Raw genomic sequence first — 55,830 nt, forward strand, 5'->3', positions numbered from 1 at the left:
GTACCCCTGCGAGAACGATAGCCCCCGCTCCTCGTACGTGTTCAGGATGCGGGTGGGCACGGCGGATCCGCCGCAGGTGAGCTTGCGCAGGGTCGAGAGGTCGGAGGACGCCCACGCCGCGTGGTCGGCCATCAGCTGGTAAGTCGTGGGCACGCCGCTGAGCATCGTGATCCCGCGCTCCTGGATGAGCGCGAGCGCACGGCCCGGCTCGAAGCCCTTCTCGAGCACGAGAGTCGCGCCCTTCAGGAGCACCGGCAGCGCGCCCATGCCGAGCGAGGCGACATGGAAGAGCGGCGAGATCATGAGCGACACGTCCGTCGAGACGACGTCGTAGTCCACGATGCAATTGAGCGCGACCCACGTGAGGTTCCCGTGGGTGAGCACGGCGCCCTTCGGCCTGCCGGTGGTGCCCGACGTGTAGACGATGGCGGCCGGGTCCTCGAGGTCGACGTCGGCGACGGTGTGGCCGCCGGGTGCGGCGGCGGTGAGCCGCGCAAGACCGGGGTGCTCGGGAAGGCCGTCACCGGTGACGATGACGTGCGCGACCCGGCCCGCTTCGACACCGGGCATCGCCCGCTCGAGGAACTCCGGGTCGAGCACGACGGCCCGCGCCCCGGAGTCGACGAGCAGGTGCTGTACCTCGGGGGCGGCCAGACGGGTGTTGACCGGCACGAACACCGCCCCGAGCTGCGCGGCACCGAACATGACCTCGAGGAACTGCGGGCTGTTCTCGCCGATGTACGCCACCGCGTCGCCCCGGCGGATGCCGCGGTGCCAGAGCACGGCGGCGACGCGGTCGGCGGCGTCCGCCAGCTCTCGGTACGTCAACTCGTGGTCGCCGAAGACGACGGCGGTCTTGTCGGGGTCCTTCAGGCGCCGTTTGGCGAGCCAGAACCCGATGCCCTTGTGCATCGTTTGCGGTGTCCTCTCCCTCGAGGCGTTTCGTCTCGGTCGCTGCGCTCCCTCGCGGGGCGACCGGAGGTGTCAGGCGTAGAAGCGGTACAGGCCGCGGGCGACGACGGCAGGCTTGCCGCCGCCCTCGATCTCGATGGTCTGGTCGACGGCGAACTGGTAGCCGCCCGCCACCTCGGTGACCTCGGCGATGACCGCGCCGCCGCGCACGCGCGCGCCCACCTTGACCGGCGACACGAACCGCACCTTGTCGAGGCCGTAGTTGACGCGCGTGCTGACGCCGGTGACGTCGAACAGCTCGGACCAGAACTTCACGGTCAGCGACAGCGACAGGAAGCCGTGCGCGATGGCGCCCCCGAACGGGCCGTCGGCCGCGCGCTCGGGGTCGACGTGGATCCACTGGTGGTCGTCGGTGGCGTCGGCGAAGAGGTTCACGCGCTCCTGCGTGACCTCGAGCCACTCGGTCCAGCCGAGCTCGGTGCCGGCGAGTCCTGCGACGTCGGCGTAGTCGACGGTGGTGGTCATGGGTTCTCCTTCGATGGGTTTCAGGTGAAGGCCGACGCGCCCGTGAGGGCGCGGCCGACGATGAGGGCGTTGATCTCGTGCGTGCCCTCGTACGAGTACACGGCTTCCGCGTCGGCGAAGAACCGGGCGACGTCGTGCTCGAGCAGGATGCCGTTTCCGCCGAGCACCTCGCGGCCGAGGCTGACGGTCTCGCGCGCGAGGCGAGCGGTCTGCAGCTTGGCGAGCGCGGAGTTCTCGTCGGCGTACTCGCCCTGGTCCTGCCAGGCAGACAGTTGCGTGACGAGCGCCAGCGAGGCCACGGTGTTGCCGAGCATGCGGGCGAGCTTCTCCTGCACGAGCTGGAACCCGCCGATGGGCCGCTCGAACTGATGCCGCTCGCGCACGTAGCGCACCGCGGCATCGAGTGCGCCCGCCTGAAGTCCGGCGGCGATCCAGGCCACGTCCGAGCGCATCGCGCGCAGGATCCGCGCCACGTCGCGCCAGCCGTTCACGTTCTCGAGGCGCTCCGCCTCGGTCACGCGCACGCCGTCGAGAGTGATCACCGCGTTCTGCATCGGCCGCAGCGCGATCTTGCCGGCGATCGCCTCGAGTCGCACGCCGGCTACGTCGGTGGGCACCAGGAACGCCTTGACCGCGTGGTCGTCGACGTCGCGCGCGAACACGACGAGCACATCGGATGCCGCGGCCCCGCCGATCCACTTCTTGCGGCCGTCGATCACCCATGCGTCGCCCTCGCGGCGCGCGGTGGTCGCGAGGCCGCCGGCGATGTCGGACCCGTGCTCGGGCTCAGTGAGCGCGAAGACGCCCTTCAGATCGAAGCTGCGGACGAGCGGATCGAGCTGCTCCGCCTGCGCGGGCGATCCGCCGAGCGCGATCGCGGTGCGGAAGAGACCCGACTGCGCGTTGTACAGCGTCGCCACCGACACGTCGGTGCGCGCCAGCACGTAGTTGCGGAAGCCCGAGTACATGGACGAGGCCGCCTCCGCAGCATCCACCCCCGCCGGCCGCATGAGGTCGAGGGGGATGAGTGCGTCGAGCACCTCGGGCGGCATGGTCGCCGTCTCCCACGCCTCCGTGAGGAGGGGACGGATGCTGCTCTCCAGCGTCTGCTGAAGACGCCCGAGCGCCGCCCGCGCGGCGGGGCTCAGATGCGCGGCCGCGATCGCGTACGGGTCGAACCCGAACGTCGCATCCGCCTCGAGTGCGGGCATGTCAGCCTGCCAGTCCGAGCAGTCGCACCGCGTTGGCCTTCAGGATGCCGGGCATGACCTCGGGCTTGAGGGCGGTCTGCTCCGCGTCGCGGAGCCAGCGGTCGGGGGTGAGCAGGGGGAAGTCCGAGCCGAACAGCACCCGGCTCTTGAGATAAGAGTTCGCGGCGCGCACGAGCGACTCGGGGAAGTACTTCGGGCTCCAGCCCGACAGGTCGATCCACGTGTTGTGCTTGTGGGTCGCGACGGAGAGGGCCTCGTCCTGCCAGGGCACCGACGGGTGGGCCATGATGATCTGCAGCTCGGGGAAGCGGGCAGCGACCGGGTCGAGAAGCATCGGGTTCGACAGGCCCAGCAGCAGTCCGCGCCCGCCCGGCAGGCCCGCGCCGATGCCGGTCTGCCCGGTGTGGAACAGCGCGACGACGCCGGCGTCCTGCAGCGTCTCGTACAGCGGCGAGTAGGCCGGGTCGGACGGGTCGAAGCCCTGCACCGTGGGGTGGAACTTGAAGCCCCGCACGCCGTGGTCCTCGATGAGGCGGCGGGCGTCGTCGACGGCGGTCGGCGCGAGCGGGTCGACCGAGCCGAAGGGGATGAGCACGTCGTTGTTGCGGGCGGCGCCCTCGGCGATGTCGGCGCTGGAGATGGGCGCGTGGCCGAAGTTCGTGCGGGCGTCGACCGTGAAGACGACGGCCGCCATCCTGCGCTCGCGGTAGTACGCGGCCACGCCGTCGAGGTCGGGGTTCGGCCCGTCGGTGCGGAAGTAGGTCGCCGCGGCGTCGCGCAGGTCGTCGGGCAACGACGAGTGCCCGTGGTCGTCGACCTCGATGTGCACGTGCACGTCGATCGCGGTGATCGCGTCGAGGTCGATCGCGGGTTCGTAGCGGGTCATGGCGCCTTCCGGTCGTTGAGCGAGCGAAGCGAGACGAAACGGGTCAGCGGGTCACGAGCGCTGCAGCTCCTCGGGCAGGGGCGGGAACTTCTCGCCCACCGACTGCAGGTCGCCCGCTGCGTCGGCGAAGCCGGTGGCGAGGTCGCCGTACGACCAGCCGCCGTCGCTGTAGGCCGTGGCGACCGCCTCGGGGTGCGACCAGAGCTGCAGCCGGTCGCCGCCGATGCCGATGGCCTGCCCGGTGACGGCGGCCGCAGCATCCGATGCGAGGTACGCGACGAGTCCGGCGACGTCGTCCGACGTGCCGAACCCGAGGTCGTGACGGAAGAACGCGGGCATCGGCTCGCCCGCGGCGTCGGCCTCGACGGCGGCGGCGAAGTAGGGCACGGTCGCGGTCATCGCGGTCGCGGCGACGGGGATGACCGCGTTCGCGGTGATGCCGGCGCGCTTGAGCTCGAGCGCCCACGTGCGCACCATGCCCACGATGCCGGCCTTGGCGGCGGCGTAGTTGGTCTGGCCGAAGTTGCCGCGCTGGCCGGTGGGGGAGCCGATGCAGATGATGCGGCCGGCGACCTCGTTCTCGCGCATCCAGGTCGCGGCCTCGCGCACGCACGTGAAGGTGCCGCGCAGATGCACGTTGATCACGGTGTCGAAGTCGTCGTCGCTCATCTTCCAGAGCACCGTGTCGCGCAGGACGCCGGCGTTCGTGACGAGGATGTCGAGCCGCCCGAAGGTGTCGACGGCGGTCTGCACGAGCTGCTTCGCGGTCTCGGTGGGGCCGACCGGCAGGGCCATGGCGACCGCGCGACCGCCTTCGGCCTCGATGGTGGCGACGGCCTCGGCAGCGGTGGCCTCGTCCACGTCGTTGATCACGACGGCGGCGCCCTGGCGGGCGAGCTCCTGAGCGTAGGCGAGGCCCAGACCGCGGCCCGAGCCGGTGACGATGGCAACCTTGCCGTCGAGAGGTGCGTGCGAAGACATGCGTGAACTCCTTCGTGTCGGATCCATTGAAGACCCAACTGTTGAAAAAGTCAATCATTTCGTTCATCCACGAATTCGACTACCATCGGGGGCATGACCGACACCGCCGACCCCATCGCCCCGGAAGGGCTGCGGGCGTCGGCGCTGACCGACGACGTGAGCTTCCTGCTCGCGCGTGCGAACGCCATCGCGCTCGCCGCGGGCAACGCCGCCCTGGCCGAACACGCGCTGAAGGCGCGCTCGTACTCGGTGCTGGTGCTCACGTCGGGCGAGGCTCGGCCGTCGCAGCGCGAGCTCGCCGAGTTCCTCCGGCTGGACCCGAGTCAGGTCGTGAGCCTCGTCGACGAACTGCAGTCGCGTGGGCTCGTCGAGCGCAAGCCCGATCCGGCGGACCGGCGCGCCAACGTCGTCGTCGCGACCGATGCCGGCCGCGAACTCGTCGGCCAGGCGCGGGAGTCCGCCCGGGCGGCCGAGGAGCGTGTTCACGCCGACCTGTCGCAATCAGACCGCGCGACGCTCGCCACGCTGCTGCGCACGATCGCCTTCCCCTCCGACTGACGGCGGCCCGCGGCATCCGTCCCGCGCTCGCGGGTCACGACGCGCGGGGTTTGCGCGTCGATTCCGCGTGTTGCGCCACCTGAACGGCGCTGGCAGAGCTCAGCGGCGTTCGAGGACGAAGCGGTCGCGTCCGGCGAACACGCCGACGGCCGTCAAGGCGACGAGCACGACGAGCACGAGCGCGAGCGATGCCGTCCAGCCGCCGGTGAGGCTGTGCAGGGCGCCGAAGGCGACCGGGCCGAGGGCGGCGATGACGTAGCCCACCGACTGCGACATCCCCGACAGGGCCGCCGAGGTGTCGTGGTCGCGGGCGCGCTGAGCCATGAGCGTGAGCGACATCGCGAGGGTCGCGCCGCCCGTCAGCCCGATGAGCGAGCCCCACACCAGCACGCCGTCGGGCGCGATCATGAGGCCGGCGACGCCGACGATCGCGAGCGACGGGATGAGCGCGGGCGCCCACCGTTCGAGGCCGCCGCGCAATGCGAGCGGCAGCAGCAGGCACCCGGCGAGCGAGAACAGCTGGTAGACCATGACGTCGATGCCGGCAACGACCTCCGAGCGTCCGATCGACATCGACAGCGGCGCGAGCCACGTCACGAACATGTAGAACATGGATGCCTGGAGGCCCATGTACGCGGCGACGAGCCAGGCGATCGGATCGCGCCAGATGCCGGTGCGACCGCGCGGTGCCGAGGAGCGGTCGTGGGCGCGGGCGGCGCCACGGTGCGCCCACCACCACGCGACGATCGCGAACGGCAGGAGCGCGGCCCCCGTGACGAGGAGGGCGAAGCGCCACCCTGCCGGATCGCCGCCGAGCTCGATGTGCGAGATCGGCACGACCACGCCCGACGAGACGGCGCCGAGGCCCGCGAGCAGCGCGGTGTAGGCCGCGGTGACGGCGGGGACGTGACCTGAGAACTCCCGCTTGACCACGGCGGGCATGAGCACGTTGATGATGGCGATCCCGATGCCGATGATCGCCGTGCCGATCCACAGGCTCGCCACCGGGCCGGGGATCGAGCGCACGAGGGTGCCGACGAGAAGCACCAGCAGCGACCACAGCAGCACCCGCGGCTGCCCGAAGCGGCGGCTCAGATCGTGCGCGAGCGGCGAGAACAGCGCCCACGCGGCGAGCGGCACCGCGGCGAGCAGGCCCAGCGCCGAGACCGACATGCCCGTGTCAGCGCCGATCTGGTCGAGGAGCGGCCCGAGGCCCGTGATCGCGGGCCGCATGTTCATCGCGACCAGGCACACGGCCGCGAGGAGCATCGCCACCGATGCCGTGCGCGACGGCTCGGGCGGTGCGGTCCGCGACGGTGAGGCCATAGGCACCGGACTATAGCCGAGGGCGGGGCCCCAGCATCCGGTCATTCCCGTTCAGCGGCAATGCCGGCGACGCGGGGTTCGGGGCGCGGCGCGTCCATTCGGGGCGCGCGGCGTGCGCCCCGAATGCATCGGCTGCGCCCCGAACGGGACTCACGCCGAGGGGCACCGAGTCAGGCGAGGCCCTCGAGCGGCCAGCCGGTGTACGCCTCGGCGAGGAAGCGGCGGCCGGCCTCGGACTCGACCACCGACTGCAGCTCGCCGAGCTGGCGCAGGCGGTCGAAGTCCGACGCGCCGGGCGCGACGTGGAGCATGTTGGTCATCCACCACGAGAAGTGCTGGGCCTTCCAGATGCGGTGCAGCGCCTTCTCGGGGAACGCCTCGATGAGCCGGTCGTCGTTGTCGAGGAGGAGGGCGCGCAGCGCGCGCTCGAGGACGAGCACGTCGGCGACGGCGAGGTTCATGCCCTTCGCGCCGGTCGGCGGCACGGTGTGCGCGGCGTCGCCGATCAGTGCGACGCGCCCGTGCAGCAGCTCGTGGGCGACGAAGCTGCGGAACCGCAGCACGTCGCGCTGGAAGATCGGGCCCTCCTTGAGCGTCGTGCCGGGCACGCGCTTCTGCAGTTCCTCCCACAGCTGCTCCTCGCTGAGGGCGTTCGGGTCGGCGTCGGGGTCGCACTGGAAGTACATGCGCTGCACCGTGGCGCTGCGCTGGCTGATGAGCGCGAACCCGTCGGGCGAGTTGCTGTAGATCAGCTCGTCGGCGCTCGGCGGCGCCTCGCACAGGATCCCGAACCACGCGAACGGGTACTCGCGGAAGTACCCGCCGGTCGACGAACCCGTGACCGCCTCGCGCGCGACGCTGCGCGAGCCGTCTGCGCCGACGACGAACTCGGCCTCGATCTCGAGGGGCGCGCCGTCGGCGTCGGTCGCGATCACGCGGGGGCGATCGGATGCCGCGTCCTCGACGCGCAGCGCGGTCACCCCGAAGCGGAGGTCCTGGCCCTTGCCGAGGCGCACCGCGATGAGATCCTTGAGGGCCTCGTGCTGCGGGTACAGCCAGACGCCGCGGCCGACGAGGTCGGCGAAGTCGATGCGGTGGCCGGCGCCGGCGAAGCGCAGCTCGATGCCGTCGTGGCGGTTGCCGACGGTGCGGACGCGGCTCGACGCGCCGGACGAGTCGAGCACTTCGACGGTGCCCTGCTCGAGGATCCCGGCGCGGATCGTCGTCTCGATCTCTTCGCGCGAGCGCTGGTCGATGACGACCGACTCGATGCCGGCGATCCCCAGCAGGTGCGACAGCAGGAGCCCGGCCGGGCCGGCGCCGATGATGGCGACGCGGGTGCGGATCGTGGACATGGACGTCTCCTTCGACGTTCGGGAACGGATGCCTCGGCCCAGTGTGGCGCCGACCGTTCAATGGGCGGTGAGATTCCCGTTCATCGGGAAGGGTGGCGACATCCTCAGGTGAGGAGCGCGGGGGCGCCGGGAGGAGTCAGCGGCGGTCGGCCCGCAGGTCGGCCTCGATCCCGGCGGCGGCCTCGCGCAGCGCCCGGATCGCGGCCGCCGGGTCGGTCTCGCGGGGGAGAACGACGGACAGCGCGGCGACGACCTCGCCCGCGTCGCGGATCGGCACCGCCACGCCGGTCGACACGGCCTCGATCGAACCGGGCGCCACCACCGCCCCGGCGCGGCGGACCTCGGCGATCAGGCGGCGGAGGCGCGCAGCATCCGTCACCGTCTCTGGAGCGAGGGCACGCAGCGGACCGGCGAGCACCCGCTCGCGCAGGGCCGACGGCGCATGAGCGAGCAGGACGAGGCCCGACGACGAGGCGTGCAGCGGCAGGCGACCGGCGATGCGGGTGATGTTGGCGCCGGCGTCGGGGTGGGAGAGGCGCTCGAGGAAGAGGGCCTCGTCCTGCTCGAGCACCGCGAGCTGCGTGTGCTCGCGGATGCGCGCCTGCACCTCTTCCATGTGAGGCAGTGCGGCCTGGCGGAGCCGCAATGCGGTCGAGCCGCGGAGGGCCAGCTCCCACAGGCGCATGCCGAGGTGCACGCGGCGGTCCTCGTCGCGTTCGAGGAGGCCCGCGTCGACGAGCTCGTCGACGATCCGGTGCGCGGTCGACGACGGCAGCCCCGCGTGGCGGCCGATCTCCGCTGCCGACTGCATCGAACGCTCGGCGGTGAACGTCTCGAGCACCCGCACGATGCGGTCGGTCATCGAGTCGCCGGAGGGCGAGTTGGCCATGCGCCCACTCTGCCATTCCGGTGAGGCTCGAGGCTGCCCGCAGTGTCGGCCTGCAGAACTCCACGGAATCATCGGCGCGGATGCCGCGCGCCGCGATTCCACCCCGCATCAGCGACGGTTCCGTGGAGTTCTGCAGGGGGCGGGCGGGTAACGTCTCACGAGGAGGATCCATGGCGGAGGGCGAAGGCGTGCTCGAGCGCACGCTGCGGGTGCTCGGGTGCTTCACCGACGACGAGCCCGCGGTCACCGCGACGACCCTGGCCTCCCGCACCGGACTCGCGTCATCGACGCTGCACCGCCTGCTCGCGACGCTCGTGACCGAGGGGCTCCTCACTCGAGGGCCCGGCCACACCTACGCCATCGGTCCGCGGCTGTGGGAGCTGGGCGAGCTCTCGCCCCTGTCGCTCCGCCTGCGCGAGACGGCGCTGCCCCACATGGTGCGGCTGTACGAGGCGACCGGCGAGAACGTGCACCTCGCCGTGCTCGACGGCGCGACGCCCGCCACGACGACGGCCCTCTACGTCGGACGCCTCACCGGTCGCCAGTCGATCCCGACGCTGAGCCGCATGGGCGGACGCGGGCCCCTCCACACCACCGGCGTCGGCAAGGCGCTGCTCGCGACGCGCGACGAAGGCTGGCTGCGGCAGTACTTCGAGGCTCCGCTCGAGCGCGAGACCGTCAACTCCATCGCGACGGAGCAGGAGCTCCGCGCCGACATCGCGCGCACGCGGGCTCTCGGCTACGCCACGACCCGCGAGGAGATGACCCTCGGCAACGTCTCGGTCGCGGCCGCGCTGCCGCGCGTCGAGGGCCTGCCGCCGGTCGCGCTCGGGCTCGTCGTGCACCTCGCGCGAGCCGACGAGCGGCGCCTGGGCCCGCTCGTGGTGCAGGCCGCGAAGGACCTCCACCACGACCTCCGCACGACCTGACCCCGACCCCCCGAGGGTTCGGGGCGCATCCTGCGCGTTCGGGGCGCACGCCGCGCGCCCCGAATGCACAAGCCACGCCCCAAACCCTGATGGGACGGGATGCTGAGGGCCGAGGCATCCGTGATTCCCACTGAGCGGGAATCCACGGCGGCGAGGGCACGCGGGAGTGCGACCCTGGGACGACCCGAGTCGTCGAAGGAGACCTCATGACACAGGCCCAGCCCGATACCCAGGGCGAGGAGGCGTTCTCGTCGTCGGTGGTGCTCGAGCAGACGGCGGCGGCCCCCGAGTCGCTGCTGGCCTCGCCCGACCAGCTCACCCAGCGCGAGATCACGCAGGAGATCGTCGACTACCACGCCGCCGCTGCACGGCGCGAGGCGGCGGGGGAGCGGCTCAACATGAGCCTGCACGACTTCCCGCCGTACCGGTCGAGCCTGCTGCGCCACCCGACCAAGAACCCGAAGCTCGTCGACCCCGAGACGATCGAGCTGTGGTCGCCGGCCTTCGGCCAGCGCGACGTGGCGGCGATCGAGTCCGACCTCACGCTGCAGCACATCGGCGAGCCCCAGGGCGAGCGCATGACCGTCGAGGGCCGTGTGCTCGACTCGTGGGGGCGTCCCGTCCCCAATCAGCTCGTCGAGATCTGGCAGGCCAACGCCGCGGGCCGTTACATCCACCAGCGGGATCAGCATCCCGCCCCGCTCGACCCGAACTTCACCGGCGCGGGCCGCATCGTCACCGACGACGACGGGTTCTACAAGTTCACGACGATCAAGCCCGGCGCCTACCCGTGGAAGAACCACGTCAACGCGTGGCGGCCGGCGCACATCCACTTCTCGATCTTCGGCTCGGGCTTCACGCAGCGCCTCGTGACGCAGATGTACTTCCCGGGCGACCCGCTGTTCCCGCTCGACCCGATCTACAACACCATCTGGCGTCAGAAGGACCGCGACCGCCTCATCGGCCTGTACGACCACGACCTGTCGGTGCCCGAGTTCTCGATGGGCTACCGCTTCGACATCGTCGTCGACGGCCCCGACGCGACCTGGTTCGAGCCCGAAGAAGGAGAGCACTGATGGCCGGCACCGCCCGCGACCTCGGCCCGAAGACCCACGAGGCCACCGGAGGCCAGACCGTCGGCCCGTTCTTCGCCTTCGGCCTCGACTACGACAAGAAGCACCAGGTCGTGTTCCCGCACAGCCCGGGCTCGGTCGTGCTGGGCGGCACCGTCTTCGACGGCGCCGGCAACCCGATCCCCGACGCGGTCATCGAGATCTGGAGCGCCGACGAGGACGGCCGCATCCCGCGCGCCCACGGCGCCTTCCGCCGCGACGACCACTCGTTCACGGGCTTCGGCCGCGCGGCCACGACCGACGTCGGCCGCTACGAGTTCTGGACCCGCAACCCCGGCCCGATCGACGGCGGCGCGCCGTTCTACTCGGTCATCGTGTTCGCACGCGGTCTTCCCGACAAGCTCGTGACGCGCATCTACCTCCCCGAGCACGAGGAGCTCCTCGCCGCAGACCCGCTCCTGTCCTCGCTCGACGCCGACGAGCGCGCTACGCTCATCGCGACGCGCCTGCCGGACGGCAACCTGCACCACGACATCCACCTGCAGGGCGAGAAGGAGACCGTGTTCCTTGCCTTCTGACCGTGACCGGCCCGCACTCGATGGGGGCCTGCTCTCGCCCGTGACCGTCGGTCACGACGAGACGGTGACGGATGCCGCGTACCTCGACGCGCTCGTGACGGCCGAGGTCGCGCTGGCGCGCGCCTGGGTCGAAGCCGGGGTCGCCCCGGCCGAGGCGGTCGACGAGATCGAGACGGAATTCGGCTGGCAGGGCGCCCTCCGCGGATGCCGCGACCACGGCGTCGACGGCACGGCGCTGGCCGCCGCGGCCGTCGCGGGCGGCAACCCGGTGATCCCGCTCGTCGGGCGGCTCAAGGAGCGCGTCGGTGTCGACGCCGGGGTCTGGGTGCACCGCGGTGCGACCAGTCAGGACATCGTCGACACCGCGGCGATGGTGGTCGCCCGGGCGGCGACGAGCCGGATCGTGGCGGCGCTCGTGCACACCGAGGTGTCGCTGCGTTCGCTGGCCCGTTCGCGTCGCGACGAGGTCGCGGCGGCGCGCACGCTGACGCAGCACGCCGTGCCGACGACCGTCGGCCTGCGCGCGGCCGGCTGGCTGCGGAGTGTCGAGCGCGCCAGGGCGCGCGTCGATGACGTGCAGCACCACCTGCCCGCGCAGCTCGGCGGCGCCGCCGGAACGCTGGCGTCGTTCGTCGAGATCGCCGGACCGGAGGCGGCCGCCGCGCTGCCCGCCGCCTTCGCGCACGAGCTCGGACTGGCAGCCCCCGACGCTCCGTGGCACACGACCCGCTGGCCGGTGACCGAGCTGGGCGACGCCCTGGTGCAGGCGATCGACGCCGTCGGGAAGATCGCCACCGACGTCGCGACCCTCAGCCGCACGGAGATCGGCGAGCTCGCCGAGGGCGCGGGCGGCGGATCGTCGGCGATGCCGCAGAAGCGCAACCCCGCAGCATCCGTGCTGATCCGCTCGGCCGCGCTGCGCGCGCCGCAGCTCGGCGCGACGCTGCATCTCGCGTCAGCCCTCGCCGCCGATGAGCGCCCGGACGGCGCGTGGCATGCGGAGTGGCCGACGCTCCGCGAACTGCTGCGCCTCGCGCTCGGAGCGACCGCCCACGCGGCTTCCCTCGTCGCAGGGCTCCACGTCGACACCGATGCCGTCGCCCGCAACCTCGTAGCGACGGGCGGCCTCATCGTCTCGGAGCGACTCGCGATCGCACTCGGCCCCGTGCTGGGCGCCGCGCGCGTGTCGGAGCTCGTGACCGCGGCCGCGGCGGGCGGCGACCTCGCCGGGCTCCTCGCGGCGTCGCCCGACGTCGCCGCCCTCGCCGCAGAGGCCGGAGCCACGCCCGAGGCGTTCGTCGCCGACCTGCTCGACCCCGCCCGCTACACCGGACTCGCCGGCCGCCTCGTCGACGAGGCCGCCGCACGCACCGCAGAGGAGGACGCGTGACCGTCCCCGCCATCTCCCTCACCGACCCCGTCGGCCCTTCGACAAGCTCAGGGACCGGGGACGCGCCGCTGCTCGTGCTCGGCCCCTCGCTCGGCACATCGACGCTGCTGTGGGACCGCGTGATCCCGGCGCTCGCCGAGCACTACCGCGTCGTGGCGTGGGATCTGCCGGGCCACGGCGCCGCGCCGGCGTCGACCGAGGGCTTCACGATCGCCGAGCTCGCCGACGCGGTCGCCGACGCGGTCGACGGGCCGTTCCTGTACGCCGGGGTCTCGCTCGGAGGCGCCGTCGGGCTCGAGCTGCTGCTGCGCCACGGCGAGCGCATCGACGCCGCGGCGATCCTGTGCTCGGGCGCGAAGATCGGCACACCGGAGGGCTGGCACGAGCGGGCGGCCCAGGTGCGTGCGCAGAGCACGTCGAGCCTCATCATCGGCTCGGCGCAGCGCTGGTTCGCGCCCGGGTCGATCGAGCGCGACCCCGATCTCACCGGGCGGCTCCTCCATGTGCTGCAGAACACGCACGACGAGAGCTACGCCCGCTGCTGCGACGCGCTCGCCGTCTTCGACGTGCGCGACCGACTGGGCGAGATCGCCACCCCGGTGCTCGCAGTGTGGGGCGATCACGACGCGGTCACGCCCGAGGCATCCGCTCGCGAAATCGCCGCGGGTGTGCAGAACGGCGAGGCGATCGGGATCCCGGATGCCTCCCACCTGGCGCCCGCCGACTCCCCGACGGCGACGGCGGCGGTGCTGCTCGAGTTCTTCGACACGGCCGCCGCGGAGCGTGCCGCGTGAGCCGCCCGGACGGCGAGGGCCTCACCGACGAGGAGCGGTACGACCAGGGCATGGTCGTGCGCCGCGAGGTGCTGTCGGACGCCCACGTCGACCGCGCGATCGCGGGAACCACCGAGCTGACCGCGGACTTCCAGGACTTCATCACCCGCGTCGCGTGGGGCGACATCTGGTCGCGCCCGGGCCTCGACCGCCGGTCGCGGTCGGTTGCGGTGCTCACGGCGCTCATCGCGCTCGGGCACCACGAGGAGCTCGCGATGCACCTGCGCGCCGCCCTGCGCAACGGACTCACCGTCGACGAGATCAAGGAAGTGATCCTCCAGGCCGGGCTGTACTGCGGCGTCCCCGCCGCGAACACCGCGTTCCGCATCGCGAGGGACGTGTTCGCCGAGGAGTCCTGACCGGTTTCTTCTTCCGGGTTCGTTTGGGTCGCGTTCGGGGCGCGCGGTGTGAACTCGGGGCGTGGGGCGCGCGCCTCGAGTGGACGCGCTGCGCCCCAAACCCGGGAAAAGCGCCCCCGCTGCAGCATCCGTGTCCCGTCCTCGTCCTCCCGGGTCGCCCCTGCCCCTGGTCTCGGTGGTTTGGGGCGTGCGACGTGCGTTCGGGGCGCGTGCCGTGCGCCCCGAACGCGAGCGCAGCGCCCCAAACCCGTGCGGACGACGGATGCTGCGGCTCGGGGCTTCCGAAATGACCTTGTCGCGCGTACACTGGGTCGCAGAGCGTACACATGTTCGCACAGCGAACAAGCAAGGAGGCGGTTCGTGATCGACAAGACCGTGGGCTCCGTCGAGGAGGCCGTGGCCGGCATCCGTGACGGGGCGACCATCATGATCGGCGGCTTCGGGCGTGCCGGGCAGCCCGTCGAGCTCATCGACGCGCTCATCGCGCAGGGTGCGAACGACCTGACGATCATCAACAACAACGCCGGCAACGGCGACGTCGGGCTCGCCGCGCTGCTCGCGAAGAAGCGAGTGCGCAAGATCCTGTGCTCCTTCCCGCGTCAGCACGATTCCTGGGTGTTCGACGGGCTCTATCGCGCCGGCGAGATCGAGCTCGAGCTCGTGCCGCAGGGCAACCTCGCCGAGCGCATCCGCGCGGCAGGTGCGGGCATCGGCGCGTTCTACTCGCCGACCGGCGTGGGTACGCAGCTCGCCGAGGGCAAGGAGATCCGCGAGATCGACGGCCGCTCCTACGCGCTCGAGTACCCGATCAAGGCCGACTACGCCCTCGTGAGTGCCTACCGCGCCGACCGATGGGGCAACCTCGTGTACCGCGAGACCGCGCGCAACTTCGGGCCGATCATGGCCGCCGCCGCGACCACCACGATCGTGCAGGTCGACGAGCTCGTGCCCCTCGGCTCGATCGACCCCGAGACGGTCGTGACCCCCGGCATCTTCGTCGACCGCGTCGTCGCCGTGGGCGAGCGCGGGTGGCTCGACGCCGGCGCGTTCGTCGGCGGAGTGGACATCGAAGGGCGCCTGCTCGCCGGCGCTTCGACAGGCTCAGCGACCGGAGAGGGGATCGACCAGTGACCGAGACCGCAACGACGGCGACGCGCATCTCCCGCGAGAAGCTCGCGGCGCGCATCGCACAGGACATCCCCGAGGGGTCGTACGTCAACCTCGGCATCGGTGCGCCGACCCTGGTCGCCGACTATCTGCCGCAGGACCAGGAGATCATCCTGCACACCGAGAACGGCATGCTCGGCATGGGACCGTCGCCGGCCGCCGGCGAGATCGACCCCGACCTCATCAACGCCGGCAAGCAGCCCGTCACGGCGCTGGCCGGAGCCGCGTACTTCCACCACGCCGACTCGTTCGGCATGATGCGCGGCGGACACCTCGACGTGTGCGTGCTCGGCGCGTTCCAGGTGTCGCAGGGCGGCGACCTGGCGAACTGGTCCACGGGTGCGCCCGGTGCGATCCCCGCCGTCGGCGGCGCCATGGACCTCGCCATCGGCGCGAAGAACGTCTACGTCATGACCGACCTCCTCACCAAGACCGGTGAGTCGAAGCTCGTCGACGCGTGCACCTACCCGCTCACCGGCGTCGGCTGCGTCACCCGCGTCTACACCGACCACGCCGTCTTCGACGTCACGCCCGACGGCTTCGCGGTGCGCGAGGCCTTCGGGAACAACACCGTCGAGCTCCTCGCCGAGCTCACAGGCTTGAAACTTGTGGATGCCTCGACCCACAGCATCCCGGAAGGTGAATGACATGACCACCTACGTGTACGACGCCGTCCGCACGCCGTTCGGCCGCGCCGGCGGCGCGCTGTCGGGCGTGCGCCCCGACGACCTTGCCGCGGTCGTCATGAAGGCGACCATCGAGCGCACCGGCCTCGACCCTGCGCGCATCGACGACGTGATCTTCGGCGACGCGAACCAGGCCGGGGAAGACAACCGCAACGTCGCACGCATGGGCGCGCTGCTCGCCGGGTTCCCGACGACGGTGACCGGCGTGACGGTGAACCGGCTGTGCGCGTCGTCGGTCGAGGCGGTCATCCAGGGGTCGCGCGCGATCGAGGCGGGCGACGTCGACGTGGTGCTCGCCGGCGGCGTCGAGTCGATGAGCCGTGCCCCGTACGTCGTCGAGAAGTCCCCGCGGCCGTGGCCCAGCGTCGGCAACCAGACCCTGTGGAACACGGCGATCGGGTGGCGCATGACCAACCCGAAGCTGCCGAAGCACTGGACCATCTCGAACGGCGAGTCGGCCGAGCTGATCGCCCGCGAGTGGGGGATCACGCGCGAGCAGCAGGACGAGTTCGCCGTGCGGTCGCACCGGCTCGCCGCCGAGGCGTGGGCCGCGGGCGTCTACGACGCCGAGACCGTGCAGGTGCCGGGCGCCGAGCTCGCCCGCGACGAGGGCATCCGCGACGATACGTCGGTGGAGAAGCTCGCCGGCCTCAAGGCGCTGTTCGCCGCGGACGGCGAGGGCAGCGTCACGGCCGGCAACTCGTCGCCGATCAACGACGGCGCCTCCGCGGTGCTGCTCGGCCGCGAGGGCGTGCTGCCCACGGAGCCACTGGCCCGCATCACCGGCCGCGCCGCCCACGGCGTCGACCCCGACCAGTTCCCGATCGCGCCGATCGAGGCCGCGAACAAGGCGCTCGCGCGCGCCGGCCGCACGTGGGCCGAGGTGGACGTCGTCGAGCTCAACGAGGCGTTCGCATCGCAGTCGCTCGCGTGCCTGGCGGGCTGGCCCGACCTCGACCCCGACAAGCTCAACATCCACGGCGGCGCCCTCGCGATCGGCCACCCCCTCGGCGCCTCGGGCGGCCGCATCATCGGCCACGCCGCGCACGAGCTCGCCCGCCGCGGCGGCGGGGTCGCGGTCGCGGCGATCTGCATCGGCGTGGGGCAGGGCCTCGCCGTCGTGCTCGAGCGCTGAACCGGAGCTTCCGCGTGGCACGACAGCTGCAGATTCCGGCACCTGCTGCGTCGCGCGACGCAGCAGGTGCAGGGAACTGCAGCGGTTGCGCCACACCCCGGCGGAGCGGCGGCGGCGCGGCGGATAGGGTGAGCCGGTGACCGACGACGCGGCCCGCACCAACGACACCATCCAGTCCCTCGTGCGCGGGCTCGCGGTCATCCGGGCCTTCGACGCGGAGCACCCCGAGCTGACGCTGAGCGAGGTGGCGCGCCGGGCGGACATCACGCGCGCGGCCGCGGGACGGTTCCTGCGCACCCTCGAGGAACTGGGCTACGTCCGTGGTTCTGCGGGATCGGGCGTCGGCCGGACGTTCGCGCTCACCCCGCGTGTGCTCGAGCTCGGGTTCAGCTACCTCTCCGCCCTGTCGATCCCCGAGATCGTGCAGCCGCACCTCGAGCGGCTGTCGCGAGAGGTCGACGAGAGCGTGTCGGCCGCCGTGCTCGACGGCGGCGACATCGTCTACATCGCGCGCGTCCCGACGCGGCGCATCATGAGCGTGCGCATCACGATCGGCACCCGGTTCCCCGCGTTCGCGACGTCGATGGGGCGCGTGCTGCTGGCGGGACTGCCGGATGCCGCGCGCGATGAGCTGCTCGCAGCATCCGTCCTCCCGTCCCTCACCGAGCGCACCGTGACCGACGCGGCAGAGCTCCGCGCCGAGCTCGACCGCGTGCGCGCACAGGGTTGGTCCCTCGTCGACGGCGAGCTCGAGCCGGGCCTGCGCTCGGTGGCCGTGCCGCTGCACGATCGCCGCGGCGACGTCGTGGCCGCGGTCAACGTCTCGACCAGTGCCACCCGCGACAGCGTGGAGCACGTCCTCGAGCGGCACCTGCCCGCGCTCACGCAGACCGCCGCCGCGATCGACGCCGAGCTGCGACTCGTCTGACGGGGGCGGATGCCGCGGCCCGCGGCATCCGCGTCAGAAGACGATCGTGTGGTTGCCGTGGCGGATGACGCGGTCCTCGGCGTGCCAGAGCACGGCGCGGGAGAGCACCTGACGCTCGACGTCGGCGCCGCGACGCGCGAGCTCTGCGGCGGAATCCGCGTGGGTCACCCGGACGGTGTCCTGCTCGATGATCGGGCCCTCGTCGAGGTCGTCCGTGACGTAGTGCGAGGTGGCGCCGATGAGCTTGACGCCGCGCTCCTTGGCCTTCTTGTACGGCTCGGCGCCGATGAAGGCGGGCAGGAACGAGTGGTGGATGTTGATGACCGGTACCCCGAGCTCCTTGAGGAAGTCGCCCGACAGGATCTGCATGTAGCGGGCCAGCACGACGAAATCCACGTTCCCGCGCAGCAGCTCGAGGATCTTCGCCTCGGATGCGGACTTGTCGGGACCGGCGACGCCCGGTACGTGGAAGAACGGCACGCCGAACGAGCGCACGTCCTCGGCGGAGGCGGTGTGGTTCGAGATCACCATCGGCACGGTCACCGGCAGATCGCCGCGGCGGTGCCGCCACAGCAGGTCGAGGAGGCAATGGTCCTGTTTCGACGACAGGATCGCCATGCGCTTCGGCACGGACTGGTCGGTGAGCGACCACTCCAGGTCGAAGCCGGCGAGGGTCTGGGCGATCTCGGCCTCGATGTGCGGACGGTCGGCCGCGAAGCCCGGCCGGTGGAACACGACGCGCTGGAAGTACGCGCCGCCCTCGGGGTTGTCGGAGTACTGGTCGAACGCGACGATGTTGCCGCCGATGCGCGTGATCATGGCCGAGACGGCCGCCACGATTCCCGGCTGGTCGCTGCCGTGGACGATGAGGCAGGCGTGGTCGGGATTCAGGTGCGGGGAGGCGGCCATTGTTCGATTCTGCCCTGTGCGAAGGAATGCCGCTTCTTGAGGTCGGCCCGCGCGACATGCACGGGACAGACGGATGCCGCGGCCCGTACCCTGACGGCATGAGCACCGCCTCCGGGGCCCGGGCAGCGGCCCGTGACGACCGCATCACGATGCGGTTCATGGCGGTCCCCGCCGACACCGCTGCGGGAGGCCGCTCGGTCGCGGCGGGCAGCGTCATGGAGTGGATCGACAAGGCCGGCTACGCCTGCGCCGTCGGCTGGGCGGGTGCCTACTGCGTCACCGCGTATGTCGGGAACGTCCGCCATCGGCGGCCCATCGCGCCGGGGAGCCTCATCGAGGTGCAGGCCCGCATCGTCTACACCGGGCGCACGAGCATGCACGTGGTCGTCACCGTCTCGTCGACCGACGTGAACGAGCGCCTGTACACGCCGGCGACGACGTGCATCCTCGTCTTCGTCGCGAAGGGCGCCGACGGGCGGCCCACCGAGGTTCCGGCGTGGAAGCCGGTGAGCCGCTCCGACCACAAGCTCGCCGAAGGGGCGCTGGAGAGAATCGAATCGCGCGCCGAGATCAAGCGCCTCATGCTCGAGGAGGACTACACGGATGCCTCGACCGCCCCGCGCACGACGCTGAAGTTCCTCGCGCCGCCCGGCGTGGTGAACTTCGGCGGCAAGGCGCACGGCGGCACGGTCATGCGCTGGATCGACGAAGCCGGCTACGCCGTGGCCGCGGCGTGGGCGAAGGACGGCGAGGACGCGAGTGCGGCGATCGGCGTCTACTCCGGCGGCATCCACTTCCTCGCGCCGGTCGTGATCGGGCACCTCGTCGACGTCGACGCGCGCATCGTCTACACGAGCCGGCACAGCATGCACGTGAGCACGCGGGTGTGGACCGCCGACCCGCGCACGCCCGAGGACCGCACGCTCACCACGCAGTGCCTGAGCGTGTTCGTCGTGCCCGGCGCCGACGGCGTCGCGCAGCCGGTGCCGCAGTGGACGCCCGAGCTCTCGGAGGACGAGCGCCTTCAGGAGCACGTGCGCGAGATCATGGCGCTGCGCGAGGAGATCGTGCCGATCGCCGCGTCCCTCACGCTCGAGCCGTAGCTGAGGCGGCGTCGCCGAGCCAAGGCGTTTCGGCCGAACACGGGGACATGGCCCTCGGGTTCGGCGGGAATGCCCTGTTTCGAGAAGGTCGGGGCCGAGCACGCGGCTCAGGCGGCGCCTGGGCCGCGGACGAGGTCGCCGTTGCGGGTGAGGTCGAGGTAGCGGGCGACGGCATCGCGGCTGCGGGTGAGGCAGGCGAGGCGGTCGTCGAGAGCCGTCAGCTCGCTCGCGAGCATCTCGGCGAGCTCGCGCGAGCAGGTCGGCTGCTCCATCGCGCACTGCCGCTCGACGTCGAGCACGACCTTGGCCAGGCGCGTCGAGAGCCCTGCCTGCACGAGTCCGCGGGCACGGGTGGCCCGGTCGACGTCGGCTTCGTCGTACGCGCGGTAGCCGTTGGCCGAGCGCTCCGACGCCAGCAGCCCCTGCTCCTCGTAGTACCGCAGCATGCGGGCGGGGATGCCGGTGCGCTGCGACAGTTCGCCGATCTTCATACTGCCGGATCCCTCCGTGTCGGTTCGTGTCGCGCGAAAGCTTGACATTGACATTGGTGTCAAAGTTTAGCCTCGCTGCATGACCTCGTCCACGGCATCCGTCGCCCTCCCCGAAGCCTCCGTCTCCCGATTCCCGATCGGCGCCCTTCTGCTGTTGTCGCTGGGCGTGTTCGTCACCGTCACCGCCGAATCGCTGCCGGCCGGGCTCATGCCGGAGATGGCCCGCGACCTCGGCGTCGACCCGCTGCGGATCGGGCTGCTGGTGTCGGTCTGGGCGATCGTCGTGATCGCCACGAGCATCCCGCTCACGCGGGCGACACGACGGATCGACCGCCGGATCGTGGTGGCCGTGTCCCTCGCCGTGTTCGCGATCGCGAACGTCGCCACCGCCTTCGCGCCGACGTACGAGTTCGCGTTCGCCACGCGTGCGGTCGCTGCGGTCGCCCACGGCGTGTTCTGGGCGATCGTCATCGTGTACGCGTCGTCGCTGCTGTCGGGTGCGCAGCTGGGCCGGGGACTCGCTCTGGTCACCGGCGGCGGCACGGCCGCGACGGTGCTCGGCCTCCCGGTGGCGACGGCGCTCGCGCAGCTGACGAGCTGGCGGGTCTCGTTCGCCGTGATGGGGATAGGGATGCTGCTGCTCGCCGCCGTCGTCTCCCGCCGTCTACCGCGGTCGGTGGTGGACCCGGTCGCCGCCGCGCAGCGCGAGCCGCTGCGCCACGACCGCTCCCTGCCGCCGCTGGTCGCCTTCGGGATCGCGGGGCTGCTGATCGGCCTCGCGCAGTTCCTGGCCTTCGTCTACATCCGCCCGTACCTCGCGGAGTCCGCGGGGATCGCGGACGGCTGGGCGAGCGCCCTGCTCTTCGTGTTCGGCGCCGCGGGGATGGCGGGCGTCGCGGTGGCGGGCGCGCTCGCCGACCGCTTCCCGCGAACGGCGCTCACGGCGACGCTGCTGGTGTTCGTCGTGGCCTTCGCCGCCCTCGCGCTCCTGCCGCACGCGACGCTCGTCGTGGTGATCGCCCTGGCGCTGTGGGGCGCCGGCACCGGCGCGATGTTCCCGCTGATCCAGACAGCGCTCATGCGCGCAGCATCCGATCGCCTCCGCGACCTCGCGAGCGCGTCCATCGTGGTGCTCTTCAACGTCGGGATCGCGGGCGGTTCGTGGGCCGGCGGTCAGCTCGCCGCGGCCTACGGGCCGACCGTGAACATGGCGGTATCCGCCGTGGTGGTGCTCGTCGCGGCCGGGGTGACCGCGCTGGGGGCGGTGCTGGCGGGTCGCCGGCAGCGAACCCAGGCGTTTCCGCCGAACCCGGGGACGTAGTCCTCGGTCTCGGCGCGAATCCCGTGGTTCGATGGCGCCGATGCCGGAACGGCTGAGGCGCGCGGGCCGGGTCGTCCGCGGGCTCAGGCGGGCTGGCTCACGACGGACGTCGGGCGATACGACACGGATGCCGCGGCCTGCTCGAAGATGCCGCGCATCCAGGCGTGCTCGGGGTCGCGGCCGTGGACGGGGTGCCACCACAGGGCGTTGACGACGGGCGTGGCGTCGAAGGGCGCCTCGAGCGTGCGCACCCCCGGGACGGACTCGGCGACGTGGGCGAGTCCCGCCTGGATCAGGCCGAGGCGGTTGGTGCCGGCGATGAAGTGCGGCAGTGCGAGGAAGCTCTCGACGACCGCCTCGATGTGCGGCTCGATGCCGAGCTGCTGCAGCTGCCGGGCCGCCGAGGTGAACGCCGTGCGCGACTGGTAGGTGAAGACCCACGGCAGTGCGCCGAGCACGTCCATCGTGAGCTCCTCGCCGACCTGCTCGTTCGAGTCGGAGGCCACGACCACCCAGCCGTCCCGCCAGAGATCGGCGTACGGGAGGTCGACGAGGTAGCCGTGCGGGATCACCATGCCGTCGGCCGAGCGCAGCCGGTTGATGGCGTCGTCGACGATGGCCGGGTTGTGGAGCATGAAGCGGAAGCGCACACCCGGGGCGGCCTCCGCCGCGAGGCGGGACACCTCGCTGCCGATGGTGGCGAAGCCGTAGTCGGAGCCGTAGATCGAGAATTCGCGGGTCGAGTCCCTCGGACTCCATGTCGCCTGGCTCTCGAACACGCGGCGCGCGGCCTCGAGCGCCGTCGTCGTGTGCTCGGTGAGGCGCAGGGCGAGCGGGGTGAGCTCGTAGGTGTTGCCGCGGCGGGCGAGGATCTGGTCGTTGAAGTGCGTGCGCAGCCGCGCGAGCGAGGCGCTCAGCGCGGGCTGGCTCAGATGCAGCCGCTCGGCCGCGCGCGTCACGCTGCGCTCGGTGAGCAGCGCGTCGAGGGCGACCAGGAGGTTCAGGTCGAGCCGGGAGAGCAGCGGTTGATCGGACACGACGGTGTGCTCCTCCGGGTTCGGGATGCCTCGGCCCAGTGTATCCGTGCAATCTATGTGGTGGGGAGGGGGCATCGTTCGCAACGATGTGCGGGCGGCCTCTCGATTATGCGCACATCACACTTACTTATGTCTAAATCAGGCGTAACGCTGATACTCTGGAGAGGACTCCCGGCCCGCGACAGCGCGGTCCCGACCCCAGAGAGCGAGCATCGATGCTTCTCGAGAGAGATCTCATCCAGTCCGTCGGCTTCCGCAATGTGCGCGAAGGGGGTGAGACCACCGGCTTCCAGTTCCGCCTCCGCATGCCGTCGTACCGCGGCATGGCCGCATCCCTCATCGACGGCGTCGCGGTCCGCGTCGGGAACCTCGTCGACGTCCCCGCCGACGTGCCGCTGTGGACCTTCGCCGGTCGCACCTACTCGCTGCAGGAGCTGTGGGACTCGGAGGGCGTGCGTTGGCCCCTCGAGGAAGCGGCGATCGTCACGGTGCCGCACCCCGGCGGGCTTCCCGAGGGCACGCACGAGGTCTCGATCCAGCTGCGCCTGCGCATGTCGTACATCCCCCAGGAGCACCAGCCCTCGACGTACGAGGTCTCGCGGCACATCACCCTCACGTCCTCGGAGGACGGCGGCCCCTTCAAGTACGGCGTCAGCCTCTACAGCTTCATGACCGACTTCGGCACGGTGATGGACCTCGAGACGGCGCTCGCCGCCGTGGCCGACGTCGGCGCGACCGGTGTCGAGATCCTCGGCGAGGGCCACATCGAGCGGTACCCCGAGCCCACGACCGAGTGGATCGATCGCTGGTTCGCGCTGCTCGAGAAGTACTCCCTCGAGCCGACGAACTACGGCTCGTGGATCGACACGCGCCTGCACTCCAGCGGCGCGAACGCGCGTGACCTCACGGCAGCCGAGGGAGCGGCGATGCTGCAGCGGGACCTCCGTCTCGCGAAGCGGCTGGGGTTCCGCTTCGTGCGCCCGAAGATCGGCGTCGTCTCGAGCGATCTCATTCCGCACCCGATCTGGACGGAGTCCGTCGAGCGCTCGCTCGACCTGGCTGCCGAGCTCGACGTCGTCATCTGCCCCGAGATCCACTCGCCGACCCCCATCAAGCACGAGGTCGTCGACGACTACATCGGCCTCATCGAGCGCACCGGAACGAAGCACTTCGGGCTGCTGCTCGACACCGGCATCTTCCAGGACCGGCCCATCCCGCTGAAACCCGGAGAGCTGCCCGGTCGCCGCCCGGCGTTCCTCGACGGCATCGCGGTCGACCCCGCCGACATCGCCGACATCGCGAAGTACGTCGTCTTCATCCAGGCGAAGTTCCACGACATCGACGAGAACCTCGAAGACCAGCAGATCCCGTGGGAGCCGGTGCTCCGCGCCCTGAAGGACGCCGGCTACACGGGCTACCTCTCGAGCGAGTACGAGGGTGACCGCATTCCCTGGCGCTCGATCGAGCAAGTGCGCCGGCAGCACTCCCTCATCCGATCCATCGCCTCCACCCTCTGACGAACCGCCCGAAAACGGAGAGAACCATGCCCAACGGACTCATCGCCGAAGACAGCCTCCGCCCGCACCCGGACGGCCTCGCGCTGAAGCTCACCATCCCCTGGTACCGGAGCCTGTGGCTCTCGTCCGTCTCGACGCTCCGCCTCACCGTCGACGGCGTCGACATCCCCACGGACGAGCTGGCCTTCGAGATCGACGGCACGCGCTACGCCATCGCCGAGCTGTCGCAGCAGAGCGAGACGCTCTGGTTCCTGCAGCAGCATCCGCTCCTCGTCGCACGTCGCGACCAGCCCGTCGCGATCGGCGAGCAGCACCAGGTCGAGATCTTCGGCGAGCTGCGCCTGCCGTACATGCAGATCATGCCCGGCCAGGACGGTGGACCCGGCATGTACGTGCCGAACATCGTGCGCCAGTCCTTCACGCTGACAGTGACGGACACGGATGCTGCGCCCCTGGCGACCGCGACCGACATCGCGCCTCCGCCGCCCGCCGCGGAGGACGACCCCTTCAAGCTCGGCCTCACGCTGTACTCGGCGAGCGCCGAGTTCCGCGCCGGCTGGTACGACTTCGATGGCCTGCTCGACCGCGTGGCCGAGCTGGGCATCGGCCCGGGCATCGAGATCGTCGCGTCGCAGGTGCTGCCGACCTATCCGGTGGTGTCGGACGAGTTCGTCGCGCAGTGGCGCGCTGCGTTCGACAAGCACGGCTTCGACGCGAGCTCGTTCGGCGCGAACCTCGACATGGGCCGCCGGCGCGACCGCGACATGACGCCGGACGAGGAGTTCGAGTTCAGCGAGCTCATGTTCCAGGGGGCGAAGAAGCTCGGGTTCCCGCTGGTGCGCATCCAGTCCGCGAAGCCCGAGCTGCTGCGCCGGCTGCTACCGGTGGCGGAGCGCCTCGACCTGCAGCTGGCGTACGAGATCCACGCGCCGATGGGGCCGAACGCCGAGCCGATCCTGAAGGTGCGCGACACCTACGCCGAGCTGGACTCGCCGCTGCTCGGGTTCGTCGCGGACTTCTCGTCGACGATGCACAGCATGTCGCCGACGCTTCTGCGTGCCGTGCAGCGCGCGGGCCTGGATGACGCCGCGCTCGCCGAGCTGCAGCGCATCTGGGCGACCGATGCCACCATGCAGGAGCGGCAGCAGGAGTTCATCGGCTACCTGAAGTCCCGCGACTTCGACCCGGGCCGCCTCGGCTCGTTCGCCCACCTCGCGTTCAACATGCACGGCCACGTCGACCCGCGCGAGTGGGCCGACATCATGCCGCAGATCAAGCACGTCCACGCGAAGTTCTACGACATCGACGAGAACGGCCAGGAGCCCGCGATCGACTACCCGGAGCTCGTGCGCGTCTTCGTCGAGGGCGGGTACCGCGGCTACTGGTCGAGCGAGTGGGAGGGTCACGCCTTCGCCGAGCTCGGAGAAGTAGACCCGCTGCTGCTCGTCCGCAAGCAGCACGACCTCATCCGCGCCTCGATGCGCGCGGTGCAGGCGGCACATGTCTGACACCGAGGTCGACTTCCGCACGCTGCCGCTCTCCGAGGTGCTCCGGATGTTCCGTGAGCAGGGCGAGCCGGCCGACCCGCGCCCCGACATCGACACGGAGTCGCTCAAGCGCCGCTTCCCCCGCCTCGCGAACGTCGAGACGCGCGAGGTCGCGATCGACGGGGACGCGCGCGCGGTGTCGGCGCGGCTGTACACGGATGCCTCGGCCGAGGCATCCGGTCGCGCCCTCGTCTGGGTGCACGGCGGCGCGTTCATCGGCGGCCACCTCGACATGCCGGAGTCGCACTGGGTCGCGCTCGAACTCGCGGCGCGCGGCATCCCGGTGCTCGCGGTCGACTACGTCAAGTGCCTCGGCGACGTGCACTTCCCCGCGCCCTCGGACGACGTGCTCGCCGCCTGGCGTCACGCCGTCGCGCACGCGGAGGAGCTGTTCGGCACAGGCAGCCTCTATCTCGGTGGGGCCAGCGCGGGTGGCAACCTGACCGCGGGAGCCGTCGCACGGCTGCGGGATTCCGGCGATCGGGTGCCCGCCGGGCTCGTGCTCGTCTACCCGGTCGTGCACCCGAACGGCCCGGCGGCCTCGGCGGACCTCGATCCCGACTCTCCGCACGGTGCACTCGCGCTGAACTTCGCGGGGTCCGTCGAGGCGCTCGGCGATCCGCACGCCTTCGCCGCTCTCGGGCCGGTCGACGGCTTCCCGCGGACGTTCGTGCTCGTGTGCGAATTCGACGGCCTGCGTCCGTCGGGCGAGGCTTTCGCACGGCAGTTGGATGCTGCGGGGATCGACGTCGCCCTCCGCCTGGAGGCCGGCGCCGACCACGGCCACATCAACGAGCCCGCCGACCCGGCGGCCCTGCCGACGGTCGAGGCGATCGCGGACTGGATCGGCGGGGCGGAGTGAGCGCCGGTGATCGCTCGGCCTGGTCGTTCGGGGAAGACCTGCGTCTGCGCAAGGAGGGCGACCTCCGTCTTCTGCTGGGCGGCCAGGTGCACAACTCGTCGAGCTCGTCGACGGCATCCATCCGTCAGTCGTTCGCCCACGCGCGGGACCTGCACGCGAACACCGTGCTCGCGCCGGTCAGCTGGGCGCTGACCGAGCCGCGCGAGGGCGAGTTCGACTTCACGCTCGTGAACACGATGATCGAGGAAGCCCGCAGTCGGGGACTGCACCTCGTGCTGCTGTGGTTCGGCGCGTTCAAGAACGCGGCGTCGACGTACGCGCCGCGGTGGGTGCGGGCGGACCAGACCCGCTTCCCGCGCGCCGTGGTGCACGCGAAGACCCGGGGGAGTGCCTTCCACTATTCCGGTGTCATGCCGACGCCCGTGCTCTCGGTGTTCAGCGAGGCGCTCCGCGATGCCGATGCCACCGCGTTCGAAGCCTTCATCGCTCACCTCGCCGAGGTCGATCGCACCGATGCCGTCGCGCTCGTCCAGGTCGAGAACGAGTCGGGGATCCTGCGCGACAGCCGCGACCGGAGCGACCTCGCCGAGGAGGCCTGGCGCCGCGACGTGCCGGCCGCGCTGATCGCTGCCGCCCGCGAGGGTGAGGAGGGCTCGCAGCTCCGCACGCTCTGGGCGGAGGCCGGCCGACGTGAGGCGGGTACCTGGGCCGACGTGTTCGGCGACGGCTCGGGCGCCGACGAGATCTTCATGGCGTGGTCGATCGCGTCGTACGTGCAGCATCTCGCCGAGCGCGGTCAGGCCGTCAAGCAGATCCCGATGTACGCCAACGCGTGGCTGGGCCCGCAGCCCGGGCAGGACGAGCCGGGGGAGTGGCCGAGCGGCGGACCCTCGAGTCGGGTGATCGATGTGTGGCGCGCAGCGGCGCCCTCTCTGTCGCTCGTCGGCCCCGACATCTACGTGGACGACGCCGACTCGGCGATGCGGACCTATGCGACCGGATCACAGCCGTTCTTCGTGCCGGAGAGCAGATTGCGCGCGGGAGAGCTCGTGCGGGCCATCGGCACTTATCGCGCGGTCGGCTGGTCGGGATTCGGCTTCGATGGGGCCAACCCCGAGGGTCAGGTCGCTGCGGTGCTCGCGTACCTCACTGCCTTCGAGATGGAGATCGCCCAGGCTCAGCGCTCCCAGCGGATCGGCGCCGTCGTGGTGGAGCAGGGTGCCCCTCCGGCCGAGGCCACAGTCGGAGACCTCACCGTGAGCGCCCGCGGGCTGAGCGACATCGTCCGCGACTTCCTGCTCGACGTAGGCGTGCAGCTTCCCGACGAGGCGCTGCCGGTCCCCGACGAGACGCTCCCGCATGAGCCCGTCCCGACGCCGGGCGAGCACCGGCCGTTCGCGCTGATCTTCGCCGTGGATGACGACGAGCTCGTCGTCATCGGTCAGGGCGTGAAGCTCGACTTCGCCGCACCGCAGGGATCGGTGGAAGTCGACGCCGTCGTCGAACTGCTCCTGGACGAGGGCCGCGTCGTCCCCGGTCGCGTCCTCAACGGCGACGAGCGTCTCCAGGTCGTCCCGGTGGATCGCGTGGGGGCCGCGAGGGTCACCCTGCTCCGAGTCTCGTGAGGAAGCGATGAGTCAGACCGAGTTTTCGTGGCGCGAGTACCGGCGCATCCCCGTCACAGCGCGGGCGCGCGTGATCGTCGACAACGACTTCGCCGGCGATCCCGACGGACTGCTCGCACTCACCCACCACTTCCTCTCCGAGGCTGCGCCGGTCGTCGGCGTGACCTGCACCTCGATCGCGATGGAAGGGATGCCGTACCCCGACGGGAGCCCCGCCCGCGACGCCGCGCGGGAGCTGATGCGTCGCCTGGGCATCGCCGATCCGCCCCCTGTCTCGGACGACGTGCAGGTGCCGTTCGCCGAGCTCACCGCGCCCACCGACGGCGCCCGCGTCATCCTCGAGGAGTCGCTGCGGGACGATCCGCTGCCGCTCGTGATCGCGGCCGGCGGCCCGCTGACCCACATCGCCTCGGCGCTGCGCGCCGATCCGTCCCTCGCGGACCGGGCCGAGCTCGTCTGGATCGGCGGCGGCGCGCATCCGGACGGCGCATGGGAGTACAACCTCATGCTCGACGTCGCCGCTGCTCAGTTCGTCTTCAACGAGTCGGCCATCCGCATCTCGCAGGTGCCGCAGCACGTCTACCGCCAATGCCTGATGTCGATCGCGGAGCTGGAGCGTGAACTGCAGGCCGCCGGCGAGTTCGGCGACTGGCTCTACAGCTGCTTCAACGACCCGCCCGACTTCGCGAAGATCGGGGCGATCTGGCCGATGGGCGACAGCCCGCCGGTGCTGATCAGCACGGGTGCGACGGAGTCGAGCTCGTTCCGCGTCGTGGACGCTCCCTGGATCGCCGCCGACGGCACCTATCGGCCGCACCCGTCGCCCCGGTCGCTGACGCTGTTCGACACCATCGACACCCGGCTGCTGTTCGCGGACTTCTTCGCCCGTCTCGCGCTGCGCTTCGCCGCGGAGGCGCGGTCATGAGGGTCGTCGTCGTCGGCGGCACCGGCAACATCAGCACGAGCATCGTGCGGCGGCTCCTCGACGAGGGGCACGACGTCACCTGCGTCAATCGCGGCACGACTGCCGTGGCCCCGGACGGCGTCGAGACGATCATCGTCGACCGTCACGACGAGGAGCGGTTCGAGTCCGCGGTCCAGGCGGGCCGGTTCGACGCAGCGATCGACGTGATCGCGTTCACGCCCGCGGATGTGCGGTCGAGCATCCGTGCCTTCCGCGACGTCGGGCACGTCGTCCACACCTCGACGGTGACGGTGCTCGGCGAGCGGTTCGACTGGCTGCCCGTGACCGAAGACCACCCCGCGAGGCCGTCCGTGCCCTACGCCGCAGCGAAGGCCGACGCCGAGCGCGTGCTGCTCGAGGCCCACTACGGTTCGGGGTTCCCCGTGACGATCATGCGCCCCTCGACGACGTACGGCCCGCGCCGCGCGCTGCGTCAGATCGGGATCGACAGCACCTGGGTGTCGCGAATGCGCGCCGGCAAGCCCATCATCAAGGTCGGCGACGGGCGTGCGACGCACCACCTCCTCCACGTCGACGACGCCGCGCTCGCGTTCGTCGGGGCGCTGGGCAAGGAGCACTGCGTCGGTCAGACGTACCACCTCGTGCACCCGCAGCACACGACGTGGGAGGAGTTCCACGCCGCCGCGATGCGGGTCGTGGGGCGCGAGGTCGAGCAGGTCGGCGTGCCCGCGCAGGTGCTCGAGGCGGTCGACCGGCAGCGGTTCCTCTTCGCGACGAGCGTGTTCGCCCACAACATGCTCTTCAGCGCGGAGAAGGTGCAGCGCGACATCCCCGAGTTCGTCCCGTCGGTGACGGTCGAGCAGGGCCTCGCCGCAACCGTCGAGTACATCGACGCCCACGGCCTGGACGAGGAGACCGACGACCTCGAAGACAGGATCATCGCGGCGCAGCGCGATGTGGCGAGGAGTGCGACCCATGGCTGACCGGCCCACCTTCGTCAACCCCGTCCTCGGCGGAGACCGCCCCGACCCCGCCGTCATCAAAGTGGGCGACGAGTACTGGATGACGTACTCGTCGTTCGAGTCGGCGCCGGGCCTCTTGCTCTACCGGTCGCCGGACCTCGTGAACTGGAGCTACGCGGGCTCAGCGCTCGCCGAGCCGCTCGGCAGCACCTTCGCGGTCGACATCGCGGAGGTGGGCGGACGCTTCTTCATCTACATCCCCTTCATCCCCGCGCCGTGGTCGGAACTCGACGTGCCGGCGATCTTCGTCATTCACGCCGACTCGATGGAAGGCCCGTGGTCGGACCCGATCGACCTGGGCATCCGGTGGGCGATCGACCCGGGCCATGTCGTCGGCGAGGACGGCAGGCGTTACCTCTTCGTCAACGGCATCCGCCGCATCGCCCTCACAGACGACGGCCTTGCGACGGTCGGCGCACTGGAGCAGGTCTACGACGGCTGGCGCTACCCCGACGAGTGGATCACCGAGGCGTATGCCCTCGAAGGGCCCAAGCTCTTCCGGCGCGGTGAGTGGTTCTACCTCGTGAGCGCCGTCGGCGGCACGGGCGGGCCGCCGACCGGGCACATGGTCATCGTCGCGCGGTCCCGTTCGGTCCACGGGCCGTGGCAGAACAGTCCGCACAACCCCGTCGCCCGCACGGAGGACGCCTCCGAGAAATGGTGGTCGCGCGGACACGCGACGATCCTCTCCACGGGCGAAGGCAGCTGGTGGATGGTCTCGCACGGGTACGAGAACGGCTATCGCACGCTCGGTCGCCAGATCCTGCTCGAGCCCATCGCGTGGACCGAGGACGGCTGGCCGGTCGCCGCTCTGGATGACATCGGAGGTGAGCTGGATGCCCCGGCCGAGGCATCCGTCCCCTCCCCGTCCCGCGGGTTCGACGACGACTTCGCCGATCTGCGTCTCGGTGACCGGTGGACCTTCCACGCCCCATCGCCCGGCGAGGCCGCGCGTCTCACGCTCGACGACGGCCTGGTGCTCGCGGGCAAGGGGACGGGGCCCGGCGACACGTCGCCGCTCGCGCTCGTCGTCGGCGACCACTCTTACGAGGTCGAGGTCGACGTCGAGATCGACGAGGCCGAAGGTGGCCTGCTGCTGTTCTTCAACGACCGGCTGTTCTGCGGCATGGGGATCGACGGGGAACGGATGCGGAGCTACTCGGGCGGCCACGTCACGCACTGGCGGGAGCCGGCGCCCGAGGCGCGTCGCCTGCAGCTGCGGATCCGCAACGACCAGCACATCGTGACGGGCTGGTACCGCGAGCCCGGCGGGGAGTGGGTGCGTCACGCGATCCGCTACGAGACATCGGGGTATCACGCCAACACCATGGGCGACCTGCTGAGCCTGCGCCCGGCGCTCTACGCGGCCGGCGCGGGGACGGTGCGGTTCCGCGACTTCCGGTACCGGCCCCTGCGCTGAGTCAGACGACCCGCAGGTCGACGGCCTGGGTCGAGGCGAGCGTTGCACCGATGTGCAGGCGGAAGAGGCCGGGCTCCACGACGAACGCCGGGGGCGCAGCATCCACAGCCCAGAAGCCGAGCTGATCGCGGCCGATCTCGAACTCGAACAGCGTGGTGCGGCCGGGCTCGATGGTCCGGCGCTCGAACGCGACGAGCCGGCGGACCGGAGGAGCGACGCTCGCGACGACGTCCTCGACGAAGACCTGCACAATCTCGTCGCCGCTGCGCGCCGACGTGTTGGCGACCTCGAGCGACAGTGACAGCGTCGCGCCGCCGTCGAGTTCGGCGCCGCTGATCGAGGAAGCGGACGGCGTCGCCGGAGCGTGCGCGAAGGTCGCATAGCCCGAGCCGTGGCCGAAGGGGAACTCCGGGCCGAGCTCGAGATCGAGGTACTTCGAGGTGTACTTGTCCTGCACGTTCGCGGGGCCGTGCAGGCCGATGTCGGCGGTCTCGGTGGTGAGCGATCCGCCCGTCGTCGCGGGGCGACCGGTGTTCTCGTGCGCGTAGTGGATCGGGATCTGCCCGATCGACCGCGGCCAGGACATCGGCAGGCGTCCGGCGGGATCGGCGTCGCCCAGGAGCACGTCGACGATCGCGGCCGCGGCCTCGGTGCCGCCGTGCCAGGCGACGACGACCGTTCCCGCGAGGTCGATCCAATCCGAGACGACCAGCGGGCGTCCCGTCTCGAGGACGACGGCGAACGGGACGCCGGTGGCGGCGATCTCGCGGATCAGCTGCTCCTGGCGGCCCGGCAGGCGCAGGTCGCTGCGGGAGGCGGCCTCGCCCGACAGCGCGCTGGGCTCACCGACGAGCACCACGACGACGTCGCTGGCCCGGGCGGCCGCGACGACGTCCGCGATGCCGGATGCGTCCTCGCCGAGGAAGTCGACGCCGCGGACGACCCGCAGATCGACATCGGGTCGTCGCGCGGCGAACTCACCGGCGATGGTCCCTGCATCCGCGCCGAAGGACTGCGTCCATGCGCCGAGGTGATCGGTCGAGTCGGCGTAAGGGCCCGTCAGCAGCACGCGCGCGGGTGCGCCGAGCGGCAGCGTCCCGTCGTTCTTGAGCAGCACCGACGACCGGGCGGCGGCGCGCCGCACGAGCGCTCGCCCGGCGTCGGTCGGGGCGGTGAGCTCGTCCCCCTCGCTCGCGTACGGGGAGTCGAAGAGACCGAGCGACTCCTTGAGCGCGAGCACGCGGGCGACGGCGTCGTCGAGGCGCGCGGGGTCGATCGCTGAGAGCAGGGCGTCGGCGACCTCCGAAGGGGCGCCGCCCATCTCGACGTCGAGCCCGGCGCGGAACGCCTGGGAGGCGGCATCCGTCAGATCCTCGGCGATGCCGTGAGGAAGCAGATTGCGCACGCCCTCGGCATCGCCGACGACGACGCCGGGGAACCCCCACTCGTCCTTGAGCACCCCCGTCATCAGCCGCCGGTTGGCGTGCATCGGCACACCGGCGACGGTGTTGAACGACGCCATCACCGAGGCCGCGCCTTCGTCGACGACCGCGCGGAACGGCTCGAGATACGTGTTGCGCAGCCGGTGCTCCGACATGTCGACCGTGTTGTAGTCGCGGCCGCCCTCGGGCTGACCGTAGGCGACGAAGTGCTTCGCGGTCGCGGCGATCGCCTGTGGGCCGGCGAGGGCGTCGCCCTGGTAGCCGCGCACCATCGCGCGGCCCATGACAGAGGTGAGGTGGACGTCCTCGCCGAACCCCTCCACCACGCGGCCCCAGCGCGGATCGTGTGACACGTCGACCATGGGGGAGAAAGTCCACGTGACACCGCCCGAGCGCGCTTCGGCGGCCGCGAGCGCGGCGAGCTCCTCGACGAGCGAAGGATCGAAGCTCGCGGCCTGCGCGAGCGGGACGGGCGCGATCGTGCGCTGCCCGTGGATGACGTCGAGCCCGACCAGCACGGGGATGCCGAGGCGCGTCTCTTCCACGGCGACCCGCTGCAGCGCGTTGGTCGCCGCCGACGACCGGGGCCAGAAGATCGAGCCGAGCCCCTCGCGGATGAGCTCCGCGGCATCGTCGTGCCGCGGGCGGAACACGATCTGCAGCTGGCCGAGCTTCTCAGCCGGGGTCATCTCGGCGAGCAGCCGCTGCACGCGGGCGGATCGGTTCATCTGGTGCTCCTTCGGGGGGCGCGACACGCGGGGTCGCGCGAGTCATGCCGCGTGTTGCGCCACCTGAGTGGTGGGCCAACCCGCGGATTCCGGGTTCGAGGGTCGCGACACGCGGGGTCGCGCGAGTCATGCCGCGCGTTGCGCTACCTGAGCGCGGGACGGCTGAGACTCGGTCGGGGATCATGACGATGCCGCCCGGGGCGCGGGGCCCCGGGCGGCATCGTTCACTGCGGATTCAGCGGGTCAGTTGCCCCACGCCGCGTCCATGTCGGAGAGCACCTGGTCGACTGTCTTCTGACCGGTCAGGAGGCCCTGCACTCCGACGCCGAGCGCGTCGTACACGGCGGGGTTCGGCCAGCTGGCGTTGGGGAGGCCCGTGTAGGCGCCCGACTCGAGCAGGTCGCCGATCGGCGCGTAGCTCGGGAGCAGGTCGTCGGCGGTCACGCCGGTGATCGGCACATAGCCGGCCAGGTCGGCGTAGGTCTTGGCCTGCTCCGGCTGGGCCGCCCAGTCGAGGAAGTCCTGCGCGGAGGTCTTCACGGCGTCGTCGGACTTCGCGTTGATGGCCCAGGCGTAGTTCGCCGAGGCGAGCGTGAAGGGCTCCTGGCCGTCTGCCGGCGGGAAGGCCTGGACGGTGATGTCGAGGCCGGTGGCGCCGCCGATCGAGGCCGCGGCCGAGCCGGGCGTCGCCGCCGTCAGGGCCGTGCCGCCGCCGATGCCGGCGGTGATGTTGTCGAACGTGCCGCCCGCGGCGCCGTCCTGGAAGCAGCCGGTGTCGTTGAGCTCGACGATGTCGTCGAGCGTCTCCTTCCAGCCGTCGCTGTCGGCGAAGGTGACGTCGCCCGCCGCCCGCTGCTCGTTCCAGTCCGGGGTGCCCTCGTAGACGCGAGTGGCCGAGATGAGCTGGGCGAACAGGCCGGTGTTGAACGGCACGCCGCCGGCAAGCACCGTGAAGGTCTTTCCGCCGTCGCGGGCCGTCTGGCAGGCGGCCAGCAGGTCGTCGTACGTCGCCGGGTACTCGTCGATGCCGACCTCTTCGGCGCCGGCGGAGTTGTAGATGAGGCCGACGGGGGCGAGGGCGGTGGGCTGGCCGTAGACCTTGTCGTCGACGGTGTACTGCGCCTCGCTGCCCGCGGGGATGATGCCCGCGCTGGTGTCGTCGAGCGGCTCGAGGAAGCCCGCCTCGGCGAGCGTGACCACCGAGATCGGCTGGCCGGTGCCGGGGGCGAGGATCATCACGTCGGCGGCGTTGCCGGCCTGGAGCTGCGTGGTGACCTGCGTGTTGTACGCGTCCGACGGGTACGGGATCACCTCGACCGGAACGCCGGTCTCCTTGGTGTACATGTCGGTGAGCTGCTCGTAGTAGTTGTCCGCGTCGTTCGCCTCGGCGACCATGAGCGTGAACCCCTTGTCGGCGGAGTCGCCGGAGTCTCCGCCGCTGTCGTCGCCGCCGCCGGAACAGCCGGCGAGGATGAGGACCCCGGCGAGGGGAGCCGCGAGAAGCGACCACCGGAGAGGCCGGGAAGCAGTGTGCTGTGGCATTTCGACCCTTTCGTGACTTCGTTGTCGCCAGCTCGGGTTGCTGGCTCGGCCTCGGGGCCGCACATCAAGCGTCGCACGATATGTAGGTTTCTGACATTAGCGATGCTTATGTGCGGCAATTGCCTGGGTGATCCGCCATTTCGCCCAGGTCAGTGGGTCATCTCGATAAGCAGCGCCACCGGCCCTGCGAGGCCCGCGGCCAGTGGTGCGGCATCCGTCTCGAACACTTCGGTCATCGGGGCGAAGATCTCGCCGGTGGGGACGGATGCCTCGGCGATGAGCCGATTGCGCCACGGATTCGCGATCTCGACCTCGAGCGCGTTGTCGCCCGCCTTCACCGCCGCGGTCACATCGACGTGGAACGGCGCCGTCCACGCGATCCCGCACTCGATGCCGTTCAGGACCACCCGGGCGATGTCGCCTACGCGTCCGAGATCGAGCGTGATCCGCCGGTCGTCCGGTTGCCGGGTCAGCGTGAACCGCGTGCGATAGACCGCCGTTCCCGAGAACGCCCGTGCCTCGTCGTCGAGGTCGGTCCACAGGCGTGGTCCGTCGGGCAGCGCGACCGGCGGGCGGCCGGGAAGCTCCAGCGTCCACGCTTCCTCGATCGTCCGACGGTCGACGGTCCCCATGGCCGCCGTCGGGCCATGACCGTCCGGCACCACGAACACCGAGCCGAACGGCGCCAGTGCGATCTCGAACGACCGGCGGTCACCGCCCGCGCCGACGTCGACCAGCCGCGCGGTGCGGAGTGCGACCGGATCCCACGCGCTGAGTGCCGCCACCTCGGCGGGCACGATGATCCGTGCGGTCACGGCCTCGGCGGTCGGATTGGCGAGGAATGTGACGCGCTCCCCGTCCACGACCCGCGCGATGGTGCGCAGCCGCGCGCCGACGACCTCGAGGTGCGGCGTGATGCCCAGCGTGCTCAGGGCGTCGCCGAGACTCGTCGTGGCCACGACCCGGCCGCGGGAGCGGGGGTGAACCCAGATCTCGTCGCACAGCCGCGCGAACTCGTCGTCGGCGTCGGCAAGGGATGGCGACTGCTCGGGCCGCGCGCCCGCGACTGTCGCTCCCGCATCGAGCAGCGTGACGATCCGGCGCAGCGTCTGGCTCGTCAGACGCCGACTCGAGCCGCCGAGGTGGAGCACCCGGTAGCGCGCGCCGTGCGCGACGAGCTCCCCGTCCTCCACCCGCAGCAGCGCCAGCGCGTCCGCCCCGACGTAGTCGAAGTCGAAGCCGTCCGGCACGGTCGTGTCGAAGCCGGCGTCGTAGAGGCCCGTCACCGGCGCCTCCTCGCCGACGAAGACGGCGACGTCGACGGCGGGCTCACCCGACGAGAGCACGGCCGAGCACCGCGCGAGGTAATCGATCCACGGGCGTGCCATGCTCGCCCAGGTCTCGTTCGCGGTGAAAGCCTGTCCGAGGAACGGCGCGAGCGCGACGCCCGGCGGCGGTGCGGTCAACGGCTGGTGCGGCGACGTGTGGATGCAGAAGCGCGTCACGCCGAGCGCGAGCTGCAGGTCGGCGACGTGCTTGAGGCTCCGCGGCGACGAGGCCCACGGGCGGTCGAAGCTCGTGAACGCCTCGGCCCCCGTCCACCGCCTGCCGTGCACATGCGCGACGGATGCTGCGCCCTTGAGGTCCGCGACATACGTCGGCCGCGGACCGGCTTCGGGATCGAACGTCCACATGGCGCCCATCGGCACGTCGGCGTGCGCCCGCATCGCCAGGTCGTCGCCGAGTTGCGGCCGCCCGTCCTCGAGCGCCTCCGCGTAGTACGTCATGCCGCGGCGGTGCGCCTCGGCGGCGAGGGTTCCGTAGTACTCGGTCGCGAGCAGCTCCGCGAGCGTCCGACGGTAGTCGTAGAGGAATCGATCGGATGCCTCGGCCCCGCCCACGAGATACCCCGCGAGCGTCGGCAGCCAGGGCGTCGGGTCGTAGCCGCGCAGGTCGCGGAAGCGCTCGAGGATCCCGTGGGTCCAGTTCTGCGCCCCGGCTTCGATGCTGTCGCTGAGCAGGGCGTCGTACCGACCGGGTGCGAACCGCTCGAGATGCCGCTCGAGGTACGCGGCGACTCGGCGGCCGTCGAGCTTGTCCACCTCGAGGCCGGTCGCGTCCGGCAGCGCCGGTCCGTTGGTCTGGCCGGTGAGTGATGCCCCGATCCGCAGCACTCGCCAGCGCCCCGGCGGGGCGTCCCACGTGAGGCGGTCGCCGTCGACGCGGGCGGTGAGGTCGTGGATCTCCGACGGAGCGGGGGAAGCAGCATCCAGTGCGGGAATCGTGTCGATCGCGAAGTAGTCGGGGGTGACGCCGAAGCCCGCCTTCACCTCGGCCTGGTGCACGCGGGCGCCGCTGCGCAGCGCGAACTCGGAGACGAGGAACGCGTCGCTGCGGCGGAGCACCGGGGGCAGCCGCACGCCGTCGGCGACGGGCGGGAGCGCCTCGGCGGCGCTCGCGCCCGACAGCATCAACCGGAAGCGGCGGCCCGTGACCGGGGCGAACGTCGCAGATCTCGCCGGCACCGTTGTGGCCGGCAGCGTGACGACGTCGCGGTAGCCGTCGCCGTCGTCGCTCACCTGCAGCACCGCCTCGGGCGGAGGCGCGGCGCCGAATCCGCGCGGCCCGGGAAGGCCGAGCGTGACCGAGCTGACCGTCACGGGCTCGTCGAAGTCGAGCTCGAGCCAGGCCGACGACCACGCGTCGGGATCCCGGGGGAGCGAGACGGCACCGTCGAACGAGCCGTCGACGAGCCGGTCCACGTCGGCGACGGGGGCGGAGCCGTGCACCCGGTCCGGCCGGAGCGCCTCCTGCGCCGGCGCGGCCGGCAGGGCGACCACCCGCCAGTCCACCGCCCACGGCTCGCGCGAGTCCGCGCCGGGGCGTGGGGAGTCCTGGAACGCGCCGGCGACCGCCGGCAGCGGCGGGAGCTCGACGGCGCGGCGCTCGCCGCCGTCGATGACGCACTCCGACCACACCAGCTTCTTCATGGCGTCGCCGGGCCCCACCCACGGACCGCCCGCGGCGCTCCAGCCCGATGACGTCGCGACGGCGAGCTCGAGGCCGAGGGCGGACGCCGTGCGCGACGTCGTCCTGATCGCCTCGTGCCAGGCGTCCGTTCCTGGCCGCACCGGTTCGGGCACGACGAGGGGAACCCCCATGCCGCCGTCGAAGAGCTGTACGCCGCGCACGCCGACATCGTGCAGCCAGGTCAGATCCCGCACGATGCCGGCGGGATCGATGTTGCCGTCCATCCAGTGCCACCAGGCGCGCGGGCGCGCCTCGTCGGGCGGGTCGACGAAGTTCTGCCACAGGAAGGAGAGGCCCTCGGGCGCGCTCGACGATGACTCGGCCACGTTCCTCATCCTGCGCGAGGAACGGCCCGCGACGGGGTCCCGAACCACTTATATCCGGTATTGCCAGAACTAATGTGTGCTTCCGACACAAGTGTGTGATAGTGGCTGTGACGCCGCCGGTGAAGGGGCGCATGACGACGAGGTCAGAGAGTAGATGACAGTGACGATCGAGCGAGACGCGACGCGCACCCTCACGGTGCCACCCGAAGCCCGACGCACGCCGCGCCCCCGCGGCGGCCGCCGCCCGCTGATCAGCTACGGGCACTGGTGGTGGGCCCTTCCGGCCATCATCCTCGTCATCGCGGTCCACTATGCGGCGACGCTCACCGGAGGGTTCTTCGCCTTCACGAACTGGACCGGTCTCGGCGACTGGGAGTTCATCGGCCTCGACAACTTCGTGCGGATCTTCAACGACCCGCTCATGGTCGGCGCCGTGATCAACACCCTCTTCCTCGCGTTCGGCTCCGTCATCCTGACGAACATCCTCGGGCTCGGCTTCGCCCTGGCCATCAACCGCACGCTGAAGACCCGTTACATCCTGCGGACGCTGCTCTTCATGCCCGTCGTGCTGAGCCCGCTCGCCGTCGCGTACGTCTGGAAGTTCATCTTCCAGTTCAATGGCCCGCTCAACGGCTTCCTCGCCGCGATCGGCCTCGAAGAGATGCAGAAGGTCTGGCTCGCAGACCCGACCTGGTCGATCTGGGCGATCCTGCTCACGGTCGTCTGGCAGCAGACCGGCTTCGTCATGGTGATCTACCTGGCCGGCCTCGCCTCGGTGCCGGTCGAGCTCGAAGAGGCGGCCGCGCTCGACGGTGCCGGCGTCTTCAAGCGGTTCTGGCACGTCACGGTCCCCGGCATCCGTCCCTCCATCGCGATCGCGACGACCCTCGGCATCATCCAGGGCCTGCGGATCTTCGACCAGATCCTCGCGCTCACGGCCGGCGGTCCGGCAGGCGCCACCGAGACCCTCGCGACCCAGGTGTACAAGCAGGCGTTCTCGCTCGGCCAGTTCGGCTTCGGCTCGGCGCTCGCGCTCGTGCTGACCCTCATCATCCTCGTCTTCGCGATCCTCCAGCAGTACGCGACGCGCGACCGCGACGCCGCTCGAAAGGCCTGACATGTTCCGCTACACCAAGCTCACCGCGGTGCGGGAAGTCCTCATCTGGATCATCACGATCATCGGGCTGCTGCCCTTCTACTTCCTGATCGCCACCGCGTTCAAGACCGACCAGGAGGCGCTGACCACGAGCGCCATGGCGCCGCCGCAGTCGCTCGACTTCAACGCGTTCATCGAGGTCCTGACCACCGGCGGACGCAACAGCATCCCGATGGCGATCCTCAACAGCGCGATCATCACGGCGGGCGCCATCTTCGGGCTGGTGCTCTTCGGCTCGGTCGCCGCATACGTCATCACCCGTCGCACCCGCGCGTGGACGAACCTGACCTTCTACCTCGTGCTCATCGCGATCATCCTGCCGGCGCAGCTGGGCACCGTGCCGCTCTACATCGGAGCCCGGTCCGTCGGCCTCACCGGCAACGCGATCGGCATGATCCTGCTGTGGATCGGCATCCTGCTGCCGCTGTCGGTGTTCCTCTACGCCAGCTTCTTCCGCGGCCTCACGACCGAGTACGAGGAAGCCGCCGTCATCGACGGAGCCTCGCCGACCCAGGCGTTCTTCCGGGTGGTGCTCCCGCTCATGGCCCCGGCCACCGGCACGGTCGCGATCCTCGCGGGTCTCATCGTCTGGAACGACTTCTTCAACTCGCTGATCTTCCTGGGCGGCTCGACGACCCAGACGCTGCCCGTCGCGATGTACACGTACGTCGGCGGCCTCGTATCGGCGTGGAACAAGATCTTCGCCGTCGTGATCATCTCGATGATCCCGATCCTGCTCTTCTACATGTTCGCCCAGAAGAAGTTCATCCAGGGCTTCGCCGGCGGCCTGAAGGGCTGAGAGGCCGATCCGCCGTGGGCGCCGACAACCGCGCGGCGTTCGAGACGTTCGTCGACCTCTTCTACACGCAGAAGCGTGTGGCGGATGCGTTCGCCTTCCTCGTCTCGGACGACTACATCCAGCACAACCCCACCATCGGCGACGGGCCCGGGCCGGCGATCGAGATGCTCACCCCGAAGTTCGACGGATCGCCGGAGGCGACGTTCGACATCCAGCGCATCCTCGTGGACGGCGACCTCGCCATGGTGCACGTGAAAGCCTCCCGACCCGGCGCTGCGGACGCCGCGGTCGCGGACATCTACCGATTCGAGGACGGCCGGATCGTCGAGCACTGGGACGTGCTGCAGCAGGTCCCCGTGCATGCCGTCCACGACCACCCGATGTTCTGACCCCTCGACGCGCTCGGGGACCGAGAGAAGGCTCACCCATGTATCAGCTCGCACCCAACATCGAACTCCTCTTCACGGAGGCCGGCGACTACCACGACCGCGTGCGCGCGGCCGCCGCGGCGGGGTTCGACGCCGTCGAGATGTGGGGCCCCACCGGGGTGGACGCCCCGGCGACGCCCAAGGATCTGCCGGCGCTCAAGGCCGCGCTCGAAGAGACCGGCACGCAGCTGACCGCCCAGCTTGCGGAGCCCCGCACGCAGTTCATGATCCCGCCGTGGGACCACTCGGAGTTCTTCCGCAAGCTCGACGAGGGCGTCGCGATCGCCACCGACCTCGGCTGCCCCCGCATCGTCGTCGGCAGCGGCACGGGCTTCGGCGGCTGGAAGCGTCAGGTGCAGCTCGACAAGCTCATCGAGATCTACCAGAAGGCCATCGCACAGATCGACGGCTCGGGCGTCACGCTCGTGCTCGAGCCGGTCAACGTGCGCGTCGACCACCCCGGCTCGCTCCTGGACCGCACCGCCGAGGCGGTCTACGTCGCCCGCGGCGTCGCGTCCCCGCGGTTCGGCGTGCTCTACGACATCTACCACTCGGCCGTCGAGGGCGAGGATATGGCCGTCGAACTCGCCAACGCGGGCGACCTCGTGAAGTACGTCCAGCTCGCCGACGCCCCCGGCCGCGGCGAACCGGGCACCGGCGAACTCGACTGGGCGGAGCGCTTCGGCATCCTCCGTGCCAACGGCTACGACGGGCCGATCGGCCTCGAGTATTACCCGACGGTCGAGTCCGCGGCATCCGTCGCCCTCATCCGTGAGCTGGCGGTCACCGCATGAGCCGTTACCCCGCGTCGGTCGACGTCGCGATCGTCGGCAGCGGTCCCGCCGGTGCGACGTACGCGCGCATCCTGAGCGAGGAGGCGCCGGATGCCTCGATCGCGATGTTCGAGGTCGGGCCCACGGTCTCCTACCCGCCGGGTGCGCACGTGAAGAACATCGAAGACGCGGGGCTCCGTGCCCGGGCGCAGGAACGCTCGGAGGGCCCCGGGGCGGGCGCGGCGACGGTGAATTCGCCCGGAGCGGTGAAGTCGGGTGAGCGACGCGCGCGCCCCGGCACCTATCTCCTCGCCGACGGCTATCAGGTCGACGGGGAGGACGGCCTTCCGGTCGCGGCGTTCTCGAGCAACGTCGGCGGCATGGCGGCCCACTGGACCGGCGCCTGTCCGCGTCCGGGCGGGAGCGAGCGCATCGCGTTCCTCGACGACCTCGACGACCTGCTCGCCGCCGGCGATCGGCTTCTGGGGGTGACGACGGATGCCTTCGACGCGGCGCCGTATACCGCGCTCGTGCGCGACCGGCTCGCCGCCGTCGTCGACGACGGTCGCGCCGACGCCGCACGCGTGCAGCGTATGCCGCTCGCGGTGCACCGGCGCGACGACGGACGGCTGGTGTGGTCGGGCTCGGATGTCGTGCTCGGCGACGCCACGCGTGCGAACCCGCGGTTCTCGCTGTTCGACGAGTCGCTCGTGACGCGCGTGCTCGTCGAGGACGGACGCGCAGTGGGCGTCGAGGTCCGGGATCTCGGCACCGGTGAGGTGCACGAGGTGCGCGCCCGCGCCGTCGTGGTCGCTGCAGATGCGCTGCGCACCCCGCAGGTGCTGTGGGCGTCGGGCGTGCGCCCCGCGGCGCTCGGCCGCATGCTCAACGACCAGACGCAGGTGGTCTACGCCTCGCGACTGCGCGACGTCGAGCCGCCCGCAGAGGGCGGGATCGCAGCATCCGGAGCCCTCTCCGAGCAGAGCGGCGTCAGCTGGGTGCCGTTCACGGACGAGATGCCGTTCCACGGGCAGATCATGCAGCTCGACGCCTCGCCGGTGCCGCTCGCGGACGACGACCCCGTGATCCCCGGATCGATCGTCGGGCTCGGCCTGTTCTGCGCCAAGGATCTGCAGTGGGAAGACCGCGTCGAGTTCTCGGACACCGAGCAGGACTCGTACGGGATGCCCGCGATGCGGCTGCACTACACGCTCACCGACCGCGACCACGCCGTGCTCGATCGCGCGCGGGCGGAGATCGTCGAGCTGGCGAAGGCCGTCGGCGAGCCGATCGGCGACCGGCCGTTCACGATGCCGCTCGGTGCCTCGCTGCACTACCAGGGCACGACCCGCATGGGCGAGACCGACGACGGGCAGAGCGTCTGCAGCCCTGACAGCGAGGTGTGGGGCGTACCCGGTCTGTTCGTCGCCGGCAACGGCGTCATCCCGACCGCGACGGCGTGCAACCCCACGCTGACGTCGGTCGCGCTCGGGGTGCGCGGAGCGCGCCACATCGCTCGGACCCTCACCCCCGGTCGTTGAGCGAGCGAAGCGAGACGAAACGCCTCGAAACGACGGTGAAGTCTTGCTTATGTCTATTTTCGACATTAGAGTGTAGAAACAAGAAGTAAGTGTCAAGGAGGACTCTGTGATCCCCGATCGCATCATCGAGCAGGGAACGCTCACGACCGATGGCGCCCGCGTCTCGGTCGAGGTTCGCTTGCCGTGGTACCGCGCGCTGCCCGCCTCGTGCATCGGCCGCGCCACGCTCACCGTCGACGGCGTCGAGGTGCCGGCCGATTCCCTCCGCTGGGGGATGAACGGCCAGGCCTTCACGTTCGACGAGCTCGTGCCGAACACCCAGGACTGGTGGTTCCCGACCGACTCCGCCGTGCTCTCGGGCGACCTCGAGCTCGCCGGCGACGCCGAGCACAAGGTCGAGGTCGGCCTCACCCTGTACATCCCGTACATCGTCATCGGCGAGAACGAGGTGCTCCACATCGAGGAGCGCGACGCCAAGAACATGACCGCACGAAAGGCGGTGGCGGCATGACCACCCTTCGACAGGCTCAGGGACCGGGTTCTCCGATCCAGGGCGTGACGCTGTACAGCTTCACCCGCGCCTTCCACGGCCGCGAGTACGACCTCGAGGGCCTCATCCGCAAGGTGGCGGCCGACGGCTACGGCCCCGGCCTCGAGATCATCGGCTTCTCGAGCTTCCGCGGCTTCCCCGAGATCGACGACCGCTTCGCCGGCTGGTTCCGCGACCTCGTCGACGAGACCGGACTCGTCACGACCTCGCTCGCTGTGAACGCCGACATCGGCATCCACCGCGACCGCCTGCTCACGCAGGACGAGCTGCTCGAGTACATGCGCCGCCAGATCGCGGCGGCCGCCAAGCTCGGCTTTCCGATCGCGCGCGTGCAGATCTCCATCACGCCCGACTCGATGGAGGCGCTCGCGCCGATCGCCGAGGAGTACGGCGTCACGCTCGCCCTCGAGGTGCACGCCGATCAGTACGCATCGCACCCGCGCATCCTGGCGCTCCGCGACCGCTACGAGAAGGTCGGCTCGCCGTTCCTCGGCTTCACGATGGACTGGGGCGCCACGGTGACCGGCTTCGCGCCGTCGCTGCTCGAGGCCTACCGCCGCCGCGGCGCGTCGGAGGAGCTCCTCGGCAAGGTCGTCGACCTGTGGGACGAGTTCTACGAGCAGGGCCCGCCTGCCGACCAAGCCGACCACGGTCAGCGCTTCGGACGGTTCATCGGCCTCGCCGCGCAGAACGGACGCCCCGACCTCGGCATCGACTTCGCCATCAACGGCACAGGCCTCTTCGGTCCCGCGCGCGTGGACGACTGGCTCGAGATCGTGCCGTGGATCAGGCATGTGCACGGCAAGTTCTTCGGCATCGACGAGTCGGGTGAAGAGCCCTCGGTGCCGGTGCGCGACCTCATCCGCCTGCTTGTCGAGAACGGCTACAACGGCGCCGTCTCGAGCGAGTACGAGGGCTGGCACTGGAACCACTGGCAGTCCCCGTTCGACATCATCGCCGGCGAGCAGGCCGTGCAGCGGTCGGCCGCCGAGGCGGCTGGCTCTCGCATGACCACCGACCGTGCCGAGGCGCGGGCGCAGCTCGCCGCCTGGCTTCCCACCACGCAAGGAGCATCCGCATGACCGACGGCATCGCCGGCACCGGCATCAAGCTCGGAACGACCCTCTACTCGATGACGAGCGAATTCGCCGCGGGCCTCTACACGCCCGAGACGCTGATCGCCGCCGTCGCCGAAGAGGGCATCGGACCCGGCGTGGAGTTCAACATCGCCCAGCTGCTGCGCACGTACCCCGACGTCGACAAGGAGTTCGTGAAGCTCTGGTTCGACTCGCTCGAGAAGTACGGCCTCGAGGCGAGCGCTGTCGGCACGAACCTCGACATGGGGCGCCGCAAGGACCGCGACATGACGCCGGACGAGGAGCACGACTTCTTCGCGCGCCAGCTCAAGACCGCGAACACCCTCGGGTTCAAGAAGATCGTCATCCGGTCGGCTGGGAAGGAGCTGCTGCGGCGGCTGCTTCCCCTCGCCGAGCAGTACGACCAGTACCTCGGTTACGAGATCCACGCGCCGTCGGGACCCAACGACCCCAAGGTCGTCGAGATCCGCGAGGTGTACGCCGAGCTCGGGAGCGATCGCCTGGGCTTCACCGCCGACTTCTCCTCGACGATGCACAGCCTGTCGCCGACGCTGCTCGCGCAGCTGGGCAAAATGGGGATGGACGAGAAGCACTTCACCGTCATGGACGAGATCTGGCATGAGCCGACGCCCATGCACGTGCGCAACCAGAAGTTCGAGGACTACCTCGTGAGCGAGGGCGTCGACCCCTTGACGTTCGGCCCGTTCACGCGCCTCGCCTTCAACATGCACGGGCTCGTGCCGGCGGAGGAGTGGCTCGACATCATGCCGCAGATCTTCCACGTCCACGCGAAGTTCTACGACATCGGCGTCGACGGCGAAGAGCCCGCCATGGACATCCCGCGCATCGTCAAGCAGTTCGTCGTGGGTGGGTACCAGGGCTACCTGTCGAGCGAGTGGGAGGGCCATGCCTTCCAGGATCTCGGCGAGGCTGACCCCATCGACCTCGTGAAGAAGCAGCACGCGCTCATGCGCAAGGCCATCGAAGACACCGTCGCCGAGCAGTCGAAGGAGACCGCGAATGTCTGACATCACGACCGACATCTCGGTCGCGGAGCTCGCCGCCGAGCTTGCCGACCTGCGCGACCAGCTGGCCGCCGCTCAGCGGCTGGCTCAGCGTGCCGAGGACCGCGGGCAGGTGGAGAACCTCTTCAACCGCTACATGTACCTGCACAACGCCTTCCAGGACGAGCAGATCATCCCGCTGTGGGTGAAGGAGGGTACCGAGGGCATCCGCGCGCGCTACACGAACGCGGGGCAGTACACCACGTGGGAGAGTGTCACGCGCTACCACCGCGACCGGCCCACGCCCGTCGGAAAGCTCATCCTCCACGCCACCACCACGCCTGTCATCGAAGTCGCCGGTGACGGCCAGACCGCCAAGGGCGTGTGGCTCATGGCCGGCACGGAGTCGGGACTGACCGACCCGAGGGTCGCCGAGGCCTTCCCCGACATGTACTCGCCCGAGGAGGTGCTCGGCAAGAAGGTCTGGGCGCACTGGGTGTGGTGCAAGTACGCCATCGACTTCCTCAAGCAGGACGGCGAGTGGAAGTTCTGGAAGTTCCGCTGCTACGAGCTCGCGCGTGCACCGTTCGAGGAGAACTGGGTCAGCTTCGGCATGAAGAACCAGGGGGCGTTCGACCTCGACCTGATGTACTTCGGCGACGACGGCAAGCCCGTCTTCATGCCGCCGGCGGACGAACCGGTCCCCTCGAACAACCACCCCTACAGCCCCGAGACGGTGCAGAAGCTCGAGCCGGCGCCTCCCGTGCCGCACGACCACTTCACCGACACCTACGCCTGAGGAACAGTCATGGCCACGCACAATTCCCTCTTCGCCGACAAGGACGTCCGCCGCACCGACACCGGTCTCGCCGTCTCGGTGCAGCTGCCCTGGTACCGCAGCCTCTGGCTCTCGGCCGTCGACGGGGTCGCGGCATCCGTCAACGGTGTCGCGGTCCCGACCGAGAACCTGCGATTCGCACTCAACGGACGCGAGTACCGCGTCGAGGAGCTTCCCGAGCAGTGGGACACGCTCTGGTTCGTCGCCGATCGGCCCGACGTCCTGATCGACCTCGGTCGTGCGCCCGAGCCCGGCGAAAAGCTCACCGTCGAGGTCGTGCTCACGATGCGTCTGCTGTACATGCAGATCATGCCGGGCACCGACGGCGGCCCGGGCCGCTACGTCACCAACCGCGTGCCGGTCGAGCGAGACGTCGTGCTCGCATGACGCTGCGGGTGGCCATGATCGGCTATGGGTTCATGGGCGCCGCGCACTCGGTCGGGTGGCGGCAGGCGCCGCACGTGTTCTCGCTGCCGGACGACGTCGAGATGGCCGTGATCGTCGGCCGCAACGCGGAGGCGGTGGCGGATGCTGCGGCCCAGTGGGGCTGGGCGGAGTCGGCGACCGATTGGCGCGAGGTGATCGCGCGCGACGACATCGACGTCGTCGACATCGTCACGCCGGGTGACTCGCACGCCGAGATCGCGATCGCGGCGCTGGAGGCCGGCAAGCACGTGCTGTGCGAGAAGCCGTTGGCGAACACGGTCGAAGAGGCCGCGGCGATGGCCGAGGCCGCCTCCCGCGCCGCCGCGCGTGGCGTGCGGTCCATGGTGGGGTTCACGTATCGACGGGTGCCCGCTGTCACGTTCCTCCGCGATCTGATCGCGCAGGGCGCGGTCGGCAAGATCGCACAGGTACGGGCGGCATACCGGCAGGACTGGCTCGTCGATCCCGAGATGCCGCTCGCGTGGCGCCTGCAGAAGGAGCACGCGGGATCGGGGGCTCTGGGCGACATCGGGGCGCACATCATCGACATGACGCAGTTCGTCACCGGTCTGGACGTGACCTCGGTGTCGGGTGTGGTGGACACGATCGTGAAGCAGCGGCCGCTGCAGGGCTCCGGCTCGGGGCTCTCGGGCACCGCGGCGGAAGGGTACGGAGAGGTCACCGTCGACGACATCGCGATCTTCACCGGTCGCCTGGAGTCGGGCGCGCTCGTCTCGTTCGAGGCCTCGCGGTTCGCGACCGGTCGCAAGAACGACCTGTCGATCGAGGTTTCCGGCTCCGCCGGCGCGTTGCGGTTCGACCTCGAAGACCTCAACACGCTGTGGTTCTACGACCGGACGGCGCCGGAACCGACGCAGGGCTTCACGCGGATCCTCGTCACCGAGGCGCAGCATCCGTACGTCGCCGCATGGTGGCCGGCCGGTCACATGCTCGGCTACGAGCACGGGTTCAGCCACCAGGTCGTGGACCTCGTGACCGCGATCAGCGAGGGCACCGACCCGCACCCGTCGTTCGCCGAGGGGCTGTCCGTGCAGCGCGTGCTGGCCGCCGTCGAGGAGAGCTCGCAGAGCGACTCCGGCTGGGTGCGCGTCGGTGCGCCGGTCGTGGCCGAGACGAACGCGGGATGACCCGCTGCCACCGGCGCATCGCCGGATAGGTTCATGACAACAAGCGAAGGAGCTTCGATGCCTCGTCCGATCACCCTCTTCACCGGCCAGTGGGCCGATCTGCCGTTCGAGGAGGTCGCGCGGCTCGCGGGCGAATGGGGCTTCGACGGCCTCGAGATCGCCTGCTGGGGCGACCACATCGACGTGTCCCGGTGGGACGACGAGGAGTACGTGCAGTCCCGCAAGGACATCCTCGAGCGCCACGGCCTCAAGGTGTGGGCGATCTCGAACCACCTGACCGGCCAGGCGGTGTGCGACGACCCCATCGACGTGCGGCACAAGGACATCCTTCCCAGTCGGGTATGGGGAGACGGTGAGCCGGAGGGAGTGCGTCAGCGGGCCGCGGAGGACATGAAGAACACCGCGCGGTTCGCTGCGAAGCTCGGTGTGAAGACCGTGAACGGCTTCACCGGGTCGTCGATCTGGAAGGCGGTCGCGATGTTCCCGCCGGCGTCCGACGAGTGGATCGCCGCGGGATACCAGGACTTCGCGGACCGGTGGAACCCGATCCTCGACGTGTTCGAAGAGGTCGGCGTGCGGTTCGGACTGGAGGTGCACCCGAGCGAGATCGCCTACGACTACTGGACGGCCAAGGCGACCCTCGATGCCATCGGCCATCGCAAGAGCTTCGGCCTGAACTTCGACCCGTCGCACTTCATGTGGCAGCAGCTGGACCCGGTGGCGTTCGTCCTCGACTTCGCCGATGACATCTTCCATGTGCATGTGAAGGAGTCGATCACCAACCTCGACGGCCGCAACGGCGTGCTCGGCTCCCACCTGCCCTGGGCGAACCCGCGTCGCGGCTGGACGTTCGTGTCGACCGGGCACGGCGCGGTGCCGTGGGAGCCGCTGTTCCGCGCGCTCAACGCGATCGGCTACGACGGGCCCACCTCGATCGAGTGGGAGGACGCCGGCATGGATCGCCTCGACGGCGCCCCCGAGGCGATCGAGTTCGTCCGCAAGCTCAACGCGATCACGCCCCCCGCCGCGGCATTCGACGCCGCGTTCTCCACGAAGGCCGACTAGGTCTCGACCCGAAGGGTCCCGGATCCACTCGGGACCCTGTTCGGCGTGCCGTCGCACGCCCTGCACGAAGGAGCGTTCCGCATGACCGATGTCCTGAACGTGCTCATCCTGTCGGGTCACATGACCCGCGAGCACGACAACGAGTTCCGCAGCTTCCGTCAGCACAACCAGTGGCTCACGACGCTGCTCGAAGACACCGGGCGCTTCCGGGTCCGCATCGTCGAGGATCCGCGCGGGCTCGGCGCCGACATCATCGACAAGTACGACGTCGTGATCGTCGTCTTCGAGGGCCGCGACGGCTACCACGAGAAGGCGGTCGGCTTCGGAGCGGAGACGGATGCTGCGCTCCTGAAGTTCGTCCATGACGACGGCAAGGGCATCGTGTGGTTCCACGGCTCCGCCGCGCAGGAGGACGACTGGGGCTACCCCGACGAGTACAACGTCATGCGCGGCTCCCGTCTCACCGTCGCCGGGGGACTGCGGCCCCGCCCGTGGGGTGAGGCGCAGCTCGACACCGTCGAGCCGCGGCACGCGATCACCGAGGGCATCAGCGCCCGGTGGACGGTCACCGGCGACGACATCCTCACCGGCGTCGAGATCGCCGAGGGCGCCCAGGTGCTCCTCACGACGTACGACGACCTCGAGTCGTACGAGAAGGCGCCGATGTGGCCGATGTCGCACTACCCGGTGGCGATCCCGCCGGAGGGCATCGCTGCGCTCCCCGGCATGAACACGGATCAGCCGATCGCCTGGATCAACGACTACGGCGCCGGCCGGTCGTTCACCATCACGATCGGCCACGACATCGACACGTTCCGCCGCATCGAGTTCATCCGCATGTTCCCGCGCGGCGTCGAATGGGCGGCGACCGGTGAGGTCACCCTCGACGGTCCCGACCGTCGGGGCGAGCGCCGCTTCCTGCCGTGGCCGTACTACAACCACGAGGGCTGAGCCGCGGGACGACGAAGGGGCCGGACGCGTCGCGTCCGGCCCCTTCGTGCGGTCGAGCGACCCGCGGTCAGCGGGCCGTGCCCACGGCCGACAGTGCGCGCTGCGCGAGCGCGAGGTGCGCGCGCGTCGTCGCCGCGGGATCCGCGTCGAGCCACTCGTGGCCGCCCCATTCGCTGGTGAGGGTGCCGGTGAAGCCGGTGCGTCGCAGGGCCGCCCCGATGTCGGCGATCGGCGCGGAGACGCGGCCGTCGGCGTCGTCGAGGTCCCAGAACTTGAGGTGCACGCCGGCGGTGAGCGGCAGCAGCGGCTCGAGGTCGGCGACGTCGGATCGGCCGAAGCGCACGAGCAGGTTCATGAAGAGCGTGTGGACGGCGGGCGGCACGCGTCCCTCGCGGAGGGCGGCGATCACCGCCTGGTGAGTTGCGGGCGCGCGCCACTCGGTCTCGAGGCGCCGCACCAGTTCCTCGTCGACGCCGCCCCGGCGGAGCTCGTCGAGGTACGACGGCGGCAGCGAGGGCATGAGCAGGCTGATGTCGACCAGCACGCGGACACGAGGGTCATCGAGTCCCTGCAGCAGCTCGAGGTTCGCCGCGACGGCGGGCAGGTCGAGCGTCTGCTGCCCCTGGATCTCCTCGTAGAGCACCACACCCAGCTCGTGGAGCACCGGCTGCGCGAGGCGCAGGAGCCCGGGCCCAGCCTGGCCGAACGGCACGCGCACGCCCCGCGCACCGAGCCGTGCGGCCGCTCGCAGCTGCGGCACGAGGAACGCGAGCCGCTCCTGCTCGGTGCGCCGAGCCGTCGGCGAGATCCAGTCGTCGAGGCTCGCCCCGACGATCGTCACGGCGCCGCCCGCGGAGGCCAGACGCTCGCGGAACGCATCCACGTCCACGTCGGACGGCTCGGGGAACGAGCGCCACACCTGGCCCGCCTCGATCTCGATGGTCGATGCGACGCCGTCGGCGACGACTCCGATCGCGATGTCGTCGGCTGTGCGCTCGGCACGGATCACCTCGGGCGTCCAATTGAACGCACTCGCCGACACGATCCAGTCACCGGGTGCGTCGTCCTGTGCCGCGCCCGCCGGCTCACGACCCGACGTTCGCCCGGCGGTCGAGTGCGGGCGAACGGATGCTGCGTCCCCGAGCTCCAACGCGCGCTCGGCGCGGAACGGCAGGCAGAGCGGCCCGGACGGCCCGGCCTGCAGGTACGGCACCACGAGCACGAAGGACACCGAGATGTCGTGGGCGCCGGGAGGCAGCATCCGTTCGCCGCGCAGCTCGAGCCGGTCCTGGATGAACCACCAGCCCTGCTCGGCGTGGAGGGCGTCGGGTTCGACCTCGCGCTCATCCAGCCGGACCGCGACAGGGACGGGGGACCCGTCGACCTGCACCGCGATGTCGGTGACGGAGGCGACAGGCATCGACCGGATCCACGGCAGGCTCACGCGCAGGGCGAAGCCCGATTCCGTCGCGACGAGCGCATCGTCCAGCAGCAGCGGCAACGCCATCGTGTTCACTCCCTTGTGTCGGAACCGGCGTGGCCGGCTTCAGACAGGAAGCTACACGCTTTTGTCGATTTCCGTAAGAAGTTGTCGGCGAATGACGAGAGTCCTACGCCACCGCTTCGAGCGCACCGCGGATCGCCACGACAGTGGGCCGCCCGTCGCCGAACCAGCGGGGGAAGGTGACCTCGAAGAGCTGCTCGCGCACCATCTCGACACCGCCGCGCAGCGGCTCGCGCCGGTCGTTGACGGACTGCGCGATCGTCAGGTCGCGCGTGGCGAGGGGGAGTGACAGCTCGTAGACGCGCTGACGCACCTCGGCCAGCAGCAGCTCTCCGGCGCCGGCCATGGCGCCGCCGATCACGATGACCGAGGGGTTGAACATGTTGACGAGCGCGGCGATCGACTCGCCGACGACGCGGGCAGAGCGCTGCACGAGCCGGATCGCGAGGGCGTCGCCGTTCTCGGCCGCGATCGAGATGAGCTCTGGCGTGAGCTCCTCGCCGTCGGCGACGGCTGTGGCGAGCACACCCGTGGCGCCGGCCTCGATCTCGGCGAGGGCGTCGCGGATCATCGCCCATCCGCCGGCGACGGCTTCGAGGCATCCGATCTTGCCGCAGCGGCAGAGGGCATCGGAATCACGGACCCTCACGTGGCCGATGTCGCCGGCCGCCCCGTTGACGCCGCGATGGATGCGCCCGTGCGAGAGGAGTCCGGCGCCGATGCCGGAGCCCATCTTGCAGTAGATCAGATCGAGGCGGTCGTCGTCGCGGCGGGCGCGCTCCCCGAACGTGAGCAGGTTCACGTCGTTGTCGACCCACACGGGTGCGTCGTAGCGCTGCTCGAAGCGGCGCCGCACGTCGAAGCCGTTCCAGCCGGGCATGATCGGCGGTGCGACCGGGCGGCCGCTGTCGAAGTCGACCGGGCCGGGCACGCCCACGCCGATGCCCCAGACCGGCACGTCGGGAGTGCGCGCGAGCACCTCGTCGATCATGCTCAGGGCCTTGTCGAGCGTCTCCGCGGGACCGCGGGCGATGTCCCACGGCGCGTGCTCCTGATCGATGACGTCACCGTCGAGGAGTGCGACGCCGACGTGGATGTGGAGCGCACCGAGGGCGCAGACGACGATGCGTCCGGCGTCGCCCCGGAAGCGGAGGGTGCGCGGTGCGCGGCCGCCCGACGAGGGGCCGAACTCGCCGTCGGCGAGGTAGCCCATCTCGATCGCGTGGTCGACGCGCTGCGTCACGACGCCACGGCCGAGACCGGTCACGCGGCCGATCTCGGGACGGGTCGCGGCGTCGCCGGTGCGAACCATGTTGACGATGCGAAGAAGGCTCGTCATCTCGTCGGTCTGTGCGCCGAACCGCAGGGTGGACTCTCTGGCCATGGTCGATTCTTACATAACACTGCACGCTAGACGCGGAAATCGTGACACCTATAGTCAAACGGCTTCACACTTAGGTACGCTTCCAGCCGAAGTAAGGAGGCGTCCATGGTTCGTGGTGTGGGCATCATCGGCGCGGGTCCCGGAGTGGCGGCACTGCATCTTCCGACGCTTGCGCGCCTGAGCGACGCGTTCCGCGTCGTACACGTCGCCGACGGCGGCAGCGGCCGATCGGCCGCACTTGCGGCGCGGGTGGGTGCTCGGTCGTCGACGGGTGCCGAGGCCATCATGGCGGATCCGGAGGCCGAGGTCGTCGCGATCTGCAGCCCGCCCGCCGAGCATGCGGCGCAGATCATCGCGGCCGTCGCAGCCGGCAAGCGCGCGGTGTTCTGCGAGAAGCCCCTCGGCACGACGGTCGCCGAGGCGGAGGAAGCCGTCGAGGCCTGCCGCCGCGCCGGGGTGCCGCTCATCGTCGGCACGAACCACTACTTCGATCCGGCGTGGGGCCGGGCCAAGCATCACCTCACCGTGTCGGGCGGGCCGGTCGTCTCGATCTCGGTCACGCTCGCGCTGGCGCCCAACACGCGGTATCACGAGCTCGTCACCGAGCTGCCCGCTCCGTCGGCCGCCGGGCGGGGCGCTCCCGACCTCACGCGCCGCGAGGTCGCGGCCGGCGTCGTGCGCCAGCTCCTCACCGGGCTCGCGATCCACGACATGCCGCTCGTGCGTGATCTGGTCCCGCGCTTCGAGCGCGTCGTCTTCGCGCGGGCGCTTCCCCCGCTGGGGTACGCGGTCGGCTTCGTCGCCGGCGGTGTCCCCGTCCAGCTCACGACGGTGATGCTCCCCGAAGGCGGCGACACGCTCTGGCGCATCGCGGTCGCCACGGCCGCCGACCGGCTGGACGTCAGCTTCCCGCCGCCGTTCGTGCACGCGGGTGGAGCGCGGGTGCGCGTGCGCGCCGCGGACGGCCGCGACACGAGCTACGCACACGACCCCCTCGACGGATACGTCGCCGAGTGGCGCGCCCTCGCGGAGCTGCTCGACGCCGGCCTGCCGGTGGAGTACGACGAACTGCTCGACGACGCGCGCTATGCGCTGCGGCTGGCGGACGCCGCGGCAGAGCTGATCGGAGCCGCAGCATGACGACGCCTGTTCGCACCGACCTCGACGCCTACCGCATCGCGGTGGCCGAGCTGCCCGGCAGCGCGATCGCGAGCCCTGACGTGAAGGGCGCCATCGCCGTCGTGCCCGGGGACGACGGGTGGTGGGTGGCGGCCTCGGACGCGATCGCCGCGGGCGCGGCGGCGGTCGTCGTCGCGCAACCTGCCGTCGGCCCGATCGAGGCGCTCGACGCTCTCGCCTCGCTCGCCGGTGCCACCCCCGTGATCGTGGAGCGCCCGCTGTTCCCCGCCGACATGGTCGCCGCAGTGGGTGCGTCGATCGAGAGCCTCCCGGCTCCCGGCGCGCTCGTCGTCGAGTGTCATGCGCCCGCGCGCACGCTCGGTCCGGCGTTGCGCGACGCGATCGGGTGGGCGCGGGTCATCGCGGGAACGCCGCTCGCACCACGGACGACGGAGTCGTGGGGAGGCCGCGTGCTCGCCCTCCTCGAATCCGAGCAGGGCTCCGCCGTGTCGATCGTCTCCGCCGTGCAGCCGGGCGCACCGCGCCTCGGCCGCGTGCGGATCACCTCGATCGCTCCGACGCGCGTGGAGATCGACGCCGACCTCGACACCGTCGCCTGCGTCACGGATGCCGCGGGGCGAGGCATCCTTCCCGCGCTCTTCGAGAGCTCCGAGCGCGTCGCCCTGCGCCGCGCGATCTCGGCGGTGCGCACGGCCGAGCGGCCCCCCGATCTCGCGGATCTGCGCCATGACACGGGTCTTGCCGCAGCGCTGCTTTCTGCGCGTCCCGCATAAACGCCGGTGATCCGAGGGATAGCCGATATGGGATTCCTCGATATGCCCGAGTTCGGCGAAAGTGGTTGACGGGATCACCCCGATGACTCACCGAAAGGGATCGAAGATGATCAAGCTTCTGTCGCATCTGTCGTATGTGGCCATCACGTCGCCGGATGTCGACGCATCCGTCGACTTCTACGTGAAGCAGGTCGGCCTCACGGTCGTCGACCGCGTCGACGGCGCCGTCTACCTCCGCTGCTGGGGCGACTACTACGCCTACTCGGTCGTGGTCGTGCCGGGCGACGAGCCGGGTCTCGTGACCGCCGCGTGGCGCACGTCGAGCCCCGAGGCGCTGGAGGAGGCCGCGAAGCGCGTCGAGGCCGCCGGCATCCAGGGCGAGTGGATCGACGTCCACAAGATCGGCCGTGCCTACCAGTTCACCGGCCCGTGGGGCCACACGCTGACCCTGCACTGGGACGTCACGCGCCACCACGACACCGAGGGCGACGCCGCGTCGATCTACCCCGACCGTCCCTCGCGTCGCAGCAAGGTCGCAGGCGCCCCGCGCCAGCTCGACCACGTCACGATCGCGACCAGCGACGTCGACGCGTTCGTCCAGTGGTACGTCGACGTGCTCGGCTTCCGCTTCATGGCGCGCACGCAGCTCGACGAAGCGCCGATCTCGGTGTTCTCGGTGCTCACG

52 protein-coding genes (2 of these 52 cut by a window edge) are annotated in these 55,830 nt (G+C 70.8%); 36 read left to right on the forward strand and 16 right to left on the reverse strand.

Translation table 11 applies throughout. From position 1 onward, the window contains the following. The 5 genes from ACFC1K_RS03655 to ACFC1K_RS03675 all read right to left on the reverse strand — a co-directional run. Positions 1-912, reverse strand: the 5' portion of a protein-coding gene (locus ACFC1K_RS03655) for a long-chain fatty acid--CoA ligase (protein WP_375870475.1). The gene continues 612 nt to the left of window position 1, outside the view; only the first 912 of its 1,524 coding nucleotides appear in the window; it begins with the start codon at positions 910-912; its stop codon lies beyond the left edge, outside the window. A gap of 72 nt (positions 913-984) precedes the next feature. Further along, on the reverse strand, positions 985-1,437 hold the full coding sequence (locus tag ACFC1K_RS03660) for a MaoC family dehydratase (protein ID WP_375870476.1): 453 nt from the start codon (positions 1,435-1,437) through the stop codon (positions 985-987). Between the two features lie 20 nt (positions 1,438-1,457). After that, entirely contained in the window at positions 1,458-2,648 is a 1,191-nt protein-coding gene (locus ACFC1K_RS03665) for an acyl-CoA dehydrogenase family protein (RefSeq protein ID WP_375870477.1), read from the reverse strand. 1 nt (position 2,649) lies between these two features. Then, positions 2,650-3,534 carry an amidohydrolase family protein gene (locus ACFC1K_RS03670; RefSeq protein ID WP_375870478.1) on the reverse strand — a complete coding sequence of 295 codons (885 nt, stop codon included), beginning with the start codon at positions 3,532-3,534 and terminating at the stop codon, positions 2,650-2,652. Positions 3,535-3,585: 51 nt separating this feature from the next. Beyond that, positions 3,586-4,515, reverse strand: coding sequence for an SDR family NAD(P)-dependent oxidoreductase (locus tag ACFC1K_RS03675; protein ID WP_375870479.1), 930 nt, complete (start codon positions 4,513-4,515; stop codon positions 3,586-3,588). 93 nt (positions 4,516-4,608) lie between these two features. Here ACFC1K_RS03675 and ACFC1K_RS03680 point away from each other — a divergent pair, with 93 nt between their 5' ends. Then, positions 4,609-5,073, forward strand: a complete 465-nt coding sequence (locus ACFC1K_RS03680; protein ID WP_375870480.1) for a MarR family winged helix-turn-helix transcriptional regulator — start codon at positions 4,609-4,611, stop codon at positions 5,071-5,073. 99 nt (positions 5,074-5,172) lie between these two features. Here ACFC1K_RS03680 and ACFC1K_RS03685 read toward each other — a convergent pair whose 3' ends face one another. From ACFC1K_RS03685 to ACFC1K_RS03695, 3 genes are all read right to left on the reverse strand, one after another. Further along, positions 5,173-6,399 carry an MFS transporter gene (locus tag ACFC1K_RS03685; RefSeq protein ID WP_375870481.1) on the reverse strand — a complete coding sequence of 409 codons (1,227 nt, stop codon included), beginning with the start codon at positions 6,397-6,399 and terminating at the stop codon, positions 5,173-5,175. A gap of 170 nt (positions 6,400-6,569) precedes the next feature. Then, positions 6,570-7,754, reverse strand: coding sequence for a 4-hydroxybenzoate 3-monooxygenase (locus ACFC1K_RS03690; RefSeq protein ID WP_375870482.1), 1,185 nt, complete (start codon positions 7,752-7,754; stop codon positions 6,570-6,572). A gap of 136 nt (positions 7,755-7,890) precedes the next feature. Beyond that, the gene (locus tag ACFC1K_RS03695) at positions 7,891-8,643 is read right to left on the reverse strand and encodes an IclR family transcriptional regulator (RefSeq protein ID WP_375870483.1); all 753 of its coding nucleotides are present in this window, start codon (positions 8,641-8,643) and stop codon (positions 7,891-7,893) included. 170 nt (positions 8,644-8,813) lie between these two features. Between ACFC1K_RS03695 and ACFC1K_RS03700 the strand changes: the two genes are divergently transcribed. The 10 genes from ACFC1K_RS03700 (at position 8,814) to ACFC1K_RS03745 (ending at position 17,721) form a co-directional block, all read left to right on the forward strand. Beyond that, entirely contained in the window at positions 8,814-9,572 is a 759-nt protein-coding gene (locus tag ACFC1K_RS03700) for an IclR family transcriptional regulator (RefSeq protein ID WP_375870484.1), read from the forward strand. Positions 9,573-9,778: 206 nt separating this feature from the next. Continuing rightward, entirely contained in the window at positions 9,779-10,648 is an 870-nt protein-coding gene (gene pcaH, locus ACFC1K_RS03705; RefSeq protein ID WP_375870485.1) for a protocatechuate 3,4-dioxygenase subunit beta, read from the forward strand. Next, the gene (pcaG, locus tag ACFC1K_RS03710) at positions 10,648-11,223 is read left to right on the forward strand and encodes a protocatechuate 3,4-dioxygenase subunit alpha (protein WP_375870486.1); all 576 of its coding nucleotides are present in this window, start codon (positions 10,648-10,650) and stop codon (positions 11,221-11,223) included. The genes pcaH and pcaG overlap by 1 nt, the downstream gene beginning before the upstream one ends. Next, the gene (locus tag ACFC1K_RS03715; RefSeq protein ID WP_375870487.1) at positions 11,213-12,613 is read left to right on the forward strand and encodes a lyase family protein; all 1,401 of its coding nucleotides are present in this window, start codon (positions 11,213-11,215) and stop codon (positions 12,611-12,613) included. Before pcaG ends, ACFC1K_RS03715 begins: the two co-directional genes overlap by 11 nt. Further along, positions 12,610-13,407: an alpha/beta fold hydrolase gene (locus ACFC1K_RS03720; RefSeq protein WP_375870488.1), complete on the forward strand. Its 798-nt coding sequence runs from the start codon at positions 12,610-12,612 to the stop codon at positions 13,405-13,407. Before ACFC1K_RS03715 ends, ACFC1K_RS03720 begins: the two co-directional genes overlap by 4 nt. Then, complete coding sequence (pcaC, locus tag ACFC1K_RS03725; RefSeq protein WP_311294532.1) at positions 13,404-13,805, forward strand: 4-carboxymuconolactone decarboxylase; 402 nt, start codon at positions 13,404-13,406, stop codon at positions 13,803-13,805. The genes ACFC1K_RS03720 and pcaC overlap by 4 nt, the downstream gene beginning before the upstream one ends. 360 nt (positions 13,806-14,165) lie before the next feature. After that, the gene (locus ACFC1K_RS03730; protein WP_375870489.1) at positions 14,166-14,936 is read left to right on the forward strand and encodes a 3-oxoacid CoA-transferase subunit A; all 771 of its coding nucleotides are present in this window, start codon (positions 14,166-14,168) and stop codon (positions 14,934-14,936) included. After that, a complete protein-coding gene (locus tag ACFC1K_RS03735) occupies positions 14,933-15,619 on the forward strand; it encodes a 3-oxoacid CoA-transferase subunit B (RefSeq protein ID WP_375870490.1) in 687 nt (228 codons plus the stop codon). Before ACFC1K_RS03730 ends, ACFC1K_RS03735 begins: the two co-directional genes overlap by 4 nt. Before the next feature lies 1 nt (position 15,620). After that, a complete protein-coding gene (locus ACFC1K_RS03740; protein WP_375870491.1) occupies positions 15,621-16,793 on the forward strand; it encodes a thiolase family protein in 1,173 nt (390 codons plus the stop codon). A gap of 136 nt (positions 16,794-16,929) precedes the next feature. After that, positions 16,930-17,721, forward strand: a complete 792-nt coding sequence (locus tag ACFC1K_RS03745) for an IclR family transcriptional regulator C-terminal domain-containing protein (RefSeq protein WP_375870492.1) — start codon at positions 16,930-16,932, stop codon at positions 17,719-17,721. Positions 17,722-17,754: 33 nt separating this feature from the next. Here the strand turns inward: ACFC1K_RS03745 and purU are convergent, their stop codons facing one another. Beyond that, the gene (purU, locus tag ACFC1K_RS03750) at positions 17,755-18,630 is read right to left on the reverse strand and encodes a formyltetrahydrofolate deformylase (RefSeq protein WP_375870493.1); all 876 of its coding nucleotides are present in this window, start codon (positions 18,628-18,630) and stop codon (positions 17,755-17,757) included. Between the two features lie 98 nt (positions 18,631-18,728). Between purU and ACFC1K_RS03755 the strand changes: the two genes are divergently transcribed. After that, positions 18,729-19,733 (forward strand): acyl-CoA thioesterase, encoded by a 1,005-nt coding sequence (locus tag ACFC1K_RS03755; RefSeq protein WP_375870494.1) that lies wholly within the window; start codon positions 18,729-18,731, stop codon positions 19,731-19,733. A gap of 107 nt (positions 19,734-19,840) precedes the next feature. Here the strand turns inward: ACFC1K_RS03755 and ACFC1K_RS03760 are convergent, their stop codons facing one another. Further along, a complete protein-coding gene (locus ACFC1K_RS03760) occupies positions 19,841-20,224 on the reverse strand; it encodes a MerR family transcriptional regulator (protein WP_375870495.1) in 384 nt (127 codons plus the stop codon). A 79-nt stretch (positions 20,225-20,303) separates the two neighbouring features. Between ACFC1K_RS03760 and ACFC1K_RS03765 the strand changes: the two genes are divergently transcribed. After that, positions 20,304-21,545 (forward strand): MFS transporter, encoded by a 1,242-nt coding sequence (locus ACFC1K_RS03765; RefSeq protein ID WP_375870496.1) that lies wholly within the window; start codon positions 20,304-20,306, stop codon positions 21,543-21,545. A gap of 83 nt (positions 21,546-21,628) precedes the next feature. Here the strand turns inward: ACFC1K_RS03765 and ACFC1K_RS03770 are convergent, their stop codons facing one another. After that, a complete protein-coding gene (locus ACFC1K_RS03770; protein WP_375870497.1) occupies positions 21,629-22,582 on the reverse strand; it encodes a LysR family transcriptional regulator in 954 nt (317 codons plus the stop codon). Between the two features lie 215 nt (positions 22,583-22,797). Between ACFC1K_RS03770 and ACFC1K_RS03775 the strand changes: the two genes are divergently transcribed. Genes ACFC1K_RS03775 through ACFC1K_RS03805 form a run of 7 tightly spaced genes read left to right on the forward strand, consistent with a single transcriptional unit; the run spans position 22,798 to position 31,500 of the window. Then, complete coding sequence (locus ACFC1K_RS03775) at positions 22,798-24,099, forward strand: DUF6379 domain-containing protein (protein ID WP_109210307.1); 1,302 nt, start codon at positions 22,798-22,800, stop codon at positions 24,097-24,099. Positions 24,100-24,125: 26 nt separating this feature from the next. Continuing rightward, a complete protein-coding gene (locus ACFC1K_RS03780; RefSeq protein ID WP_375870498.1) occupies positions 24,126-25,607 on the forward strand; it encodes a DUF6379 domain-containing protein in 1,482 nt (493 codons plus the stop codon). Further along, complete coding sequence (locus tag ACFC1K_RS03785) at positions 25,600-26,508, forward strand: alpha/beta hydrolase (RefSeq protein ID WP_375870499.1); 909 nt, start codon at positions 25,600-25,602, stop codon at positions 26,506-26,508. The genes ACFC1K_RS03780 and ACFC1K_RS03785 overlap by 8 nt, the downstream gene beginning before the upstream one ends. Further along, positions 26,505-28,133: a DUF5597 domain-containing protein gene (locus tag ACFC1K_RS03790; protein WP_375870500.1), complete on the forward strand. Its 1,629-nt coding sequence runs from the start codon at positions 26,505-26,507 to the stop codon at positions 28,131-28,133. The genes ACFC1K_RS03785 and ACFC1K_RS03790 overlap by 4 nt, the downstream gene beginning before the upstream one ends. A 7-nt stretch (positions 28,134-28,140) precedes the next feature. Continuing rightward, positions 28,141-29,058: a nucleoside hydrolase gene (locus ACFC1K_RS03795; protein WP_375870501.1), complete on the forward strand. Its 918-nt coding sequence runs from the start codon at positions 28,141-28,143 to the stop codon at positions 29,056-29,058. Then, complete coding sequence (locus ACFC1K_RS03800) at positions 29,055-30,041, forward strand: NAD-dependent epimerase/dehydratase family protein (RefSeq protein WP_375870502.1); 987 nt, start codon at positions 29,055-29,057, stop codon at positions 30,039-30,041. The genes ACFC1K_RS03795 and ACFC1K_RS03800 overlap by 4 nt, the downstream gene beginning before the upstream one ends. After that, entirely contained in the window at positions 30,034-31,500 is a 1,467-nt protein-coding gene (locus ACFC1K_RS03805) for a family 43 glycosylhydrolase (protein WP_375870503.1), read from the forward strand. The genes ACFC1K_RS03800 and ACFC1K_RS03805 overlap by 8 nt, the downstream gene beginning before the upstream one ends. 1 nt (position 31,501) lies before the next feature. Here ACFC1K_RS03805 and ACFC1K_RS03810 read toward each other — a convergent pair whose 3' ends face one another. From ACFC1K_RS03810 to ACFC1K_RS03820, 3 genes are all read right to left on the reverse strand, one after another. Further along, positions 31,502-33,670 (reverse strand): glycoside hydrolase family 3 N-terminal domain-containing protein, encoded by a 2,169-nt coding sequence (locus ACFC1K_RS03810; RefSeq protein WP_375870504.1) that lies wholly within the window; start codon positions 33,668-33,670, stop codon positions 31,502-31,504. 243 nt (positions 33,671-33,913) lie between these two features. After that, positions 33,914-35,212 (reverse strand): ABC transporter substrate-binding protein, encoded by a 1,299-nt coding sequence (locus tag ACFC1K_RS03815; RefSeq protein WP_375870505.1) that lies wholly within the window; start codon positions 35,210-35,212, stop codon positions 33,914-33,916. Positions 35,213-35,361: 149 nt separating this feature from the next. Further along, positions 35,362-38,568 carry a glycosyl hydrolase gene (locus tag ACFC1K_RS03820; protein ID WP_375870506.1) on the reverse strand — a complete coding sequence of 1,069 codons (3,207 nt, stop codon included), beginning with the start codon at positions 38,566-38,568 and terminating at the stop codon, positions 35,362-35,364. A gap of 154 nt (positions 38,569-38,722) precedes the next feature. Between ACFC1K_RS03820 and ACFC1K_RS03825 the strand changes: the two genes are divergently transcribed. The 13 genes from ACFC1K_RS03825 (at position 38,723) to ACFC1K_RS03885 (ending at position 50,344) form a co-directional block, all read left to right on the forward strand. Next, on the forward strand, positions 38,723-39,685 hold the full coding sequence (locus tag ACFC1K_RS03825; RefSeq protein WP_310286348.1) for a sugar ABC transporter permease: 963 nt from the start codon (positions 38,723-38,725) through the stop codon (positions 39,683-39,685). Between the two features lies 1 nt (position 39,686). Then, positions 39,687-40,523, forward strand: coding sequence for a carbohydrate ABC transporter permease (locus tag ACFC1K_RS03830; protein ID WP_109210316.1), 837 nt, complete (start codon positions 39,687-39,689; stop codon positions 40,521-40,523). Between the two features lie 14 nt (positions 40,524-40,537). Beyond that, a complete protein-coding gene (locus ACFC1K_RS03835; protein ID WP_310286344.1) occupies positions 40,538-40,912 on the forward strand; it encodes a nuclear transport factor 2 family protein in 375 nt (124 codons plus the stop codon). Positions 40,913-40,950: 38 nt separating this feature from the next. Beyond that, positions 40,951-41,745 carry a TIM barrel protein gene (locus ACFC1K_RS03840; protein WP_375870507.1) on the forward strand — a complete coding sequence of 265 codons (795 nt, stop codon included), beginning with the start codon at positions 40,951-40,953 and terminating at the stop codon, positions 41,743-41,745. Further along, on the forward strand, positions 41,742-43,265 hold the full coding sequence (locus tag ACFC1K_RS03845) for a GMC oxidoreductase (RefSeq protein ID WP_375870508.1): 1,524 nt from the start codon (positions 41,742-41,744) through the stop codon (positions 43,263-43,265). Before ACFC1K_RS03840 ends, ACFC1K_RS03845 begins: the two co-directional genes overlap by 4 nt. Positions 43,266-43,371: 106 nt before the next feature. Further along, a complete protein-coding gene (locus ACFC1K_RS03850) occupies positions 43,372-43,776 on the forward strand; it encodes a DUF6379 domain-containing protein (protein WP_375870509.1) in 405 nt (134 codons plus the stop codon). Then, the gene (locus tag ACFC1K_RS03855) at positions 43,773-44,897 is read left to right on the forward strand and encodes a sugar phosphate isomerase/epimerase family protein (protein ID WP_375870510.1); all 1,125 of its coding nucleotides are present in this window, start codon (positions 43,773-43,775) and stop codon (positions 44,895-44,897) included. Before ACFC1K_RS03850 ends, ACFC1K_RS03855 begins: the two co-directional genes overlap by 4 nt. After that, a complete protein-coding gene (locus ACFC1K_RS03860) occupies positions 44,894-45,940 on the forward strand; it encodes a sugar phosphate isomerase/epimerase family protein (RefSeq protein ID WP_375870511.1) in 1,047 nt (348 codons plus the stop codon). The genes ACFC1K_RS03855 and ACFC1K_RS03860 overlap by 4 nt, the downstream gene beginning before the upstream one ends. Continuing rightward, positions 45,933-46,715 carry a nuclear transport factor 2 family protein gene (locus ACFC1K_RS03865; protein ID WP_375870512.1) on the forward strand — a complete coding sequence of 261 codons (783 nt, stop codon included), beginning with the start codon at positions 45,933-45,935 and terminating at the stop codon, positions 46,713-46,715. Before ACFC1K_RS03860 ends, ACFC1K_RS03865 begins: the two co-directional genes overlap by 8 nt. Positions 46,716-46,724: 9 nt before the next feature. After that, positions 46,725-47,141 (forward strand): DUF6379 domain-containing protein, encoded by a 417-nt coding sequence (locus tag ACFC1K_RS03870; RefSeq protein WP_310286334.1) that lies wholly within the window; start codon positions 46,725-46,727, stop codon positions 47,139-47,141. Next, the gene (locus tag ACFC1K_RS03875; protein ID WP_375870513.1) at positions 47,138-48,328 is read left to right on the forward strand and encodes a Gfo/Idh/MocA family protein; all 1,191 of its coding nucleotides are present in this window, start codon (positions 47,138-47,140) and stop codon (positions 48,326-48,328) included. Before ACFC1K_RS03870 ends, ACFC1K_RS03875 begins: the two co-directional genes overlap by 4 nt. A gap of 57 nt (positions 48,329-48,385) precedes the next feature. After that, the gene (locus ACFC1K_RS03880; protein WP_375870514.1) at positions 48,386-49,393 is read left to right on the forward strand and encodes a sugar phosphate isomerase/epimerase family protein; all 1,008 of its coding nucleotides are present in this window, start codon (positions 48,386-48,388) and stop codon (positions 49,391-49,393) included. An 81-nt stretch (positions 49,394-49,474) separates the two neighbouring features. Next, positions 49,475-50,344 (forward strand): ThuA domain-containing protein, encoded by an 870-nt coding sequence (locus tag ACFC1K_RS03885; protein ID WP_375870515.1) that lies wholly within the window; start codon positions 49,475-49,477, stop codon positions 50,342-50,344. Between the two features lie 67 nt (positions 50,345-50,411). On the opposite strand, the gene ACFC1K_RS03890 is transcribed toward ACFC1K_RS03885, so the two are convergent. Continuing rightward, on the reverse strand, positions 50,412-51,851 hold the full coding sequence (locus tag ACFC1K_RS03890; protein WP_375870516.1) for a hypothetical protein: 1,440 nt from the start codon (positions 51,849-51,851) through the stop codon (positions 50,412-50,414). A gap of 103 nt (positions 51,852-51,954) precedes the next feature. After that, complete coding sequence (locus ACFC1K_RS03895; RefSeq protein WP_375870517.1) at positions 51,955-53,232, reverse strand: ROK family protein; 1,278 nt, start codon at positions 53,230-53,232, stop codon at positions 51,955-51,957. Between the two features lie 105 nt (positions 53,233-53,337). On the opposite strand from ACFC1K_RS03895, the gene ACFC1K_RS03900 reads away from it, so the two are divergent. The 3 genes from ACFC1K_RS03900 to ACFC1K_RS03910 form a co-directional block, all read left to right on the forward strand. After that, positions 53,338-54,372 (forward strand): Gfo/Idh/MocA family protein, encoded by a 1,035-nt coding sequence (locus tag ACFC1K_RS03900; RefSeq protein ID WP_375870518.1) that lies wholly within the window; start codon positions 53,338-53,340, stop codon positions 54,370-54,372. Next, positions 54,369-55,145, forward strand: a complete 777-nt coding sequence (locus tag ACFC1K_RS03905) for a hypothetical protein (protein ID WP_375870519.1) — start codon at positions 54,369-54,371, stop codon at positions 55,143-55,145. Before ACFC1K_RS03900 ends, ACFC1K_RS03905 begins: the two co-directional genes overlap by 4 nt. A 106-nt stretch (positions 55,146-55,251) precedes the next feature. After that, positions 55,252-55,830 carry the 5' portion of a VOC family protein gene (locus ACFC1K_RS03910; protein WP_310286313.1) on the forward strand. Its footprint extends 441 nt past the window's final position, so the window shows 579 of its 1,020 coding nt (coding positions 1-579); it begins with the start codon at positions 55,252-55,254; its stop codon lies beyond the right edge, outside the window.

Source organism: Microbacterium sp. NPDC056057, assembly GCF_042266945.1.
Lineage (GTDB): Bacteria > Actinomycetota > Actinomycetes > Actinomycetales > Microbacteriaceae > Microbacterium > Microbacterium trichothecenolyticum_C.

Excerpts from the sequence above, each read along its gene's own strand:
- ACFC1K_RS03880 (WP_375870514.1), top strand. The coding sequence starts at position 48,386 with ATGCCTCGTCCGATCACCCTCTTCACCGGCCAGTGGGCCGATCTGCCG.
- ACFC1K_RS03810 (WP_375870504.1), bottom strand. The coding sequence starts at position 33,670 with ATGAACCGATCCGCCCGCGTGCAGCGGCTGCTCGCCGAGATGACCCCG.
- ACFC1K_RS03760 (WP_375870495.1), bottom strand. The coding sequence starts at position 20,224 with ATGAAGATCGGCGAACTGTCGCAGCGCACCGGCATCCCCGCCCGCATG.
- ACFC1K_RS03660 (WP_375870476.1), bottom strand. The coding sequence starts at position 1,437 with ATGACCACCACCGTCGACTACGCCGACGTCGCAGGACTCGCCGGCACC.
- ACFC1K_RS03800 (WP_375870502.1), top strand. The coding sequence starts at position 29,055 with ATGAGGGTCGTCGTCGTCGGCGGCACCGGCAACATCAGCACGAGCATC.
- ACFC1K_RS03875 (WP_375870513.1), top strand. The coding sequence starts at position 47,138 with ATGACGCTGCGGGTGGCCATGATCGGCTATGGGTTCATGGGCGCCGCG.
- ACFC1K_RS03675 (WP_375870479.1), bottom strand. The coding sequence starts at position 4,515 with ATGTCTTCGCACGCACCTCTCGACGGCAAGGTTGCCATCGTCACCGGC.
- pcaG (WP_375870486.1), top strand. The coding sequence starts at position 10,648 with ATGGCCGGCACCGCCCGCGACCTCGGCCCGAAGACCCACGAGGCCACC.
- ACFC1K_RS03860 (WP_375870511.1), top strand. The coding sequence starts at position 44,894 with ATGACCGACGGCATCGCCGGCACCGGCATCAAGCTCGGAACGACCCTC.
- ACFC1K_RS03865 (WP_375870512.1), top strand. The coding sequence starts at position 45,933 with ATGTCTGACATCACGACCGACATCTCGGTCGCGGAGCTCGCCGCCGAG.
- ACFC1K_RS03830 (WP_109210316.1), top strand. The coding sequence starts at position 39,687 with ATGTTCCGCTACACCAAGCTCACCGCGGTGCGGGAAGTCCTCATCTGG.
- ACFC1K_RS03775 (WP_109210307.1), top strand. The coding sequence starts at position 22,798 with ATGCTTCTCGAGAGAGATCTCATCCAGTCCGTCGGCTTCCGCAATGTG.
- ACFC1K_RS03855 (WP_375870510.1), top strand. The coding sequence starts at position 43,773 with ATGACCACCCTTCGACAGGCTCAGGGACCGGGTTCTCCGATCCAGGGC.
- ACFC1K_RS03680 (WP_375870480.1), top strand. The coding sequence starts at position 4,609 with ATGACCGACACCGCCGACCCCATCGCCCCGGAAGGGCTGCGGGCGTCG.
- ACFC1K_RS03825 (WP_310286348.1), top strand. The coding sequence starts at position 38,723 with ATGACAGTGACGATCGAGCGAGACGCGACGCGCACCCTCACGGTGCCA.
- ACFC1K_RS03765 (WP_375870496.1), top strand. The coding sequence starts at position 20,304 with ATGACCTCGTCCACGGCATCCGTCGCCCTCCCCGAAGCCTCCGTCTCC.
- ACFC1K_RS03665 (WP_375870477.1), bottom strand. The coding sequence starts at position 2,648 with ATGCCCGCACTCGAGGCGGATGCGACGTTCGGGTTCGACCCGTACGCG.
- ACFC1K_RS03700 (WP_375870484.1), top strand. The coding sequence starts at position 8,814 with ATGGCGGAGGGCGAAGGCGTGCTCGAGCGCACGCTGCGGGTGCTCGGG.
- ACFC1K_RS03780 (WP_375870498.1), top strand. The coding sequence starts at position 24,126 with ATGCCCAACGGACTCATCGCCGAAGACAGCCTCCGCCCGCACCCGGAC.
- ACFC1K_RS03905 (WP_375870519.1), top strand. The coding sequence starts at position 54,369 with ATGACGACGCCTGTTCGCACCGACCTCGACGCCTACCGCATCGCGGTG.
- ACFC1K_RS03740 (WP_375870491.1), top strand. The coding sequence starts at position 15,621 with ATGACCACCTACGTGTACGACGCCGTCCGCACGCCGTTCGGCCGCGCC.
- ACFC1K_RS03840 (WP_375870507.1), top strand. The coding sequence starts at position 40,951 with ATGTATCAGCTCGCACCCAACATCGAACTCCTCTTCACGGAGGCCGGC.
- ACFC1K_RS03795 (WP_375870501.1), top strand. The coding sequence starts at position 28,141 with ATGAGTCAGACCGAGTTTTCGTGGCGCGAGTACCGGCGCATCCCCGTC.
- ACFC1K_RS03890 (WP_375870516.1), bottom strand. The coding sequence starts at position 51,851 with ATGGCGTTGCCGCTGCTGCTGGACGATGCGCTCGTCGCGACGGAATCG.
- ACFC1K_RS03870 (WP_310286334.1), top strand. The coding sequence starts at position 46,725 with ATGGCCACGCACAATTCCCTCTTCGCCGACAAGGACGTCCGCCGCACC.
- ACFC1K_RS03895 (WP_375870517.1), bottom strand. The coding sequence starts at position 53,232 with ATGGCCAGAGAGTCCACCCTGCGGTTCGGCGCACAGACCGACGAGATG.
- ACFC1K_RS03670 (WP_375870478.1), bottom strand. The coding sequence starts at position 3,534 with ATGACCCGCTACGAACCCGCGATCGACCTCGACGCGATCACCGCGATC.
- ACFC1K_RS03695 (WP_375870483.1), bottom strand. The coding sequence starts at position 8,643 with ATGGCCAACTCGCCCTCCGGCGACTCGATGACCGACCGCATCGTGCGG.
- ACFC1K_RS03785 (WP_375870499.1), top strand. The coding sequence starts at position 25,600 with ATGTCTGACACCGAGGTCGACTTCCGCACGCTGCCGCTCTCCGAGGTG.
- ACFC1K_RS03815 (WP_375870505.1), bottom strand. The coding sequence starts at position 35,212 with ATGCCACAGCACACTGCTTCCCGGCCTCTCCGGTGGTCGCTTCTCGCG.
- ACFC1K_RS03900 (WP_375870518.1), top strand. The coding sequence starts at position 53,338 with ATGGTTCGTGGTGTGGGCATCATCGGCGCGGGTCCCGGAGTGGCGGCA.
- purU (WP_375870493.1), bottom strand. The coding sequence starts at position 18,630 with ATGGCCGCCTCCCCGCACCTGAATCCCGACCACGCCTGCCTCATCGTC.
- ACFC1K_RS03885 (WP_375870515.1), top strand. The coding sequence starts at position 49,475 with ATGACCGATGTCCTGAACGTGCTCATCCTGTCGGGTCACATGACCCGC.
- ACFC1K_RS03845 (WP_375870508.1), top strand. The coding sequence starts at position 41,742 with ATGAGCCGTTACCCCGCGTCGGTCGACGTCGCGATCGTCGGCAGCGGT.
- ACFC1K_RS03685 (WP_375870481.1), bottom strand. The coding sequence starts at position 6,399 with ATGGCCTCACCGTCGCGGACCGCACCGCCCGAGCCGTCGCGCACGGCA.
- pcaH (WP_375870485.1), top strand. The coding sequence starts at position 9,779 with ATGACACAGGCCCAGCCCGATACCCAGGGCGAGGAGGCGTTCTCGTCG.
- ACFC1K_RS03690 (WP_375870482.1), bottom strand. The coding sequence starts at position 7,754 with ATGTCCACGATCCGCACCCGCGTCGCCATCATCGGCGCCGGCCCGGCC.
- ACFC1K_RS03755 (WP_375870494.1), top strand. The coding sequence starts at position 18,729 with ATGAGCACCGCCTCCGGGGCCCGGGCAGCGGCCCGTGACGACCGCATC.
- ACFC1K_RS03805 (WP_375870503.1), top strand. The coding sequence starts at position 30,034 with ATGGCTGACCGGCCCACCTTCGTCAACCCCGTCCTCGGCGGAGACCGC.